General features: G+C 44.6%; 35 protein-coding genes, 1 pseudogene and 1 riboswitch. Of the genes and pseudogenes, 18 read left to right on the top strand and 18 right to left on the bottom strand.

Features of this window, described 5'->3' with window-relative positions; genetic code table 11:
- Window positions 1-20 precede the first annotated feature (20 nt).
- The 3 genes and pseudogenes from OSCI_RS17775 to OSCI_RS17785 form a co-directional block, all read left to right on the top strand.
- Window positions 21-1,349: a GNAT family N-acetyltransferase gene (locus OSCI_RS17775; protein ID WP_007356447.1), complete on the top strand. Its 1,329-nt coding sequence runs from the start codon at window positions 21-23 to the stop codon at window positions 1,347-1,349.
- 191 nt (window positions 1,350-1,540) lie between these two features.
- A complete protein-coding gene (locus OSCI_RS17780) occupies window positions 1,541-3,076 on the top strand; it encodes a DUF1565 domain-containing protein (RefSeq protein WP_007356448.1) in 1,536 nt (511 codons plus the stop codon).
- 116 nt (window positions 3,077-3,192) lie between these two features.
- Window positions 3,193-3,648: pseudogene (locus OSCI_RS17785) on the top strand (TIGR00303 family protein); the annotation flags it as partial.
- Between the two features lie 195 nt (window positions 3,649-3,843).
- Here the strand turns inward: OSCI_RS17785 and OSCI_RS17790 are convergent.
- On the bottom strand, window positions 3,844-4,221 hold the full coding sequence (locus OSCI_RS17790) for a hypothetical protein (RefSeq protein ID WP_007356450.1): 378 nt from the start codon (window positions 4,219-4,221) through the stop codon (window positions 3,844-3,846).
- Between the two features lie 107 nt (window positions 4,222-4,328).
- Between OSCI_RS17790 and OSCI_RS17795 the strand changes: the two genes are divergently transcribed.
- Complete coding sequence (locus OSCI_RS17795) at window positions 4,329-5,399, top strand: hypothetical protein (RefSeq protein ID WP_007356451.1); 1,071 nt, start codon at window positions 4,329-4,331, stop codon at window positions 5,397-5,399.
- A gap of 205 nt (window positions 5,400-5,604) precedes the next feature.
- Window positions 5,605-6,759 carry an AbrB family transcriptional regulator gene (locus OSCI_RS17800; protein WP_007356452.1) on the top strand — a complete coding sequence of 385 codons (1,155 nt, stop codon included), beginning with the start codon at window positions 5,605-5,607 and terminating at the stop codon, window positions 6,757-6,759.
- 355 nt (window positions 6,760-7,114) lie between these two features.
- Here OSCI_RS17800 and OSCI_RS17805 read toward each other — a convergent pair whose 3' ends face one another.
- The gene (locus OSCI_RS17805) at window positions 7,115-7,885 is read right to left on the bottom strand and encodes a proteasome-type protease (RefSeq protein WP_007356454.1); all 771 of its coding nucleotides are present in this window, start codon (window positions 7,883-7,885) and stop codon (window positions 7,115-7,117) included.
- Between the two features lie 87 nt (window positions 7,886-7,972).
- A complete protein-coding gene (locus tag OSCI_RS17810; RefSeq protein WP_007356455.1) occupies window positions 7,973-9,373 on the bottom strand; it encodes a reverse transcriptase family protein in 1,401 nt (466 codons plus the stop codon).
- Window positions 9,374-9,713: 340 nt separating this feature from the next.
- Between OSCI_RS17810 and glmS the strand changes: the two genes are divergently transcribed.
- Together glmS and OSCI_RS17820 are read left to right on the top strand one after the other, a co-directional pair.
- Window positions 9,714-11,663, top strand: coding sequence for a glutamine--fructose-6-phosphate transaminase (isomerizing) (glmS, locus tag OSCI_RS17815; protein WP_007356457.1), 1,950 nt, complete (start codon window positions 9,714-9,716; stop codon window positions 11,661-11,663).
- A gap of 203 nt (window positions 11,664-11,866) precedes the next feature.
- Entirely contained in the window at window positions 11,867-13,375 is a 1,509-nt protein-coding gene (locus OSCI_RS17820; RefSeq protein WP_007356458.1) for an AAA family ATPase, read from the top strand.
- A 358-nt stretch (window positions 13,376-13,733) separates the two neighbouring features.
- Here the strand turns inward: OSCI_RS17820 and OSCI_RS17825 are convergent, their stop codons facing one another.
- The 9 genes from OSCI_RS17825 to OSCI_RS17865 form a co-directional block, all read right to left on the bottom strand.
- Complete coding sequence (locus tag OSCI_RS17825; RefSeq protein ID WP_007356459.1) at window positions 13,734-14,972, bottom strand: DHH family phosphoesterase; 1,239 nt, start codon at window positions 14,970-14,972, stop codon at window positions 13,734-13,736.
- A 226-nt stretch (window positions 14,973-15,198) separates the two neighbouring features.
- The gene (locus OSCI_RS17830; RefSeq protein ID WP_007356460.1) at window positions 15,199-15,696 is read right to left on the bottom strand and encodes an HNH endonuclease; all 498 of its coding nucleotides are present in this window, start codon (window positions 15,694-15,696) and stop codon (window positions 15,199-15,201) included.
- 183 nt (window positions 15,697-15,879) lie between these two features.
- Window positions 15,880-16,161: a DUF5615 family PIN-like protein gene (locus tag OSCI_RS17835; RefSeq protein ID WP_007356462.1), complete on the bottom strand. Its 282-nt coding sequence runs from the start codon at window positions 16,159-16,161 to the stop codon at window positions 15,880-15,882.
- Between the two features lie 63 nt (window positions 16,162-16,224).
- Window positions 16,225-16,551, bottom strand: coding sequence for a DUF433 domain-containing protein (locus tag OSCI_RS17840; RefSeq protein WP_007356463.1), 327 nt, complete (start codon window positions 16,549-16,551; stop codon window positions 16,225-16,227).
- Window positions 16,552-16,919: 368 nt separating this feature from the next.
- Window positions 16,920-17,780, bottom strand: a complete 861-nt coding sequence (locus tag OSCI_RS17845) for a Uma2 family endonuclease (protein WP_007356464.1) — start codon at window positions 17,778-17,780, stop codon at window positions 16,920-16,922.
- Between the two features lie 162 nt (window positions 17,781-17,942).
- Window positions 17,943-19,313, bottom strand: coding sequence for a phosphomethylpyrimidine synthase (thiC, locus tag OSCI_RS17850; RefSeq protein ID WP_007356465.1), 1,371 nt, complete (start codon window positions 19,311-19,313; stop codon window positions 17,943-17,945).
- 7 nt (window positions 19,314-19,320) lie between these two features.
- Window positions 19,321-19,416, bottom strand: a riboswitch (TPP riboswitch).
- A 185-nt stretch (window positions 19,417-19,601) separates the two neighbouring features.
- The gene (locus OSCI_RS17855; RefSeq protein WP_007356466.1) at window positions 19,602-20,654 is read right to left on the bottom strand and encodes a DNA cytosine methyltransferase; all 1,053 of its coding nucleotides are present in this window, start codon (window positions 20,652-20,654) and stop codon (window positions 19,602-19,604) included.
- A gap of 177 nt (window positions 20,655-20,831) precedes the next feature.
- Complete coding sequence (locus OSCI_RS17860; protein WP_007356467.1) at window positions 20,832-21,392, bottom strand: Uma2 family endonuclease; 561 nt, start codon at window positions 21,390-21,392, stop codon at window positions 20,832-20,834.
- Window positions 21,393-21,472: 80 nt separating this feature from the next.
- Window positions 21,473-22,033 carry a Uma2 family endonuclease gene (locus OSCI_RS17865; RefSeq protein WP_007356468.1) on the bottom strand — a complete coding sequence of 187 codons (561 nt, stop codon included), beginning with the start codon at window positions 22,031-22,033 and terminating at the stop codon, window positions 21,473-21,475.
- Window positions 22,034-22,188: 155 nt separating this feature from the next.
- On the opposite strand from OSCI_RS17865, the gene OSCI_RS31575 reads away from it, so the two are divergent.
- Complete coding sequence (locus OSCI_RS31575; RefSeq protein WP_007356469.1) at window positions 22,189-22,623, top strand: hypothetical protein; 435 nt, start codon at window positions 22,189-22,191, stop codon at window positions 22,621-22,623.
- A gap of 13 nt (window positions 22,624-22,636) precedes the next feature.
- Entirely contained in the window at window positions 22,637-22,969 is a 333-nt protein-coding gene (locus tag OSCI_RS17875) for a hypothetical protein (protein WP_019487493.1), read from the top strand.
- A gap of 191 nt (window positions 22,970-23,160) precedes the next feature.
- Here the strand turns inward: OSCI_RS17875 and OSCI_RS17880 are convergent, their stop codons facing one another.
- From OSCI_RS17880 to tatA, 3 genes are all read right to left on the bottom strand, one after another.
- A complete protein-coding gene (locus OSCI_RS17880) occupies window positions 23,161-25,773 on the bottom strand; it encodes a Calx-beta domain-containing protein (protein WP_007356471.1) in 2,613 nt (870 codons plus the stop codon).
- A 603-nt stretch (window positions 25,774-26,376) separates the two neighbouring features.
- Window positions 26,377-28,524, bottom strand: a complete 2,148-nt coding sequence (locus OSCI_RS17885) for a tetratricopeptide repeat protein (protein ID WP_007356473.1) — start codon at window positions 28,522-28,524, stop codon at window positions 26,377-26,379.
- Window positions 28,525-29,024: 500 nt separating this feature from the next.
- Complete coding sequence (gene tatA / locus OSCI_RS17890; protein ID WP_007356474.1) at window positions 29,025-29,207, bottom strand: twin-arginine translocase TatA/TatE family subunit; 183 nt, start codon at window positions 29,205-29,207, stop codon at window positions 29,025-29,027.
- A gap of 376 nt (window positions 29,208-29,583) precedes the next feature.
- On the opposite strand from tatA, the gene OSCI_RS17895 reads away from it, so the two are divergent.
- The 4 genes from OSCI_RS17895 to OSCI_RS17910 all read left to right on the top strand — a co-directional run bounded on the left by OSCI_RS17895 (window position 29,584) and on the right by OSCI_RS17910 (window position 34,207).
- Complete coding sequence (locus OSCI_RS17895) at window positions 29,584-30,357, top strand: phycocyanobilin:ferredoxin oxidoreductase (protein ID WP_007356475.1); 774 nt, start codon at window positions 29,584-29,586, stop codon at window positions 30,355-30,357.
- A 192-nt stretch (window positions 30,358-30,549) separates the two neighbouring features.
- Window positions 30,550-32,088 (top strand): efflux RND transporter periplasmic adaptor subunit, encoded by a 1,539-nt coding sequence (locus tag OSCI_RS17900; RefSeq protein WP_007356477.1) that lies wholly within the window; start codon window positions 30,550-30,552, stop codon window positions 32,086-32,088.
- Window positions 32,089-32,100: 12 nt separating this feature from the next.
- Entirely contained in the window at window positions 32,101-33,261 is a 1,161-nt protein-coding gene (gene devC, locus OSCI_RS17905) for an ABC transporter permease DevC (RefSeq protein ID WP_007356478.1), read from the top strand.
- A 235-nt stretch (window positions 33,262-33,496) separates the two neighbouring features.
- Entirely contained in the window at window positions 33,497-34,207 is a 711-nt protein-coding gene (locus OSCI_RS17910; RefSeq protein ID WP_007356479.1) for a DevA family ABC transporter ATP-binding protein, read from the top strand.
- Window positions 34,208-34,213: 6 nt separating this feature from the next.
- Here OSCI_RS17910 and OSCI_RS17915 read toward each other — a convergent pair whose 3' ends face one another.
- Window positions 34,214-35,116 (bottom strand): hypothetical protein, encoded by a 903-nt coding sequence (locus OSCI_RS17915; RefSeq protein ID WP_007356480.1) that lies wholly within the window; start codon window positions 35,114-35,116, stop codon window positions 34,214-34,216.
- A 342-nt stretch (window positions 35,117-35,458) separates the two neighbouring features.
- Here OSCI_RS17915 and OSCI_RS17920 point away from each other — a divergent pair, with 342 nt between their 5' ends.
- Window positions 35,459-37,453, top strand: a complete 1,995-nt coding sequence (locus OSCI_RS17920) for a DNA polymerase III subunit gamma/tau (RefSeq protein ID WP_007356481.1) — start codon at window positions 35,459-35,461, stop codon at window positions 37,451-37,453.
- 143 nt (window positions 37,454-37,596) lie between these two features.
- On the opposite strand, the gene OSCI_RS17925 is transcribed toward OSCI_RS17920, so the two are convergent.
- Window positions 37,597-38,406, bottom strand: coding sequence for a sulfotransferase domain-containing protein (locus OSCI_RS17925; RefSeq protein ID WP_007356482.1), 810 nt, complete (start codon window positions 38,404-38,406; stop codon window positions 37,597-37,599).
- A gap of 336 nt (window positions 38,407-38,742) precedes the next feature.
- Here OSCI_RS17925 and hpsA point away from each other — a divergent pair, with 336 nt between their 5' ends.
- The 4 genes from hpsA to OSCI_RS17945 all read left to right on the top strand — a co-directional run bounded on the left by hpsA (window position 38,743) and on the right by OSCI_RS17945 (window position 46,667).
- Window positions 38,743-43,812 (top strand): hormogonium polysaccharide biosynthesis protein HpsA, encoded by a 5,070-nt coding sequence (hpsA, locus tag OSCI_RS17930; RefSeq protein ID WP_007356483.1) that lies wholly within the window; start codon window positions 38,743-38,745, stop codon window positions 43,810-43,812.
- A 6-nt stretch (window positions 43,813-43,818) separates the two neighbouring features.
- Entirely contained in the window at window positions 43,819-44,544 is a 726-nt protein-coding gene (hpsB, locus tag OSCI_RS17935; RefSeq protein ID WP_007356484.1) for a hormogonium polysaccharide secretion pseudopilin HpsB, read from the top strand.
- Window positions 44,545-44,606: 62 nt separating this feature from the next.
- Entirely contained in the window at window positions 44,607-45,623 is a 1,017-nt protein-coding gene (gene hpsC / locus OSCI_RS17940) for a hormogonium polysaccharide secretion pseudopilin HpsC (protein ID WP_007356485.1), read from the top strand.
- A 336-nt stretch (window positions 45,624-45,959) separates the two neighbouring features.
- On the top strand, window positions 45,960-46,667 hold the full coding sequence (locus OSCI_RS17945; protein ID WP_007356486.1) for a prepilin-type N-terminal cleavage/methylation domain-containing protein: 708 nt from the start codon (window positions 45,960-45,962) through the stop codon (window positions 46,665-46,667).
- Window positions 46,668-46,698: 31 nt separating this feature from the next.
- Here the strand turns inward: OSCI_RS17945 and OSCI_RS17950 are convergent, their stop codons facing one another.
- Entirely contained in the window at window positions 46,699-47,097 is a 399-nt protein-coding gene (locus OSCI_RS17950) for a pre-16S rRNA-processing nuclease YqgF (protein WP_007356487.1), read from the bottom strand.
- Between the last annotated feature and the right edge of the window lie 115 nt (window positions 47,098-47,212).

Here is a 47,212-nt window from a genome sequence, read left to right on the forward strand (position 1 = left end):
ACCCCCCACCCCCTCCCGATATGAATCCATTCCTGTCGCAAAACCAAAATCAAGTTGTCATCCGCCCCTTTCAATACCGGGACATAGATGCAATTGAGCAGTTGTACGTCCAGACAACAGATTTAGAAGAGAATAAAGTTGCCACTAGCGATCTAGGGTTCAGCAGAAAGTTACAGCAGATTCGTCGCTGGTGTTGGCTGCTAAAATTTTTGAGCCTGTTCCCCAATCCTTGTCAGTACCTTTTCCGCGCCCACGTTGCCGAAGAAAGCGGTCAAGTTAGAGGCGTGGTTCAGGTTTCCCCCTTCAACCGTACCCGCAGCACTTGGCGAATTGATAGAGCATTCGTGGATGCAGAAGCTAGAAGCAAAGGTATCGGCTCGTTACTACTGCGCTATTGCTTTGAAAGCATTTGGGAAGCCCGCACTTGGCTGCTAGAGGTGAATGTTAATGACAAAACCACTCTGGCACTTTATCGGCAGAATGGCTTTCAACCTCTGGCTCAAATGACTTATTGGGCGATCGCGCAAGAGCGGCTTCAACAATTAGCCGAAGCGACACCAGATTTACCCAACCTCTTACCCGTCAGTAACGCTGATGCCCAGTTACTCTATCAATTAGATACTGCATCAATGCCACCATTGGTGCGCCAAGTCTTCGATCGCCACATCCAAGACTTCAAATCCAGCTTTTTGAGAGCTTTAGTTGAAGGAGTTAGACAGTGGGCCGAACGCACTGAGGTAGTGAGCGGTTACGTCTTTGAACCCCAACGGAAAGCCGCGATCGGCTATTTTCAGGTGCAATTGTCCCGTGATGGCGATCGCCCCCACGTCGCCCAGTTGACAGTCCACCCAGCCTATACCTGGCTTTACCCAGAGCTACTTTCCCAAATGGCCCGTCTCGCCCAGGATTTTCCAGCTCAAACCCTACACCTCGCCTCCGCCGACTATCAGCCGGAACGCGAAGCCTATTTAGAACAAGTAGGAGCCAACCGCATCGAAAACACCTTGCTAATGTCCCGCTCAGTTTGGCATAAGCTGCGAGAATCTAAGTCAGTTTCTCTAGAAGGACTCCAGCTATCAGAAGTGCTGCAAAGCTTCCAGCCAGCTCGCAAACCCGTACCGAGTCGAATGTCCTGGTTAGGCCCGATGGAAGAACAACCCAATGGGACACCAGGAGTTCAATCAGATAGCAAGCCAAAATTGTTAGAAGGCTTAGGCGGCCAACCCAATGCAGCATCGGAAATCCCAGCACCTGATGCTAAAACCATTTCGCCGCTAAAATCAGATGTTTCTCCTAATCTTCCTAATCTTAATCAGTTGGGAGTCAACGATAGAACGACATTTTCCTAGACTTTCCTGCAATGTATAGCAGTTGCCAAGGCAGTTAGGACATTCTGAATTTAAAACCCTGATTCTAAACCCTTCTTCCCTCTTCCCTAGCCCCTAGCCCCTAGCCCCTAGCCCCTCTTAAACCGCCTTAGCGGCTGCAAAAGATTTAGATTGCACGTAGCCTGAAGAAAAAATCTCTAGCAAACAAAATTATGGCAACACTTTACGTCAATCCGGGTACAGGCAGCGATTCAGCCTCCGGCAGCCAATCGGCTCCATTTAAAACAATCAGCCGCGCTCTACAGCAAGCTCCATCGGGAACCATAATTCAGCTAGCAGCGGGAACTTACAGCGCTGCTTCCGGCGAAGCCTTCCCCCTACAAATTCCTGCCGGAGTGAAAGTCATAGGCAGCGAAACCAACAAAGGCAGCACCGTTCTGATTCAAGGTAGCGGCAAATTTGTCAGTCCCACCGCAGCGGGTCAAAACGTTACAGTCTTGCTGGCAGAAGGTGCGGAACTGCGCGGTGCAACTGTCACCAATGGCGATACTAGAGGTACAGGAGTTTGGATAGAATCAGTAGCCGCCACAGTCGCTAACTGCACTCTCTCCAAATCCAAGCGAGAAGGCGTATTTGCCACTGGTAGCGCCAAGCCAGCAATTTTCGACAGCGTGTTTACCGAAAATGTCGGTAACGGTTTGGCAATGGCAGGTAGCGCTAAAGGGGAAATTCGCCGCAACAAGTTTCAAAACACAGGTTACGGTATTGCCATCCAAGATAATGCAGCACCTCTAATTGCAGAGAACCAAATTTTGGAAAATCGCTCAGGAATTGTCCTTTCTGGCGATTCGCGACCGATTTTGCGTAAAAATCGGATTGAGAAAAATATACAAGACGGTCTGACGGTGACAGTTAAATCACTGCCAGATATCGGCACTGGTCAAGATGCTGGCGGTAATATCTGGCAAGATAATGGTCAATTTGACTTACAAAATGCTACTTCCTTTAAGATCCTTTCTGTAGGAAACCAGCTAACTGCAACGCGGGTTAAGGGTTTAGTGGAGTTTAGCGGTACAGCTACTCCCACGCCAACGCCAACTCCCACGCCAACGCCAACTCCAACTCCAACACCTACACCAACTCCAACACCTACACCTACACCTACGCCTGGGGGTGGACAGTTTAGCGATATTAGCGGACATTGGGGAAAAGAGTTTATTGAACGATTGGCAGCCAAGGGTATTGTCAGTGGGTTTCCTGGCGGGACATTTAAGCCTAACGATAGTTTAACTCGCGCTCAATATGCAGCTTTGTTAGCTAAGGCGTTTGAACTTAATCCCAGACGCGCTGGTACGACTTTTAAGGATGTGGCGGCGGATTTTTGGGGTAAGGAAGCGATCGATAAGGCAAACAAAGGAGGATTTGTAGCGGGATTTCCAGATGGGACATTCCGACCAAATCAAAATTTAACTCGTACTGAGGCGATCGTGTCTTTGGTAAATGGCTTACAGTTGACGGGTGGGAATCTAAATGCTGTGAGTGTATATGGCGATCGCGCTCAAATTCCCAGCTACGCCATTGACGAAGTAGCAACGGCAACTGAACGTAAGATTGTAGTCAACTACCCCAACCGCAATCAACTCTCACCCATGCGGGAAATTAACCGTGCTGAAATCTGCGCTCTAATCTATCAAGCCTTGGTAGCCATAGGTCGCGCCGATGCGATTAATTCTCCTTATATAGTCTAGGAACTAGGGGAGCGGGGGAGCGGGGGAGCGGGGGAGCGGGGGAGCTCTTGAGCGGGGGAGCGGGGGAGATAGGGTAGCTAAATCCTCCCTATCCTCCCCATCCTTCCCTATCCTCCCTATCTCCTCTATCCCTCATAGCGGGGGTGGGCGATCCTATGCAAGTAGTAGTGGCGGGGATGGCGCTCGCGGCGAGTCGTAGTTGTGGGGTGATGCTGGCTGGGGGTACGCAAATGTTGGCTGTTTATGCTTTGATTGAGGCGATCGCGCGTGAATATTCGCTCTTATGGCATCCACAACAAATTGTAGTGGGAACTACGCGCTGGGTTGCCGAAGATCCTACTGGGGATACTGTGGGATTAGCTCAAGATGTTGGCCCTGTGCCTCTTTTGGCTACACAATTGAGTTTTGCTAGCTCTCGCTATCGGCAGTTACAAGCTTACGAACAGGGATATGTTAAGGAAGGGGTGGGTGCTGGAGGATGCGCGATCGCTTCTCATTTAACCCAAGATTGGAATCAAAATCAACTCCAAGAAGCTATTGAAGCTTTGGCAAAGCGTTATCAAAAATTATAGATAATTGGTAATTGGTAATTGCTAATTGCTAATTGGTAATTGGTAATTGGTAATTGCTAATTGGTAATTGGTAATTGGTAATTGCTAATTGCTAATTGCTAATTGGGGAAAGGGTTTCCTCATCTCCCCCGCTCCTCTGCTCCCCTGCTCCTCTGCTCCCTATCTCCCCTGCTCCCCTGCTCCCCTGCTCCCTTGTTACGAGTGAATTCTCTTGGCTAGTAACTGCTCTTCTAAGGCAGCAATACGATTGTAAGCTGCTGTTAATTGAGCAGTTAGCCTTTGGATTTGGATATCTGCTGTCAACTCTTTTTCCAGACTTTGAAAATTCTTGTCGGAGAAATAGTCGTCTAAAAGTACATCCTTGTGTTCTAGAACTGGATCGAGACTGCTGTAGCTGTGATACGAGGTAATTTTCTCTGTTAAGCGCAATCCAGCTCGATCTGTTCCTTGACCCTCAGTTAGCTTAGAGTCACAGACTGACTCCGTTAATTTGTCGTTCAGGTGTTCAATAATTGTATACAGAGAGTCCACTTTATGACTCAGTGCGTTAATTTGTTGTCTGATCTCTTCCATAAATATTCCTTTTATCCTTACTTCTTACTTTTTCATGGTAAACAATGCTTTGCCGAAGTGGGAGTTATCACTGAATTATTTAAGATTTTAGGCCGGAGATTAAAATGATGCAACTGTTGAATTTATTGCTAATTGAAATTTTAGAAGGCTGGATAGGGGGAAAGCAGCCAGTTGCAGATGAGTTACAGCAGTTGGCGGTTTGGGAATTGGCAGATGAAGCGCGATCTCGTGCTTTTGGGATAAATGCTGAAAATGTGAGTGAAATTATTCTAGCACGGGCTAATTTATTCCAGTCAATTGCAGCGACAATTCTTGAGTTGCCATTAAAGTCAATTAATTTATTAGCAACTTCGTGGAATCTTTGGCTACCTTTGGCAATACAATTAGCTACGGAAAGAGAAAGCTTAGGGCGAACTTTAATTCAAGGGATTTTAGGAGGACAGGGAACGGGAAAAACTACTTTAGCAGCCATTTTAAAGTTAATTCTAGAGAAATTAGGTAATAAAACAATTAGCCTTTCTTTGGACGATCTTTACAAGACTTATGATGAAAGGCAGCGGTTACAAGAGGAAGACCCCCGTTTAATTTGGCGCGGCCCGCCAGGGACTCACGATCTTGAGTTAGGAATAGAAGTTTTAGATCGATTGCGCGATCGTGGTAATTTGCGATTACCCCAGCATGAAAAATCAAAATCTATTTTGATTCCTCGGTTTGATAAGTCGCTTTGGGGAGGTGCTGGCGATCGAACTGAGCCTGAGATTGTTACTGATGTTGATATTGTATTATTTGAGGGTTGGTTTGTGGGGATACGACCAATCGAGGTTGATATTTTTGATGTCAATTTGCCTCCTATTGTAACATCAGAAGATCGGCAGTTTGCCGATGATATGAATAGGAAATTAGGGGATTATTTGCCAGTTTGGGAACGGTTGGATCGGTTGATTGTTTTGCAGCCAATTGATTATCGCCTTTCTCAAGTTTGGCGGCTTCAGGCCGAGAGGGAGATGAGGGCGGCAGGTAAGTCGGGAATGTCGGATGAGGAGATTAATAGATTTGTGGAGTATTTTTGGAAGGCTCTACATCCTGAGTTATTTATTAACCCTTTGGTAAGTAATTCGGAGTTAGTAGATTTAGTGGTTGAGATTAATGCGGATCATTCTATGGGCCGAGTTTATTAGTAATTGCTAATGGGGCTGGCTGAATTAATACTGCAACCTTTAATTAGCTTTAACTTGATACAACACCTAAACGAATCGAAAGCTGCTATATTTTTTCTATCTTATTACAGAGCTAAAATTAGATTTAAAAGGCTATAATAAATTTCCAGCAATATTTCTTAACTTGACTTTAGTGACGCTATTAAAAATATTCAGGGATTCCGTAGTGCCAGACATTCTGGGGGAATCTCAATCCCAATCTGAGGGCGATCGCAACATCTCAGTTACTTGGCCTCCGACTCTTGTCTTCAACTGGCACAAAATTCAGAAAATCGTTGAACAGTTATGTGTGGCTGTAGTCATGGGCTTTCTGTTTGACTGGTTCGATGTCCCTGTCGCCTGGTTGCTTGGCCCCCTGGTAGTTGGCATTGCCTATGCTTCTACTCAACACGGCCCAAAACCCTTTCCTTCTATTTTCATTACTGTTGGCAAGGCAATCATTGGTATCTCTTCGGCGGCCCGCTTTTCTCCTGAAACGGTTGCGTTGGGAAAAACTTACGCTTTGCCTCTGTTGGGGTGCATTCTGATTACAGCTAGTTTGAGTATGGTCAATGGTTATCTGTTGTCGCGGTGGACTCGAATCGATCGCACTACAAGTTTTTTGGGCTGTATTCCCGGTATTGCTTCTACTGTTGTGGCGCTGAGTGAAGAACTAGGGGCCGATAGTGTTTCGGTTGCTGTCCTTCAGTATATTCGCATGATACTTGTGGTCTTACTCGTTCCCTCAGTAGCGAACTTTTTCTCTCCGGTTATTGCAGGAAGCGAGACTTTGACGTTGTTGCCAGTCGCAGCAAACTCTCATCCAGTACCCATGTTTGTTAATTTACTGGTATTGGCGGGATGCTGTAGTTTGGGAATTTTCGCAGGCGATCGGCTGAAGCTACCGACATCTGGATTTTTAGGAAGTTTCTTGCTTGGACTCGTCGTCTTCTGGGGGTTGCCTTACGAATTTCAGATACCGCGATCGCTATTTATTGGAGCACTCTTGCTGGTGGGACTCTCCATAGGTTTGAAGTTTAATTGGCAAAATGTCCGTCTGATTGGGAAAGCAGTATTACTGGAAATCTTGCTGGTAATTGTACTGATGGTGTGCTGTCTTGCGATCGGATATGAGTTTCACATTATTACTCATGTCGATATCGTGACAGCAATTTTATGCTTTATGCCGGGAGGAATGGAAGCAATGATGGCAACAGTGACGCAATTAGGTGGTGATACTGGGTTAGTATTGGCTGCACAGATTACTAGGCAGATGTTAATTATCGTAGCTATTAACCTGTTGAATTTGTTTTTGAATCCAGCAAAGCGTGCAGTAACTTGACACTCTTATGGCAGAAGGCAGAAGGCAGAAGGCAGGAGGCAGGAGGCTCTTATGTAGGAGGAAAATGCAATAGTGGACATGGTTTGGGCGACCGAGAATGTCAAGACCGTTGTGGCGGTTGCTATACAAGCTAAATTCTCAGAATGCAGCAGCCATAAAACAAAGCCTATTTGTTCCCATTAATAAGAGCAAATAGTTTTTTTGTTATATGGATAAACAAAAATAATAGGACTTAAGCTCATGGCTCCAGAAACCGGGTTTTTTACGAAAATACTTCGCCCTTATCCACAGATTCTCTCAAAAAACCGGTTTCTGTGGTTGGGTACGTAATTCCTGAATAATTATGGTAATTAAATCAATCAATAATAATATCTTCCGACGGCTCTTTCTCTAAATTGTGCCGCCAGTTGATATCAGGAATGCGGTCAAAAGCTTCTCTCAGAGAAACCTCCCACATCTTGCGAATCTCCGCCAAATAAGGATCTCCCAGACGCAATAACAACCGATTCCGAACAACTAAGCTATCGGTTTCATACATCACCAAATTAATCGGCGGCCCTACAGAAATATTCGATTTCATCGTAGAATCAATGGATAGCAGAGCACATTTAGCTGCCCCTTCCAATGGAGTTTCAAAACTGAGAGCACGATCTAAAATAGGTTTGCCATACTTAGCCTCTCCAATTTGTAGAAAAGGAGTTTCTGAAGTGGCTTGAATACAGTTACCTTGGCTGTAAATCATAAACAATTCCGGTTCTTGACCTTTAATTTGTCCTCCCAAAAGTAGACTGCATTTAGCATCAATGCCGTCCTTCTTTAGCCAAGCTTGGTCGAGTTCAACCATAGAACGGATTTTCCCTCCAATATAGCGGGCAACTTCGTATAAGGAAGGAAGAGTATGGAGGTTCATATCGGCTGCGACTTTAATATCTTTATTCAGTCCACTAATTACCCCTTGAGTCATGGATAGGTTGCCTGAAGTACAGACTAAGATTACCCGTTCCCCCGGACAGGAAAAGTCAAATAATTTTTGGTAAGTTGAGATATAATCGACTCCTGCATTAGTGCGGGAGTCCGCAGCCATCACCATTCCATAGCGGGTAATAATGCCAAGGCAATAAGTCATATCGATTTTAGATTTTGGTTTTACTTTGTGGGATATTTTCTTTTCCCGTTTCCTATTCTCTCATTTAATTGAATTAGTATTTCATCTTTACCTCAATTTTTCTTTAATTTGTTTAACCTGTTTTTGAAATTCCCTACCTTTTTCAGGATCGACCATTGCCACAAAGTTAGCAAAACCTTGAATTGAGGCAATGACATCAGAAGAATTACCCCAGTGTTTACCTTCGGGGCCATCTTTTTCTATTTGATACAAGGTAGCACGAAAGCGTTTTAGCTCTTTTTTAGAAATACTGGGGCGGTCATTGACTACAATGCCGGTAACTTCTTGTTGTCGATTCTTTCGCAGGATTCTAGTTTTTTGTTGATTAATAGTAAATCCCTCATGTGCTACAATTGATTCTGTACGTTTAAGAATGTTACAAATATAGCGAAGGCTATCACCTGAAGCTGAAAATGTTAGGTCATCGGCGTAGCGGGTGTAAACAAATCCCATGTCTTCAGCCATTGTAGTAAGGCGGTTATCGAGACGGCGACATAGTAGATTTGTAATGGCTGGACTGGCGGGCGAACCTTGAGGTAAGTGGCGTTCTGTTAATGCTACAAAGTATGTTTTGCCGTCTAGTTCTACTTGTTCAATTTCGGGTTCTGTACACAGTAAACCAAAAATTGTAGCGGCGGCTTCTGCATAGCCGAAGGATTGAAAAAGTCCTTTGACTCGCTTATAAGAAATTGAGGGGAAAAAGTCTTTGAGGTCGAAGTTGATAATAACTTCTGCTTTGACATGAGGTAAGGCGTTTGTAACGATTGAATGGTGGGGACGAAAGCCGTGAGCTGCTGTATGCAGTTCCATTTTTTCTAGTATATTATCAAGAATCCAATGCTGTACTTTTTTAAGGCGCGGCATGGGGGCAGAAATCAGGCGATCGCCTCCTGTTTTCTTAGGGATTTTGAAACGGATATAGTGGGAGATGGTGGAAGTTTTGCGCGAAAAAGCTAGAAAGCGTAATTCTCCGATGTTAATGTTGATGGCGGCGGCAATTTGTTCGGCGGTATTGCAAATGGGTAATCCATAGCTTTGTAAGCGTTCGATCTCGGCGTTAAAGTTATTTAATCCGCCCGATATACCATCGCCAAGATAGAGGATTTCTTGCTGTTTTCGCTGTTGCCAATTCTCAGCTTTTTGTTGTCTTTCTCTTTCCCGGCGTTCTTTTGTTTCCTGCTGCTTTCGCCGCGATTCTGCTAACCGTTGCTGAAGTGCTTGTTTGCGGAGTGTCTTTTCATTTTGGAGTTGACGACTTTGCTGCTGGAGTTCATTAAGTTCTCGCCTAATTTCTCCTTCGCGACGAATTTCATCGGCGGGATCTTGGGGAATTTCGCCTTGGGCGGGCCAAAATCCATAGCGGATCATTTCTTCCAGAATGAATTCTTCTCTACCAATTTCTCGGATGCGATCGTATAATTCCTGGCGGGTGCGGGGTTGGTCTGTCATAAGAAGGGGCTAGGGGGTAGGGAAGAGGGAAGAGGGAAGAAGGAATAGGGCGGAATATATCAATAGATGTTTTAGCGCTAAAGTACAAATATAGCAACCGATGAACGTCGGTTAGGAGATTCTGAATTTCTGTCACCATAGATTTAAACCCTTCTGCCTTCTGCCTTCTGCCTTCTTCCCTAACCCCTAGCCCCTAGCCCCTAGCCCCTCTTGATTTCTACGGGGTTTACTTTTAGGGGGATAATTCACTACAGTAAAAGTTCAGTCTAAAATCAATTGACGGTTTCCCTACACGCCTTGTAGGTTGGATATGATGCCCTCAGCAGGAGTTTTACCTTAAATGTGCGGAATCGTTGGCTATATCGGCACCCAAGCAGCAAGTGAAATTTTACTGGCGGGGTTGGAAAAACTGGAATACCGGGGCTACGATTCGGCTGGCCTCGCTACGATCTGGGAAGGACAAATTAATTGCGTGCGTGCGAAGGGTAAACTGCATAATCTGCGGGAAAAGTTGGCTGGGGCGGAAACTCCAGCCGCGATTGGCATTGGGCACACTCGCTGGGCGACTCACGGGAAGCCAGAGGAGTATAACGCCCATCCGCATCTGGATAGCGATCGCCAGGTGGCGGTAGTGCAAAATGGGATTGTGGAAAATTATTGGGAGTTACGGGAAGAGCTCAAGGCTAAGGGACATAAGTTTATCTCGGAGACGGATACTGAGGTCATCCCGAATTTAATTGCTGAGTTGATGGCAGAAAGCGGAAGGAAGAGGGAAGAAGGAAGAGGGAAGAAGGAAGATGGGGAGACGGGGAATGCTGATTCCTTAGAATTGCGCGATTCAGAGGCTTTTTTAGAGGCGGTGTTAGCGGCGGTGAATCAATTGCAGGGGGCGTTTGCGATCGCAGTTCTTTGTGCAGACTATCCCGATGAGTTAATTGTAGCAAGACAGCACGCTCCTCTAGTCATTGGCTTTGGTTCTGGAGAATTTTTCTGTGCTTCTGATACGCCCGCATTGGTAGCCCACACCCGCGCCGTACTATCTTTAGAAAATGGGGAATTGGCGAGGTTAACGCCGATGGGTGTTGAAGTTTATAACTTTGCTGGTGAGAAGCTCAAAAAAAGCCCTCGGATATTGGGATGGAACCCGATTCTGGTTGAAAAACAGGGCTTTAAGCACTTCATGCACAAGGAAATTTACGAACAACCGACAGTTGTGCGCGATTGTTTGGAAGCTTACGCCGATAGCGAGTGGATGGGAAATGGGAAATCGCCAATTAATCTAGGTTTGCCAACAGAATTATGCGCTGATTTAGAACATATTTCTATTTTAGCTTGTGGCACTTCTTGGCACGCTTCTCTGGTGGGGAAATATCTTTTAGAACAGTTAGCAAATATTCCCACAACGGTGCAATACGCTTCTGAATATCGCTATGCACCGGCACCATTGATGGCAAATACTCTGACAATTGGTGTTACTCAGTCTGGCGAAACTGCCGACACGCTGGCAGCTTTGGGGATGGAAGAACAGCGCCGTGCTGGTTTTACTGACAAATTTCGAGCTAGAATGCTGGGCATTACTAATCGGCCGGAAAGTTCTCTAGGTCATACAATTCCGCATATTATTAATACTCATGCCGGAATGGAAATAGGCGTTGCCGCTACTAAGACTTTTGTCGGTCAATTGATGGCATTTTATTGCTTGGCTTTAGATTTGGCTTATCAGCGGCAAACTGTCACCGAAAGTAGATTGAAAGAAATCATGGCAGGTTTGCGACAGTTACCGATCGCAATGGAGAGGTTTTTAGAGATTCAGGAAAGGCAAATTGAGGAACTTTCCCACGAGTTCAATGAAACGCGCGATTTTATCTTTTTAGGGCGAGGAATTAATTTTCCTATTGCTTTGGAAGGGGCTTTGAAGTTGAAGGAAATTAGTTATATTCATGCTGAGGGTTATCCAGCAGGAGAGATGAAACACGGGCCGATTGCCTTGTTGGATGCGAAAGTGCCGGTGGTGGCGATCGCTATGCCTGGTAGTGTTTATGAAAAGGTGCTTTCTAATGCCCAGGAAGCTAAGGCGCGAGATGCCCGTTTAATTGGGGTAATGCCGAAGGAACTTTTGACTGGGGGCGATGTTTTTAATGATGTTTTGCCTGTACCAATGGTGGATGAGTTACTGTCGCCAATTTTGACAGTAATTCCTTTGCAATTGCTGGCTTATCACATTGCGGCGCGGCGGGGTTTGGATGTGGATCAGCCCAGGAATTTGGCTAAGTCGGTGACTGTGGAGTAAGGAGTTGGTGGAGGTGCTGTAACCATTGGTTTCAAAGGCTTTGGCAGTTTTATCTTTTATTTTACTCTCACGCTCAGTGACAAAAGAGGGATAACTTTAACTCTGCCAAGCAGCGCCTACCCTACGAAGGTATCATCAATAATTTCTGAAAACCTCTGAAAATCTCTTAAAATAGAAAAGAACTATAGAAAGGAGAGAGGCTGATGTTAGAGCGGGAGTTCCTGATCAAGATGGCTCGCGATCGCGAACTGTCTCCCAATCAAGAGCAAATTTTTATCATGCGGTTTGCAGAAGAGAAAGATTACGAAGAGATCGCTATTCAACTGCGAACCTCTGCCGGTGCTTGTCTCAAGCAAATGGGGCAAGTCTACAAAAAGTTTGCAGTCAGTGGCAACCATCGAGGTAAGGAAAACCGTCTGAGAATTTCCTTACTCAATCAATTTCGCCAGCTAGAGGAGGAAAAAGCTGCTGAAAACCTACCATTGCAGAGATTTAACTCGGCTCAATCCGCTGCTGGAAACAGGGGAATCTTAGATGAAAAGATGGAACCGATCGCATTTATCGACAGCTACAAAATCCCCGCTCTGATTTCCCATCAAAACAACAGCTACGCATCCAGGTTGAAATTGCAGGCATTTACTCCTGCAACGCCTCCGAATGAAGGCATTGCCACTCCCCGTCAAAACTTACCGGCCCCCGATCGCACCCGCTTTATCGGTCGGGAAACAGAGATGGCTAGACTGCTAGAAATGCTATCTTGCGATCGCGAAGTCGGCCTCAGCCATCATACCCCTCAGATCGTCAGCGTCAACGGCCTCCCTGGAGTCGGCAAAACTGCACTGGCATTAGAAGCGGCCTATCGGTGTTTGCAAGCCAGTCGCATTCCCGAAGCATATCCTAGCGCTCCTACCTTCGATGCGATTATCTTTACATCTGCCAAGGAAAATCACCTGACATCCGCAGGAATTTTACCCAGACTCCAACGCGATCGCACTTTGGGGGATATTTGCCGCGCGATCGCCCGGACATTAAATCGTCCAGACATCGCCTCAGCCGAACCCCTTCAACAGCTAGACAGCATCAGAGAATATCTAAGCAAAATACCGACTTTGTTAATATTAGACAACTTAGAAAGTGTCGAGAATCAACAAGAAATCCTTTCCTTTTTATACGACTTACCGCGAACAGTCAAAGTAATAATTACCACCCGCGAGCAAGCTTTATTTGCTCCCATTTATCTCGAAAGCTTACTCGAAATAGACGGTTCGGAATTGATAGAATATCAAGCCAGAGAAAAAGGCATCGTTCTCGACAGCGAACAGTGCCAAATAATTTATAGAGAAACCAGCGGACTGTCACTAGCAAGTGGTTATGTAGTTAATCAATTAGCGTTTGGTTACTCATTATCAGACGTACTAGAGCGAATTAAAGATAGCTCTAGCGAACTGGCTAAATTTATATTTAACGGTTCCATTAAATCTTTAGCCGGACAACCATCGCTGAAGTTGCTCATGGCCGCTGCGAGATTCGATCGACCGGCGACGAGGGAAGCGATCGCTATTGCTGCGGGTATTACTGACTCTGCTATCGTAGCCGACGGTTTAGCGAAACTTCAGCAACTCTCGTTACTGAAACAGCAGGAGGGGCGTTATTATATGCTTGAGCTGATCCGTACCTATGCGATCGCGCTTTCTAATACTAATGTAATGTGAACTTGCACCTGATTAAACCCCGACTTAAATATTCCCTTTATACTATAGCAGTTGCCAAGGCAGTTAAGACATTCTAAATTTAAAACCCTGATTCTAAACCCTTCTTTCGTCTTCCCTAGCCCTGAGCATCGTAGCCCCTAGCCCCTCTTAAACCGCCTTGGCGGTTGCTATAAATCCGGTTTGATATCCCCTCGATCGTTTGGCGATTGAAATCGCTACTACACAAATGAAGTCCGAGCTAAGAGGGACTAAAGAATAAAGGGGATATTTAAGTCGGATTTGGTATTATTTCTTAGTCCGCGCAGGCGGACTTTGTTTTTATAGTAGCGGTTTCAACCGCCGATCTATCTTTTCTCATTTAATCACCGTGCATCAAGTGATCTTTCGGACTAACTAACTTCAGTAACTTTTGCTTAATTTGATCGTCAAAAACTTCCCATTTCAACCTAGCATAATCGCTATTCTCATTACCACCAGCGAGAAATCCCGTAGAAATTTCAAAGCCGCCAGCTTGACTTCTTCCTCCACCAAAAAAGCGACCTTCAGCATCCTGACCAAAAGCTTCTTTCAGAAATTCATCAGGATCTAAAGTAATTTTACCAGTTCGTAGCGACCCAATTACTAACTCAATTGCCTCATCTTCATCGTGAACAATTCCATAGACAACTGCGGTGTGAACGTTTTCCTCAGTCACCAGAAAATCAGCCGCCTGGGGAATAGCATCGCGATCGTCGTAGCGCAGATAACCGACTCCCGCAATAGAAAAATTATTTTGTACGATCCGATTTTTAAGCGATCGCTCAATCACATCCATCACCCGCTTCGAGCGAGAAGATTGTAACACAGCATTTAATAATTGTGGGTCATAAAAGCGACTTAAATAAGCTGCGGCTAAAAAATCAGACTCCTCAGCTTGTCGTAGTGCATTTGTATCCGATCGCAAACCGTGCATCAGCGCCGTCGCGCACTTAGCGTGTTGGGTAATATTGCCGTCCAATTTTAGCAATCCAGCTTGCAAATACTGAGTAAAAATGGTAGCTGTAGCGCGGGTTTGGGGGCGGAAATCGGTAAACTCTGAATTTAATTCTCCCTGTAAACTGTGGTGATCGATCGCCGCAGTTACGGGGATACCAGCAGCAATAATCAGCGAAGTTAGCTGACTGGTAGTACCTTGATTATCGATAAAAACACAGCCCTGATAAACAGATAAATCTTTAGTTTTTGCCATCTCTAACGGCCAGCGCTGCAATGGCAACCCCGTGAGTTTAACTAGGGCAATATTTTCTTGGTGACTGAGGGCTCCTGCATAAACGATATCGCAGTCAATATCAAACTGACGAGCGATTAACTTATAAGTCCAAGCACAGGAAAGTGCATCGGGATCGGGGAAATCTTGCAAAATCGCCAACTGGCGATCGCCTCTGTGTCTTTCCAATGTCTCCCGTAATTCCTCCACTTTTTGAGTGTAGGATTCGCTAACAGATCGATCGCGCAAACGGTTTCCTTCATTAACGCCATCCGTAGAACGGACGCGCTTTAACTCCGGTACAATTTCGCTAGTACCATCCCCAGAACTAGCATCATCGTTACTAGACATAACTTACTAAATTAGTAAAAGTACGTAGGCGAAGCCAGCCGCAGGCAGCGGTCATTTCTTAGCATTCAAAAAAACTATTGGCATTACTAACTCCTTCTTCTTCCCTTTCCCCTTCTTTCCCTAGCCCTGAGTATCGAAGCATCGTAGCCCCTTCTTCCCTAGCCCCTAGCCCCTAGCCCCTAGCCCCTAGTTATACAAAACCCCCGCGCTTGCGTGCTCAGGGGTTTCAAAGTCCAATTACATATTTTTGCCATTCTTGGTGCATCCCACTCTTAACGTGCTTAGTCACTTCAAAGTATAGACCACTGTAAGGTTTGCGAGGAGGATACCGCAGGCTCATACTCGCCTCTTTGGGAGTTCGACAGCCTTTTTTAACGTTACAGCGCACGCAAGCACTCACGAGGTTTTCCCAACTATCCACGCCGCCTCGCGATCGCGGAACTACATGGTCGAGCGTTAAATCATCCCCCGTATAACCACAATATTGACACGAGTGACCATCTCGGTGCAATATGTTTCGGCGGGTGAGTGGAATATCTTTGTAAGGAACCCGAACATAGTGGCGTAAGCGGATGACAGTTGGCAAGGGAAAACCGGGTGAGATATATTTCCCATTATGCTCTATCTGCTCTGCTTTCCCTTTGAGCAACAAAACAACAGCCCTTCTCCAACTGGTGATGTTGAGGGGTTCGTAAGAGGCGTTCAGCACCAGAACATTGCCCATCGTTGATTGTTAGAGAGAATATTTTACCGATACTAACACAGGTTTGGGACTAGGAGCTGGCGACTGGGGAAGGGAGATGGGGGGATGGGGAGATGAGGGATGGGAGGATGGGGGCGAATTCAGGTTGGATGAAGTTCTAAAATATTGTGTAGATTTGTAGCAATCGGCAAAGCGATCGTTTTTTTACTGCGGCGGACGGTTAACTCGAATCAATTTCCCCGTCAATATTTCTTCCGTAGAAATAGCCTCATTAATTCGCGTCGCCTGTCTTTCCCAGTTGTTATCTTGAGTACAAATGATAATACCAGCATGGTTAGGTTGTGAGCGATGTAGTCGAATGAAATCCCCTCGATTAAGAGTCAAAACTGCTCGCTGATTACTCACAGCAAAAGCCAATACCTCCTCATCAGGAATTCCTAATCCTGCGTTTCCAGCTTCTTGAACTGTTAATATATCGTGACCCAAAGGTCAAAGAAACTCAACTACTGGCAGTGGGTACTGTTCGTCTGCATAAAGTCGTGCCATGTTTTATGCTTCCTCATTTTCTCTGATTGCTGTTTCAATTTCTTCTGGGTAAGCATCAGCATAAGCCCAAGCATTTACCAAGTCAGCCGCAGCTAAATGTGGATAGCACTTTAAAAGTTCAGCATCGCTGCATCCGAGACGACGATACCCGACAAGTACCCAAACGGGTATGCGAGTATTGCCAATACAAGCATCACCACCACAAACGCCAGGAGTTTTTTTAATGCCTAGCGAACCGCTGCTTACGGTTTGAAGTAAAAATTCTATAGCTGCTGCTTTATCTGCGATCGTTAAGGAAGCAAGATCGATTTTTAATTCGGTTATTGTCATTGTTTATTATCTCATTGGTAGGGAAGTAATATTGTTTACTCTATTATAATTATAGCTAGTTCACTCCTCGGAGTTAATCTGCTTAACTTCCTCTAATGTTAGGCCTAGCGACTCTGAAAGTTGATAGTTCCTAGAATTTAACCGCAACTATATAATCTCAGTAATTTTCTTGTATCCAAGTATTAATTCGATTTTCTAACCGATAGATTAATGAGACTAATTCTAAGGTTTTAGTGCTAATCAGTCTGAGGAATTGTGAAGAATGCGTAGTAGCAATAATATTGTTAGTTTATTATATCATTGATAACGTAGGGGCGGTACCCCCGTGCCCGCCCCAAAACTTAGGAATTACCGAAAACTGTAAATTATTATGACAAATAAATTTGTCGTAATTCCTCTAACCCCTCAACGGTTAACAAGCTAGAAGTAATACTTTGTAGCAAATTCAGGTCATCAATAGCAGAAATTTCTCCAAAAATCTCTAAACCTGAACTCCCAAACTTAAGCTGTAAACCTAACTGAATCCCTTGTAATAAAGCTTGTTTTGTCTGATTTTGAGCCGCAGTTAACTCTGATTGAGTTTGAGATAATTGTGACTGAGTTTGAGATAGTCTCGCCGCTAATTCCTCCACAGTAGGAATAACATTTCCCTCTGCATCACACCATCTTAACCAAGTATCATTAACACTTTCAAAGACACCTTGCCAGAGGGTTAAACCTAAACCAACTAAGGGAAACCAAGTATCAGTTTTGGGCACATAACGCCCCCCTTGTAATTGAAACATTTGTAAAGGGCGATCGCTCAATTCACCCAGAGGATCGTACACGATATAATACATTACACCCATCAGGGCATAATCAGTGAATTTGCTACCCAACTCATTCCCCGGAGTCGGAGAAACAATTTCAATTACAATTTCTGGAGGTTTGCCAAATTCCCATAGTAAATAGGAACGCACATCTCGCCTCTCCCAAGTATCGACAACAGTTACATTTAAACTGAGGAATATATCAGGAACTATAGCCGGATGGCGGACAGTACGGAAAATCCCCACATTGGCAGCGACAATAAAAGGTATACCATCATTTAACTCATAGCCAGAGAGAACTTCTGTAAGCAGTCGCTGTTGTTTTTCATTAATGAAACTATCCAAGGGAGTATCGTCTTCTTGTACGAGTTGGCTAGTATCGGGGTATTGATTGGGGTCAAGAGCGATTAGATCCGACATGGCTAATTTGGAGGAATTTAATCGGATTAGGATTTTGTGATTTTCCTATAATAATTTTATCTTAATTTGGCAATCTTTTGTAGCTTTAACAATTTGTATGGTAGTACCCCCGTGCTTACTCCTTAAAATAGGGTGGACAGATAAACCCATCCACCCACTTAACTACTTAGCTACAGGTTCCCTAGCTAAAAACTTCTCCAATTCCGTCAAAGCATCAGCATCAACCTTAGTCTGCATCGGACAAAACTTAGGCCCGCACATCGAACAGAATTCAGCAGTTTTATAGATATCTGCCGGCAAAGTTTCATCGTGATATTCCCGTGCGCGTTCAGGGTCTAACGATAGCTCAAATTGACGATTCCAATCAAAATTGTAACGCGCCTTCGAGAGTTCATCATCCCTGTCGCGAGCACCATGTCGATGACGGGCAATATCCGCTGCATGGGCCGCTATCTTATAAGCAATTAACCCATTTCTAACATCCTCAGCATTCGGTAAACCCAAATGTTCCTTCGGTGTTACATAGCACAACATCGCCGTACCATACCAACCCGCCATTGCCGCACCAATTGCAGAGGTAATGTGGTCATATCCCGGTGCAATATCTGTCACCAAAGGCCCCAAAACATAGAAAGGTGCTTCCGAACACTCTTCCATCTGTTTCTTAACATTAAACTCAATTTGATCCATCGGTACGTGACCAGGGCCTTCTACCATCACCTGTACATCATGTTCCCAAGCTTTGCGAGTTAAATTCCCCAAAGTTTTGAGTTCAGCTAATTGAGCTTCATCAGAAGCATCGTGAGTGCAACCAGGACGGAGGGAATCACCTAAACTAAAAGAAACATCGTATTTCTTAAAGATTTCAATGATTTCATTGAAGTGAGTATAAAGCGGATTTTGCTTGTGATGATGTAACATCCAACGAGCTAAAATACCACCGCCGCGAGAAACAATACCTGTAAGTCGATTTCTCACCAATGGCAAATGCTCAATCAAAATTCCGGCGTGAATAGTTTGGTAATCTACTCCTTGCTGAGCGTGTTTTTCGATGATATGCAGAAAGTCATCTGCCGTCAGATTTTCAATTGTCCCGTGTACGCTTTCTAGTGCTTGATAGACAGGAACGGTACCGATAGGAACAGGCGAAGCTTTGATAATTGCCGTGCGAATTTCGTCCAAATTGCCGCCGCCAGTGGACAAATCCATGACAGTATCAGCACCATATTTGACCGCTAAATTTAGCTTATCAACTTCTTCTTGAAGATTGGAAGAATTGGGAGAAGCACCGATATTAGCATTGACCTTGCACTTCGAGGCAATACCAATCGCCATCGGTTCTAAATTGGTGTGATTAATGTTAGCAGGAATAATCATTCTTCCCCGCGCCACTTCTTCACGGATCAACTCCGGCGGGAGATTTTCCCGATTGGCAACATACTGCATTTCTTCAGTAATTACACCTTGACGAGCATAGTGCATTTGACTAACATTACTATGCCCCTGCCGTTTGGCGATCCATTCGCTACGCATATTCTATTTCCTCGATAAACAGCTTCCCTCCGCTGGTATTACCCAGACTCAGGTTCTAAGGGTGTTTCTCAGCCTGGATATCCAGGCACCCCTAGCTTAAGTTGTTAATTATATCACTGATTGCACTGTCGATGAGAGCTAATAAGGAAATCTTAATATTGAGAGATAGATGAGGAGATAGCGAGATGCGATCGCGTTTCTAAGCTGAGTTCGAGAGTTATGCTAAGTACAAGACTAGATAAAAGCCATTATGGAGAGCAGTCTTAGGCAAAATCTTTAAGGAAGAGCTTAAATATAGGTACTACATTCCTCCCTCTCTTTTGACTCCTGCTTCTCATTAAATAAATCCTCGTAAATAGCCTGTGCCACAGCATAACTAAAATTAACAGGAACCGCATTCCCAATCATTTTATAACCAGCAGCTAAGTTCTGATAGTAAAAAATGAAATCGTCAGGGAATGTTTGAATTCTAGCACACTCCCTAACCGATAATCTTCTGTAAGATTGCCGGGAATTAACATCAAATATCCATTCATCTTTTCCTACCCGAATCATCTTATTTGCTTGCGGGTGAATTGGCGCATGGCGACCACCTGCTTGAATAGTAAAAGATGGTTCATTCCAACAGCGAACTCGGTTGCGCGACATATACATACTTGAAAAACCTCCTGTCATGTATTCATGGTTAGGTACCAAGCAATCATTGCCATTTGTTTTGTTAGGCGATAAAGCAGGAATTACCGATTCTTGCAAATCACCTATGGCATCTTTTAGGGTAAGAATGCGTCGCGATTTCCCCACCCAATCAAAATTGAAACGCCTTTTCAAACTTAAGTGATAGCCAACAAAAATCACTCTTTTCCGGTCTTGAGGCACATTATAGTACATGGCATTCAGCAACTTGTAAGCGATGACATAGCCAGCTTCTTCAAAAGCCGCTAAAATATTACCAAATGCCAACTTGTGTTTAGTGTGTAGCATCCCAGAAACATTTTCCGCCACAAAAAATAAAGGTTGTTTCTCTTTAAGAATACGGACGTAATCTAAAAATAACTTACCGCGATAATCATCGATACCTCGTTGCATTCCCGCCTCACTCCAACTTTGACAAGGCGACCCGCCAATAATTCCCGTACAGTCAGGTATTTCTGCTGAAGAAATTGCTCGAATATCGCGCTTGTCAAGAAATGTATCCGGGTGGTTATTTTCGTAGGTTTCCCAGATATCTTTATCATACTCTGAAGCCCAGATGACATTAAAGCCAGCTTGAGAAAAGCCTAAATCTAGCCCTCCACAACCTGAAAATAAAGCTACAATTGATTTATCTTTATCGCTGAACATCTCTGTCAATCCTTTGGCTATAATTGAGTAATTTTAATTTAGTAAACTAGCTATCACGCTAATTGTCAACTCATCTTGTCAAGTTAGTAATTTCCTGTAACCGATCTCAATTACTGTAGGCTTGAAAGTCTGCTCTAATAACTCGTGCAGACAATTATAGTCAGACAAGGAATCATTTTAACCCAATATCCAATCAACACTCACTTCAAAATCAGAAAAAGCCAGCGGTGAAACTATTTCTCCTCGCTCAAACCTTTGCATTAAACCATAACCATTTGCCATCGGTTCGCGGTAAACTTCTAAACAATTAGCCTCAAGATCCCACAGCCAAATTTCGCGAATCCCAGAACGAGCATAGTTAGGTACTTTCACATCGCGATCGTAATCAATAGTGCTATCAGAAACCTCTACCAAAAGCAATACTTCTGATGGCATTGGATGTGCTGTAGCGTAGTAATCAGCACGAGGTTGTAGTAATACTAAATCTGGCTGAGGTTCAGTTCTTTCTGTCAATTGAATTGGGTCTTGAACATCCAAAATAGCTGCTTCTTCTGGAATCACGCTAAAACGGCGAATCAGTCGCCGTACACAAGTCGCATGACGAGTTCCAATTGCAGCCATTTCAATAATCTCCCCTTCTATTAATTCTACTCGGTCATTATTCGCAAAAACACCAGCCTCAATCATTAGGTGATATTCCTGCACTGTGAATAGCCGTTTTTGCATCTGAACAGACATAATTATTCTCCTGTTTCAGTATTTAATATTATTTTACCATTATTGCCAGTAATATTTAACCTACTAACTGGCTAATATTCCTAACTCAATATCAAATCAACACTCACTTCAAAATCAGGAAAAGCAAATGGTAAAAATATTTCTCCTCCTTCAAATTTTTGGATTGAACTATAGCCATTAGCCGTAGGCAAACGGTAAACTTCTAGACAATTAGCCTCTAAATCCCATAGCCAAATTTCCTGAATCCCAGAACGAGCATAGTTAGGTACTTTCACATCGCGATCGTAATCAACAGTACTATCAGCAACTTCTACCAAAAGCAAAATATTTTCACTATTTGGCAAAGCTGATTCATAAAAATCAGCACGAGGTTGTACTAAAGCAATATCAGGTTGTGGTTCAGATTTATCATCAAGACAAATCGGATTTTGTACCCGGACAATAGCACGTCTTTGTACTCGTTCGTAAAAGAAATTTGCAAGGCGATCGACACGGGCGGCATGACGCTTACCAATTGCTGCCATTTGAATAATTTCTCCTTCTATGAGTTCCACCCGTTCATTATTACCAAAAATACCAGCCTCACCCATTAGGTGATATTCTTGTACTGTGAACAGCCGTCTTTGCATCTGAACAGACATAACTATTCTCCTTTTTCAGCATTTGGCATAACTTTACCATTTTTTCATGTAATATTCAATCTATTGTATTTATAAAGTACAACAGGCAATAGATAAAATTATGATCTAGATTGCAATTATGTGATAAATTAAAAAAAATCTCTCGTTACCAAGTCATGAAAAAATCACATCTGTTTCTAGCGACTCTAACTTCCATCGTCATGGTTATAGGAATTAGTGGCAAGGCTTTACTACAACCAGTACCTCCCCTTCCACCTCCGCCTCAGAAATCTGCACCCCCCACCAGCCCAAAACCCAGTCAGAAACCCTCCTTACCCAGTGAGAAAGTTGCATTGCCAGATCCAGAAGCCTTGCTAGATATTGTATCCAATTTCGTCATCAAAAAATACCAAAGCACTTCCTGTCAAGAGTTAGCAAAAATGAAACCCCAGGCTAACAGGAGTTCCTCAACTTCCGGGACACCAGAAGCAGTTCTCCAGGCTAAGGCAGTTGAAATGTTGCGGCAGAATCCTGAGATGCGGAAGAAATTTATCAACCGAGTTGCGGGGCCAATTGCCAATAAGATGTTCGAGTGCAAATTCATTCCCTAGAGAGGAGAAATTCATGAAAAAATCTCATCTATTGTTTCTAGGCGCTTTAAGTTCTATGGCAATAGTTGTAAGTTCCTGTGCAAACACACCCAAGGAAGCATTGTTGGATATAGCCGCCAATCTCGCTATTGAAAAATACCAAAAAGCTTCCTGCGAAGAAGTCGCCCAGATGCAACCTCAGTCTCAGTCTGCACCTGCTGCACAAACTGAGGCGGGGAAAAAAGCCGATCTTGAGGCAAAAGCTCTGGAAATGTTACAGAAAAATCCTGAGATGCGTCAGCAATTTATCAATCGAGTTGCGGGGCCAATTGCCAATAAAATGTTTGAATGTAATCTAATTCCCTAGCTTTGTATTATTCTCACCCAAACTTAGGGGAGATGCGGGAATATCTCCCCCGATCAAATCATCCTTTCGTCGTTTCCATGTGGAGTCTGAGAGAGTTTTCAATAATAAAAAACCACCCCAAACGAGGTGGCATATAAACCAAATCTGGAAAGAAAACACACTAGAACAAGAAAAGTAAACTACTAACAGTCTTAGAGTATAGTAATTGAGGTTGATGCTGGATTACCGATAGTACCAGCGCCGAAACCTAAGTTCACAGTACCAGCAGTACCACCTACAATATCAATCAATGAAAGGGTAACGCTGGTTTGACCATTAGCAAAATTCACAGTACCACCGTTATTACTGGAGTTAGGGAGGAAAGTGCCGGAAACAGAGTAGTCAGTGAGGTACACAGGTTGACCACCACCCGGTGCTGCAATCAAAAAGTCAATTGATGCTGTACCCACACCGCTTGGCCGATTAATTGTAAAGCTTCCAGTACCACCGTCAGTCGTAGGCGAAACAGACGTACCGTAAAAGAATCCATTACTTGCCCCACCGCTGCTGTCTAGAATTGATAGAACCGCTGCTGAAGGACTAGCAATAGAACCACCGCTGAGGAATAAGTTGACAGTCTCAGTCAACTCTGGCACAGTATCATTGATGATCGGCACACCAACCGTCGCACTAGCTTGACCAGCGGCAAAGTTCACTGAGACAGTGCTGATACCAACGTAATCAGGCTGAGAAGCTGTAGCCGAACCATCAGCAGTGCTGAATAGAATTGTTGCTGCCTTTGTCAAATCGCCAGAACGATTAATTGTGACGTTAGCAGTGCTACCTTCATTACCACTGTAAGTAGCGGCACTAAAGAAGAACACACTAGGGCCAGTAGTTGATGTTGTTGGAGTCGGTGTCGGTGTCGGAGTCGGAGTCGGTGTCGTTCCCGTTGACGCAACATTATTAATTGTCAAGATAGACGGATTGCTGCCTACAGTACCCCCACTGAGCACCAAGTTCACAGTTTCCGCACCTTCAGTCAAGGTATCAGTCAAGGCTGGAACTGTGAAGCTGGCGCTATTTTGTCCAGCCGCAAAGTTCAGAGAACCCGCTGCAACCGTGTAGTCAGGTGCAGTTCCACTAGAACTAGCCGAACCATCAACAGTGGCGTAATTAATCGTAGCCGCCGCAGTACCGCCAGTGCGAGTCACCGTAATCGTTGCTTGGCCACCTTCATTCACAGTGTAATTAGTCTGATCGAACTGGAAAACGCTGGTTGGAGTTGGAGTTGGAGTCGGAGGAGTTGGAGTTACCCCCGTTCCACCATCAAAAATCGTCAGCGTTGCGGGATTGACAGTACCGACATTGCCATTGTTCAGGAAGACATTTACCGTCTCAGAGCCTTCACTAAGCGCATCAGTTATAGTCGGGATACTGAAAGTTGCGCTAGTTTGACCGGCCGCAAAGTTTAGCGTACCCGTAGTTGGGGTATAGTCCGCAGGAGAAGAAGCCGAACCGTCAACAGTACCGTAGCCAATAGTTGCAGCACTCGCAGTATCTCCCGTTCGCAAAACTGTCACCGTACCGGCAGTACCTTCGGGAGTAGAGTAATTACTGGTACTAAAGCTGAAAATACTTGAAGCAGTGGTTCCCGGCGTAGGTGTAGGTGTCGGGCTAACTGTAGTTGCCTGGTCGGAAATAACTAGGTTGGATGCAGGCAAAGTACCCAGGGTTGCGCCACCAGTTGGGGCCTGAAGTTGCAGAATCGCTGTTTCAGTTCCTTCAGCTATACCATCAGCCGTAAGATTAAAGCTGATTTGGGCGGAAGTTTGTCCGTTAGCGAAATTAACTGTCAGAGGTTGGGCAACTGTGAAGTCATTCAGGCTGGCTTGATTATTGCTTCCCCCCGGAGCAACGGTATAGTTAACCGATATTGCGCCTTGGCTGCCACCGGTACGGAAAACACCAACGCTAACGGTGCTGCCTTCTGTACCGCTGTAAGTAGGCTGACCGAAGTTCAAAATGCCAGGGCCAGAAGTCCCCGTAGGGGTCGGAGTTGGTGTTGGGGTTGGTGTAGGCGTTCCGACGGACTGGAACCAGGCAGGATTCGCGCTCAATTGAGCAGCGGTAAAACCTACCATATTGACTAAATACTCGCCAGTTCCTACATCGCGAACTAGGGTGTTGCCGATGCTAATGCCGTTAAAGCCTGTACCATCAATGAACTGGAGATCGCTAAATTGCAAGCCGCCGAACAACTGAATAATATCGTTGCCGTTGGTGCGAAAATCCGTGATTACGTCGGCATCGGAGACAGTTGGGCCGCCAGTTGTAGCAGTTGGTTTACCATCGCCCACCCGCCCGATCCCGAAAATATCGCTGCCGCCACCGCCGCTCATTGTATCGGAACCGAGGTCGCCGTAGAGGATATCATCCCCAAGGTCGCCTAGTAGTTGGTCGTTGTTTTTGCCCCCGTACATCGTGTCATTGTCTTTGCCACCGAAGATGGTGTCGTTGCCGTCGTTGCCAAAGACGCTATCGTTACCGATGTCGCCCCTAACTAAGTCAGTGCCTTTACCGCCGTAAACTTGGTCATCGTCTTTACCGCCATAGACTGTATCGCTACCGTCGTTGCCGTTACCAATGTCATTGCCGGGGCCGGCAAAGATTAGGTCATTTCCATCTATGGCATTGAGAACGTCGTTGCCGTCAAGGCCGTTAAGGGTGTCGTCACCGATTAATTCAATTAGAGAAATTGTCCTACCGTCAGATAGATTTCCAGGAAGAACATCCGGGCCGAGAGTACCATTTATATTGGGCATTTTGTGAACTCCACAGGTTAGTTATTTGTGCCTTTGGTAGAAGCACCTGTAGAGATTTATCTGGGAAAATGTCTTGAGCTTAAATTAAGATTCTCTGGAATTATTTGTTCCATTTCTACTTTAGAAGTAATGGTGTCGAAAAGGTTCCTGAATTAGTTGCTTTTTTCAAAGATGGGAAGGGTAGTAAGGTTGAATTGGGGAAAGAGATTATCATGAAGATCGTCTGAATTTTCCTGTGGAACTTTTAAGTAGAATTACGTAAAAGCTGAAGCTAAATTAGACTAAGGTAAGTAGGAAAGAGGATTGTAAGTGAGTAGTTGTTTGGCGGTTGAAACCGCTACTATACAAACAAAGTCCGCCTACGCGGACTAAGAAATAAGGGCGATATTTAAGCAGGATTGGTAGGTGCTATTTAATTAACAATTAGCAATTAACAATTACCAATTAGCAATTAGCCTGCAATCTTGTAACTGATAACTGTTATAGTAACCTTCTTGGCAGTTAGGACGTTATGATTTCCTACCCCATAGATTCTCTGCCCTTATTCCCTTATTCCCTTATTCCCCTAGCCCCTAGCCCCTAGCCCCTAGCCCCTCAAAAAAATTACATTGAAACTGCTGATCGAGATTCAGTGCTACTGTTTTGTTGTACAGAATTATCGGGGTTTCTGGCTGAATTTTGTTGGATAGAAATGGCTTGGCTCAAGGATGCTACTGCTTCTGAATCCTGTTTTAATTCTGATAGTAGGGCTCCTCGATCGCGCCAAGCTTGGGCGTTATCTGGCTTGATGGCGATCGCTTTGTCGTAGCAAATCATTGCTTCTTCGTACTGTTTTAGTTCTGAGAAGGCTGTACCTCTGTGTCGCCAAGCGTCGTAGGATTCGGGTTTGATGGCGATCGCTCTATCGTAAGCTGCGATCGCTTCTTCATATTCCTGCAATTTTGCGAAGGTTTCGCCTTTGCCAAACCAAGCTTCGTAGCATTGAGGCTGAATGGCTATAGCTTGTTCGTAAGATGCGATCGCTTCTACGTACTCTGATAGTCTCCCGAAAGCTACGCCTCGGTTGTGCCAAATTTCGTGATCGTTTGGCTGGAGCGCGATCGCGCGATCGTATGAGGCGATCGCTTCTTCGTATTGCTGCAATTTCCCTAAGACTGCACCGCGATTGTACCAAACTTCGTATTTATCGGCGTTGAGGGCGATCGCTTTGTCGTAGGAGGCGATCGCGTCGCTGTAGCGCTGCAATCTCCACAGCATATTACCTCGATTGTACCAAGTCTCGTACCTGTCAGCTCTGATAGTTAGGGCTTGATCGTAGGAGGCGACGGCTTCTGCGTAGCGCTGCAATTTCCCTAGCATGGCGGCTCTGCTGTGCCACACTTCGGGATCGTCGGATTTAATACTCAGGGCTTTTTCGTAGGAGGCGATCGCCTCTTGATAACGCTGCAATCTTCCCATTGCGGCGGCGCGGTTGTGCCAAGGGCCGTATTCTTCTGGTTTGAGGGCGATCGCTTGGTCGTAGGCCGCAGCAGCTTCTTCGTAGCGCTGTAATCTCATTAAAACGTTACCACGATTGTACCAGGCTTCGTAATACTCGCGATTGAGTCCGATTGCCTGATCGTAACAGGCGATCGCTTCTTCCAATCGCTGCACTTTTACTAATACGTTTCCTCGGTTATACCAAGCTTCATCTATGTCGGCATTCATTAAAATTGCCTTCTCAAAACTTACCAGGGCTTCCTGATAACGACCTTCTAAATAAAGCGCTTCTCCTTGTTTTACGTAATCGTCAGCAATTAAACTTTCTTGGGGTTTTTGGAAGGGAACAACGTTCGATCTGGAATTATTAGCCTCTAACTGAGATTCTGATTTGATAGCTTCCTGCCTCGCCGCAGCCGGAATCTGAGTCAGTTCTTGCATAGTTTGTGCTTTGGTTTGATAAACTTCTGTCAGCAAAACCTGCAAGTGCATTAAAAACTGCGATTTTAGGGTTTCAATTTGGTCAATAGAAGACCTTGAAAGTTCAGCTTCTCTGGCTATAAATTCAACAGACTGTTTAGCCGCACTCATTTGGGCTTCTAATTCTTCTTTTAATCTTTGAGAAAGTTGGCTAGAAGTCTTCAACTCTGATTCCATTACTCCAATGCCTCTAAGCCGCTTATTCGCATCGGCAATTAACTCTCTGACTACCAGTCTTCGCACTAGCCAAAAGAAAGCAATTGTTACACCAGGTAAGAGAGTGGAAACAATTAATAAAGCATTGAGAAGAGTGACGGTATTGTTAAAAGCGCCTTCAGACTGAGGATCGGTATTAGTGCGGAGAGCGATCGCATCGATCGCCTCGCGGACTTGGGGACTGCGATCGGCACTTAATTCTACCAGTTTTGCCAGCCAAGTTTCTTTAAGCGCCGTCGCGATCGCATCCTGACTTGGTACTGTCGCCATGCCTACATTCGCCATTGCCACCGATTTTGCTGTTACAGAAAACTCAGGTTGAGCAGCCATTAGCCATCCCTCCGAAGCTTCTAGTCTCCCATTTCCAGCAGTAAATTGTTCGCTGGCCAGGGTTTCAGGAGCGCTAACAGATTGAATTGGTACAGGTGCGGTATCGCCAGCGCGATCGGCTTTGTAGTTCCCTTGGGGCGTATCGGGATTAGAGATTGGAGAGTTAGCAAAGCTGCTGCCTTCGCCAGTTAAATTCTGGGATGCGAGGGCAGCCAGAGTCAAAAGAGCCACTTTCTTGAACTGCATAAACCTTAACTCACTTGTGAGAAAGTAGTACTTGGCAGCAACGCACCCTCGCGATCGCGCTAATTTAGGTAACAGCTTTCGCTCCCCATCCCCATCCTGTTAGGGTTTGCCGCAATGATTGTAAGAAAATGGGTGGGTGCTAACTCCAAAATACGTAGCTCTTATAGCTCTTCAGGACAACTGGGAAAATATAGCAACCGCTTTTAGCGGTTAGGGGCTAGGGGAAGAAGGGGCTAGGGGCTAGGGGCTAGGGGCTAGGGAAGATGAGGGGCTAGGGAATTAGGGAAGAGGTGAGATGGAGATTACTTCTTCTTTTCGTCTTAAAAAGCTTAATTCTTAATTACTAACTTTTAGACCTTTCTTCCCCCAGTCTCTAGCCCTTCTTTTCCCCTTTCCTCTTAGCCCCTAGCTCCTCTTTTCTCTTCTTCCTGAGCATAGGAGCATCGGAGCATCGTAAGCCCCTCTTTTCCCCCTCTTCCCTAGCCCCTAGTCCCTAGCCCCTAGCCCCTCTTTTCTCCTTCTTCCGAGTCGGCGGGTTCTGTTTCAGGGGGGAGAATTCCTTCTTTGAAATCTCGTAAGGTTTTGCCGATCGCGCTTCCTAATTCGGGGAGTTTTTTGGGGCCGAATATTAAGAGAGCAACAAAGGCGACAATTCCTAATTCGGGCAATCCTAAACCAAACATACTTTTCTCCTATAAGCTTTCTTTAAATTAACATCGATCTGCGGTTAAAATTCTAAGGTATAGTAACCGCTTTCGTCGGTTAAGACAATTTTATTTTTTTGATAAATGTAACGCCGCCCTCTGGGCGGTAGAATCACCGCCCAGAGGGCGGCGTTACGTAAGTAGATTTAGGCAAAGAATAAAAAGAAGATCGCACTTTTAATAAAACTCGATCGTCTCAGAAAGATACAAAGTGCCGAGGACTAAGGGTAAAATGCCATTGAAAGTGGAGATTTTTGGTTAATTTTCGCACGGATTTCCTGATATGCTCAAATATACAAGCCTGGGAGCCAGACTGCACTAGCACAAAATAAAATTTTATTGGAGTTGTTTAGCAATGTTAGAAACATCACCATCTTCTCTACGGAGAGAACAACACTCTTTGATCCGTCAGCTAGCAGACCGGATGGAATCAGTCTGGAAACGCTATCTAGACCTAGAACCATACTATCTACCTGCTGAGCTGGGCTATGTGGAAGGTCGCCTGGAGGGAGAAAAACTGATTATTGAAAATAAGTGTTTCCAAACCCCCCAGTTCCGTAAGATTCACTTGGAATTGGCGAAGGTGGGGTCAAACCTGGATATTTTGCACTGCGTGATGTTCCCTAGATCGAACTATGCTTTACCGATGTTTGGTACGGATATAGTGGCGGGGCGGGGAGTCATTAGTGCTGCGATCGCGGATCTCTCACCTCTAAGTGCTGACCGTAGTTTACCGGAGAGCTACCGCAGCGCCCTAAGTACATTGCCCAAGAACAATTTTTCTGAGTACCGCCAAGTACCAGACTGGGGCGATATTTTCTCAGAATTTTGCCTATTTGTGCGACCGAGTTCGGTGGAAGAAGAAGCTCAGTTTTTGTCGATGGTGGAGTCCTACGTAGAAATAAACTGTCAACTGGCGATCGCCTCAAAACCGGTATCTACTGAGAAACAAGCCGAAATCGCGGCTGCTCAAACCTATTATTGCACCCAACAGCAACAGAACGACAAAACCCGGCGGGTACTTGAAAAAGCTTTTGGGTCAGAATGGGCGGATCGCTACATGAGAACTGTACTATTTGATGCGGTTTTTACTGAGGATTTCAAGGTGGCTCTAAGCAATCCTACGTAAATTTTACCATAAAAACCAAAGGAGATGTCCGTAAATCTATCAATAGACATCGGCTCTAAATATGCACTCTGAGCCTTGATAAATCAATCCACATTCCTGCAAATTTCAAATAACTAACGGGATAAAGAGCGCTGTCATTTACAATTAAATAAGTCCGCCACCCACTAAGAAAGTATGTCTTAATTTAAGATTATGGGAAAGGAGTCATGGCCGAAAGATAAAACATTCTCAAAGCCTGCGGGACGGTGGACTGTCTTGTTAGCGATCGCGGCTGCCATTGCGATCGCGCTACTAGGTTTCTGGCAAGCGTCTAAACTGAGAAAGTCAGAACCTTCAGCCTCCACCGCCGCTGTACCCGCTAGTGTCCCCACCCCAGTAGCGGCGAAAACTGTCACAGCTTTAGGGCGGCTGTCTCCGAAGGGGGAAGTGATTAAAGTAGCAGCCCCATCTCTGTCGGAGGGGTCGAAAATAGATCAACTGCGAGTGGAAGAAGGCGATCGCGTGCGGGAAGGGCAAGTAATTGCGATTTTAGATAGTCGCGATCGGCTCAGAGCAGCATTAGAAGAAGCAGAAAAAGAAGTTAAATTCCAACTAGCAGAATTAGCTAAAATTAAAGCCGGAGCCAAAACTGGAGAAATCTCGGCTCAACAAGCAGAAATTACTCGTTTAGAAGCTCAATTTCAAAGAGAAACCGAAGCTCAACAAGCCAAAGTTGCTCGTTTAGAAGCTCAACTCCAAAGGCAAACAGAAGTAGCCCAGGCTAATCTTGCCCGACTTCAGGCTCAACTGCAAAGGCAAACTCAGGTAGAACAAGCAAAACTTGCCAACCTTCAAGCTCAATTGCGAGGAGAAATTGCGGCTCGCAATGCCACAATTGACCGCTTAGAAGCGGAATTAAGAAATGCAACCGCAGAAGACGAACGCAATTTAGAACTATATCAAACTGGAGCGATTTCAGCTTCCGCTTACGATAGCAAACGCTTAACAGTAGAAACAGGAGTTGAGAGAATTAAAGAAGCCAAAGCTAACCTTGACAAAACCGTGCAAACGCTGCAACAACAAATTAAGGAAAGCCAGGCAAATTTGACGCAAACACTAGAAACTGGTAGAGCGCAAGTTAACCAAGCAAAAGCTGAATTAAACCAAACTCTAGAAACATTAGCTCAAGACGTTAACCAAGCAAAAGCTGAACTCAACCAAATACTAGAAACTGGCCCTGCACAGATTAATCAAGCGGAAGCTACCCTCGATAAAATTGCAGAAGTTCGACCCGAAGACGTGCAAGCGGCTTCTGCCGCAGTCGAACGCGCGATCGCGGCCAAAGAAAAAGCCCAAGCAGAGTTTGATTTAAGCTCTGTAAAAGCCCCCACAGACGGTCAAATATTAAAAATCAACACCAGACAAGGAGAACGCATTTCTATTGAAAATGGCATCGTTGACCTCGGCCGCACCAATCAAATGTATGTAATCGCTGAGGTTTATGAAACGGATATCGGTCTAATTCGTCGAGGTCAGCGAACCATTATTACCAGTGGTGCTTTGAAAGGAACATTAGAGGGAACAGTCGATTTAATTGGCAAACAAATCGGCAAAAAAGATGTCCTTAATACTGACCCCGCAGCCGATACAGATGCTAGAGTTGTTGAAGTCAAAATTCGCCTCGATCCAGATGCCAGTGAGAAAGTTACTAACCTAACTAACTTACAGGTTGAAGTGAAAATCTCTATTTAAACACTAAAAAATATGCTTCTAAAAATTCCTCTACCTTGGTTGCAGCTAACACGAGAGAAAACCCGTTTATTAGTAGCAATAGCTGGGATTGGCTTTGCCGATTTACTAATGTTTATGCAGTTTGGATTTAGGGATGCGCTATTTGAAAGTGCCATCACTTTTCATTCTAAATTAGACGGCGACATTTTTTTGACAAGTCCCCAGTCTACAGCTTTGATCGCAATGAAAAGCTTTCCTCAAAGGCGTTTGTATCAAGCTCTTGCTTTTGAAGGTGTAGAATCAGTTAGCCCATTATATATCGGCTTTGGGCTCTGGAAAAATCCTGACCCCCAAAAACGTAATACTCGCTCAATTATGGTAATTGGCTTCGATCCGTCCCATCACGTAATTGATTTGCCTAGTGTTATCGAGAACCAAGATAAAATCAAAATTTCAGATGTAATTTTATTTGATGATGCTTCGCGACCTGAGTTTGGTCCTATTAAAGATTATTTTAAAGCCGGAAAGATTGTAGAAACAGAAATAGACGATCGCCGGATCAAAGTGGGGGATTTATTTACTTTAGGTGCTTCCTTCGGTGCGGATGGAAATATAGTTACTAGCGATTTAAACTTTTTGAGAATTTTCAGAAAACGGGTAAAAGGAATAATTGATATAGGAATTGTTCACTTAAAGCCGGGAACTGATGTTCAGAAAGTTGTTAGTGAAATGAGGAAGAGTTTGCCTAATGACGTGAGGATTACATCAAAAGAAGAATTTGTCGAGCTTGAGCGAAAATATTGGGAGGAAAGTACAGCAATTGGATTTATTTTCACTTTGGGAGCAGGGATGGGATTTATAGTTGGGATCGTGATTGTTTATCAAATTCTTTATACTGATGTCTCGGATCACTTGCCAGAGTACGCTACGCTCAAGGCTATGGGATATAAGGATATCTACTTTTTGGGTGTGGTGTTTCAAGAAGCTATGATTTTGGCAATCATTGGTTATTTGCCAGGATTTGCTATTTCTACTGTTCTTTATAATTTAGGTAGAACGGCTACAAGTTTGCCAATGTACATGACAGTGGCGAAAGCTATTACTGTTTTGATATTGACATTTGTAATGTGTTGTGCTTCAGGTGCAGTGGCAGTCCGAAAACTTAGTGCTGCCGATCCCGCTGATATTTTTTAATTGTTAACAGTTAACTGTTAACAGTTAACTGTTAACTATAGGTTGGGTGTAACGAAGTAGTAATTAAAGGTAAGGTGGGCGCTCGCCGCTAACTATCTATCGCTATAAATTACAAGGTTGTTTGCGGCGAGCGCCCACCCTACAACTCGGAGAGGGAGAGAATTTTTCCCCAATTAGCAATTAGCAATTAGCAATTAGCAATTAGCCATTAGCAATTAGCCATTAGCCATTAGCCATGAATGATTTACCTGTAATTGCCATTGAAAATCTCAATCATTACTTTGGGGAAGGGGGACTCCAAAAACAGACATTATTTGATATTAACTTAGAGATTTACCCTGGAGAAATTGTGATTATGACGGGGCCCTCTGGCTCTGGGAAAACAACTCTATTAACTTTGATTGGAGCTTTGCGTTCAGTGCAAGAAGGCAGCCTGAAAATAATCGGTCAAGAAGTGCGAGGAGGAAAGAAAAACGAATTAATAAAAATTCGACGTAATATTGGCTATATTTTCCAAGCTCATAATTTGCTCAAATGCTTAACAGCGCGGCAAAATGTACAAATGTCGATGGAGCTACACGACTATATTTCTAACCAGGAAGTCAATGCTAGAGTTGTAAAAATGCTTGAGGATGTAGGGTTAGGAGATAGAATAGATTATTATCCCGACAATCTTTCCGGGGGACAAAAACAGAGAGTTGCGATCGCGCGAGCTTTAGTCAGCCACCCCAAATTAGTATTAGCAGACGAACCGACAGCAGCTTTAGACAGTAAATCAGGTAGAGATGTAGTAGAAATTATGCAGCGTTTAGCTAAAGAACAACAATCTACCATCTTGCTCGTTACCCACGACAATCGAATTTTAGATGTTGCCGATCGCATTATCCACATGGAAGATGGCCGCCTGCAAACTGCGGCCCTCACAACAACCCCTATCAGCAGATAAAAAAACTCATTTCCTACCGCCTGGGCGCTTATTACCAGCTTTGGCAGCCTTAGCTCCTCCCTTGGTTCCCCCCTTAGTTCCTCCCTTAGCTCCTCCCTTAGCAGCAGATAATTGCTTTTCTTCCACCTCGCTAATCCTACCCCCAGGCGTTCTCGTAGTCCGAAAAGTAACATTTACTCCTTCATTTGATTGTTCCAATACCAGCAGCGGAGTAGGCTTTGCCTTTTGATCCCATTCAATATGGACAATCCGACCTTGAATTGTGGGTTGCCAATTGTCATGATCGTCTGAGGGGCTCAGATAAGTTTCCAGACAGTCAATAATTTGATTAATCGTTTGAGAAGTTGCTTGAGTCGGCAATTTCATCAGCTTAATTTGAATGCGGAAAAGCACTCGTTTTTTAACTTCACCTCTGGGCTCACCCGTCTCATATTCCACATCAAACTGAGAATCTACTTGTCTACCCGTGCCAGCATTCCCGACTTTCTCTCCTGCCGAGCCTTGAGTTGGACGCAGAGCAACGCTAATTTTATCTTTTACTTTGACCTTAATTTGATTAACAATGCCAAAATGGAATACCTCTTCTGCCATCCGCATTCTTAAGTAATCTAAGTTAAAATCTCGCGAGTGGATTAAGTCGGGATTTTTTTCCATTTTTCCGACTGTTTCGAGAGCCATTTTGTATTTTTTCTGGATCTCCCGATTTCTAAATTCCTCAAACTTGAGCTTCTTAGTCAAATCGTCTATTTTCATTTTGGCAAGCACTGCTAAAGCTACGAGCAGTAAAAACAGTAACCCTGATGCTCCCATCCAGATTTGCTCTGAAGGAAACTTCCCTGATTTAACCGGAATCGGCTTAGGAGAGGCTGCTGCCAACCTTGGTTCTACAAGGATGATTTGGGTTGACATAGGCTGTAAAGGGTAGAATTTGACACTGTATTTCTAGAATTCCCCTGATTACGGCTTGGGGTGCTACTGCTACCAAAATTGACATTTTTCTACAACTGGAAGCAGTCACACCCAGTAATCCATACTCGATCTTCAACTGCCAGAAAACTTCCGGCCTATTCTGTCCCGTAGCTGCACCCGATGACAGGAATGGTAAAAAATCTATAATCTATTATAATTCAAACGGTGAAAAAACTTGTCATTCTCATTATCATAGTTTATAGTAAAACATTAGTATAGCTTAAATTTGAGAACAATTTTAATTTTGATTTTTAATTTCTAATTGAGCATTTTTACTGCGTTGTGACTTACGAACCCCTACACCACAAATATCGCCCTCAGACCTTCGCCGATCTCGTTGGTCAAGAAGCGATCGCACAAACCCTAAGCAACGCCATCCGCCAAGACCGCATCGCCCCAGCTTATTTGTTTACGGGGCCCAGAGGGACGGGTAAAACCTCCAGCGCCCGGATTTTAGCCAAATCTCTCAATTGTCTTGCCGGCAATGTCCCCACAGCAACGCCCTGCGGAAAATGCGATGTTTGTCAAGGAATTGTTGAAGGTAGAACGTTGGACGTGATCGAAATTGATGCTGCTAGTAATACGGGTGTAGATAGCATTCGGGATTTAATAGAAAGAGCACAATTTGCACCTGTACAATGTCGCTACAAAGTTTATGTTATTGATGAGTGCCATATGCTCAGCGTGTCAGCATTCAACTCTCTATTAAAAACGTTAGAAGAACCACCCGATCGCGTAGTATTTGTCTTAGCCACAACTGACGCTCAAAGAGTATTACCAACTATTATCTCCCGTTGTCAAAGATTTGATTTCCGCAGAATCCCCGTAGTAGCAATGACAAATCATCTGCGAGAAATTGCCCAGAAAGAAAACATTAATATTGCTCCTGATGCCGTCCAAATGGTAGCTCAAATCGCCCAAGGCGGACTCAGAGATGCTGAAAGTTTACTCGATCAATTGAGCCTACTTGCAGGGGAAGTCACAGTAGAAAAAGTCTGGGATTTAGTCGGTGCTGTACCTGAAAACGATCTGATGGCACTGTTAGAAGCAATTGCATCAGATACAACTGAAACAGTTATAGACTGCGTGCGTCACTTAATGGATCGCGGTCGAGAACCGCTGTTAGTGCTTCAAAATCTTGCGGGTTTTTACAGGGATTTTTTAATAGCTAAAACTGCTCCTAAACGTTACAATTTAGTAGCTTTGACTCAGCAAACTTGGGAAAAACTTTGTGATTTTTCTAAGGGTTGGGACGTTGAGATGATATTAGCTAGTCAGAAGCACTTACAAAGTAGTGAAGTGCAAATTAAGAATACTACTCAGCCCCGTTTATGGTTAGAAATGACGCTGTTAGGATTGTTACCTTCGGCATTAAAAGCTCAGCCGCAAGGAGCTGTTGAGCGGGGGAGCGAGGGAGCGGGGGAGCGGGGGAGCGGGGGAGCAGAGGTGAGGGGGAATGGGGGAAATGGGCGAAATGAAGAAGTTAAATCTTCCCCATCTTCCCCATCTTCCCCATCCCCTCCATCTCCCCCATCTTCCCCGTCCCCCCCATCTTCCCCACCTTCCCCATCCCCTCTACCTTCCAATCCACCAATGGGGGAAGAACTTAAAAATGAGGAAGTTTGGCAACGGATACTAGGTGAAATTCATCAACCTTTGACTCAAGCACTGCTGCGCGAACACGCATCTCTTGCTTCTTTTGATGGTGAAATAGCAATTATTTGGCTAACTACACAGCCATTATTAAAGGCAGCTAAAGATAGAATTCCACAGATTGAAAGTGCTTTTCATAAAGTCTTCAATTGTCAGGTGGCGGTCAGATTAGCATTAGCAGGTACGGAAAGTAATACTGGGATTATCAAAGAGTCACTCCCGGAGGGCGATGTTGGCAAAATTAGCAATACTTCTAGTAATGAAATTCAACAGATTTTACCTGCAAAAATAGAATCACATATTTCGGAGTCGGTGCAACAAATAGACTCTTCAGAGCAGGGGTGGAAACAACAACAAGGTAGTCAAAGTAACGCGCAGGCGGTGGCAATTCGTGCTGATGCGGAGGCGGTGGCGAAGGCGGTTGAGCGACTGGCGAATATGTTTGGCGGGGAAGCGGTTAATCTTGCGGGTGAGGCAGATTTTACGGGGGAATTAGAGCGGAATGTTATCGAGTTACCGCCTGAGTTGGAAGTTAATGATGCTGTATCAGATGCGAAGGATCGAGTTATTGAAATTTCGCCTGATTTAGATGATTGGGAAGACCCAGATTTGCCACCATTTTAATTGTTAAGTAGCTGGACAAAAATCAACAATGTCATTGCGAGCGGAGCGAAGCAATCTCTTTAGTCTCAGGGAGATTGCTTCACTTCGTTCGCAATGACAATAATTAGCAATTAGCCATTAGCCATTAGCCATTAGCAAAATCTTCAATCCCAGCCGAAATCTTTGCCTAAATATTCTGCTAATCTTTGGTTATGAGGTCGAAAATAGTCTTTCAATTGTTGATATAATTCTTCGCTGACGGGGGGGTACTCGCCGCTGTTATGTTTTTCGTAGTTTTCTAATTGGTGAGGAGGTAAGTTTAAAAATTCTAGGGTGGTGTTGAAAGTGGCGGCGGGATCTGTATATAAGTCTTCACTTTTGAGGATTAAAATTTGTTCTTTGGGAAAGAGTTTCATCCACATTGGTAGTTGATTTACGTAGATGCCGCGTGATAAATAGGTGTGGTGTTGGTGATTGTAACTATAGTAGGTTTCGCTGGCGATTAATTTTTCGATTTCGCCTTCGAGTCGGATGGGTTCGGCTGCGATCGCCTCTTCTAGTGATAGAGTTTCAAATCCTAGTCTGACTTCATGGTAGTAGTGAGAAATTGCTCGGTCTACTGGGTTCCTCAGTAATAATATCAGCTTAACTTGGGGAAATACATCGTACACCCGTTGGGGAACGCAGGGGTGAAAGATGTAATAAGGGCTGGCTTCACAGTTTAGTCTTTGGGTTCCGTCGCCGATACTGGGAAATTGCGATCTATACCATTTTATTCCTTTCTCAAAATTTAAGTCAAAAAAATGTACTTCTTTTTGACGAGCCTCAGCTACTTGGGGATGATGAGTTAGGTAAGTGTAAAGGGAACTGGTACCCCCTTTCTGAACGCCGATGATGATAAAGTCTGGTTCCCATTCTAAGGGAGATACCTTGGTAAACCTCTCCCCGACTACCTCTAAAAGTTTTTTGAACATTATTTAGCTTTCCTTTTAATGAATAATTTTACTAAATTAGTCAGTGCGATCGCAAACACACGCTGGCAGTGATCCATAGCGCCCGATTCTCCTACTGGCTGCATACCATTAGATTAAATTAGATTTATAGTTTTCTAGTAAGCTATTAAAAGCTTTAGCGTCAAGGTTAAAGCTTTGTCAAATAGTAGGTTGCGGCTCCTGGGGGTCTAACCCTCTGTTACAAAATGTAACGGGGTGATGTCAAAACTGGGAAAAGTGGGAACTATAAGATATAGGAATTCTAGTGCCAAGCAGCCATCTGCAAGACAATCTCTGCCTTAGTTTGGGAAAGCGTCTATGTTTAAGCGCAAATTAGCTAAAGTCATCGTATCACTGTTGAGACGGATTGCGAATGTATCTAGGGCCGGTGCGAAGCGGCTGATGAGAGCTATGTTGCGATCGCTAATGGCGATGGGACGACGTGCCAAGTTGCCTGTAGCAGGATTTGTCTTGCCGACTGTGACGATGGTGATGCTGGTAGTGGTATTGCTGACTTTGGCAATTACGCTGCGATCGTTTGACCGGGCACAAAATGCTCGGAATGTGAGAGTGAATCAACAGGTGTTAGCAGCAGCAACTCCTGCCTTAGAACGAGCGAAAGCAAAAATAGAATATTTATTAAACGAAGACCCCACGCGACCTACAGGGACACCCTCTGATATATCTATTAAAAGAGCACTTTCAAAGCCTACAGCGGGAGCAGATACTTATACATTTAACGATGAGATTCGCCTGAGAATAGGCTTCAATCTTGAGAGAAGTTCACTAACAGATTGGGATAGCACCAATAATCAATTAGTAGAGAATAACGAAGCAATAAATACTGTCTGGAGATTTCCAGTAGATACAGATAACAACGGTAAGTTTGATAGTTATACCATCTACGGGGTCTATTTTCGCAGTCCTCCTCGCAGCAATGCTACAGGTGCAAATTCGGGACAATTTCTCGCAGAAAGAAAGCCTTTAGAGACAAGAACTCCACCGATGCCAGGGACGCTGGGAAATCAACAATGTGCAGCCGCCCTTGGTACTAGCGCTAGTTTGGTGGGAGATTCAGGCTGGTATCAATCCGATGGTAAACTGAAGAAAAGCTTTTATGTTTACACGGTGACAGTACCGATTACTGCACAGCAAACAGTAGCAAATGGTAGTATCCCACCCGATCAGTTTGAAACATATAAAGGCACTAAAGGTTTTTCGGCACTAGAGTATCAGCAAGACCGAGCGCGAATTCCATTGTTGAATAATGCAGTAGTCTATGAAGATGACTTAGAGATATCGCCTGGGCCGGCATTCCGAATCAATGGTGGGATGTTGACAAACAGCAATTTACTGGTCACTTCAACGAACAACAATACTGTAGATGTATTCCTAATTAGCGGTCAAAATTCTTGTTACTATAAACAAGAAAACAGCAAGATTTTCGTTGGGGGCAATCTCGTGAACGGTTCTGCTTCTGGGAACCCAACTGGTACAAGTACAGTTCATCTATTTAAGCAACTACCAGACGCGCCAATTCAAGCAGGTGCAGAAGCAGTAATTACGAGTACAAATCAATCGGTAACAAACTCTCCAACCGATGTACTTTACAACAACAACGCCTATGCCAGACGGATCAGTGCTTTAGTAAATGCACAGATGACGGCAAATCCTGATACTGCTGGGCCGCCAGTAGTACCAAATACTACCAATGACCCGACATCAGTGCAAAAAGCAGTGGCGGGAGGTAAAGACCGCGCTCAAGCATTACAGACTTACTTTGAAAGCTTGACGCGGAAAGTTCCGTTTGCCGAAGTGAGCTTAACGGGCGAAACTATTCCTGGTACGGTAATCGAGGGAACAGGGGATACACTCAGACCCATCCAAGCCTGGTCTCTTCCTACAGATGTGAATGCTGACACGACTATTGCCCAAGCGATAGGCCCTACAGGTCTAACCATCAACGTCGATCGCTTAAGAGCTCAAAATCCTAACCCAACAGGAGGCTCAAAACCGAAAACAGAAGATTTTATGGGAGATCGCATCATTGCTGGGAATAACTTACCCCTCAAATGGTGGAATGGCACTAAGTTTGTCGGTGGGAAAACAGCACAGGAAGTTGCTGGGGGTACTTGGTCAGACGATGGTAGCCAGCGGACTCGCACTAGCCAAAAGCAGATACTTGCGGCTGTGGGGATTAGCGATCGCGGTGACTACTGGGAAAAAGCAGCAGCCCAAAAACCAGAAAATCCTTTAAGTGCGATCGGTGGTTTGCGCGTAATTACTGGTGCAGGGGTTTATGAGAGAAAAAATTCTTTTCTACCGCCACCCCTACTTGATGCAACAACAGGCGGGGTCAAGCCTTATGACGATCCGGCAACTGCTGCGAATGAAGCTTACACAGTGGTGTGGCCAGATAGTATGCCAATGTCACCTGCGGCGGGTTCTCAAGTATTCAAAAATGATTCAACAGGGGCTCCGATTGTCACCACCACAAACTGGGAGACTCTACCAGCAACATTACCAGCTCCAGTTACTCCTACCATTGATCCTAGTACTCCCAAGTATGCCAAAGGCGACCTACGGATGCGGGCAACAGCAGTATATCACTATGCCCAAGATTACTACGACCAACCAGATTTTGATTCCGACGTATATTTAAAGAAGAGCCAAGCTCCCATTGCGTGCATTAGCAGCTACTACGACCCCACTAACAGCACAACGGCTCGAAACGCCGATCCTCTTGATGATGTCAGCGGCTGGGCACAGCCAACCTATTTACCCCCCGCTGCTCCTTCGACAAGGAATGCTGGTGACTCCTACACCAATAACGGCATAGTTTACACAGCCCCTCCTATTACTGACAGACCGGCTACGGCAGCGATCCCTGGTGGAAATGGCTTGCTTGTGGGTACTCCCTCGGAACTTTACGATCAGGCGAATATGGTCTTTCCTGATGGTCGATTCGTCAACGAGCAGTTAAGAACGGCGTTGATGAAAGATGAAACGGATCGTAACTTGGCAGAACAAGCTGCTATCGACTCTACACTGTGCGCCTTTGGGATTTTGGGAACTGCCGGTTTCACTGCGGTTACGCCTTCAACAACTTTTATTCCCAACGGTGCGATTAAGGAAGTGGCGCTGCTAAATGCCAGAGAAATCAAGGCTGTAGATCGTGACGATCCAGCAACCACCACCGTAGATGAAACATTTACCCTGAACCCCCCTGGTACAACTTTTAATAGTGGCAACTATGACCTAGCCTTGGAAGAACGGATGCCCCTGGAAATTCGGGTTACTCAAATTGACCTAAATGTGCTGCGAAATACAACTATCCCCTTGGCAAGTGGGATTAAAGGGCCAGATCCAGAGTATTTATTGCCAAATAGCGGCATTATTTATGCCAGCCGTGATGATGCAGCGCCCGATAGGAGCGATCGCACAGCAGATGCCAGTAACACTACCGTAATTCCCTACGGAATTGATGCAGTTCAAAGTGGGATCGTTAGTCGCACTGACTCTATACTTGACCCCACCCGCCGCCCTCACGGGATTATGCTAATTAATGGCAGATACCTGGCTCGGAATGCCGGTGCTACTGGTCAAAATGCTACAGCCCCGACAGATATATCGGATGTGGTGAAAGAAAAGGGACTGACCTTGGTTTCTAACTTGCCAGTTTACGTTCAAGGCAACTTTAACGAACACAGTCAACAAGAGTTTAACACTGCGTTAACTCAGCCTGCGTGGGGCAACTTCTACGACCGTGCTTTACCTCTTAATCCCAACTTTGCTTGTCGGCCAGGAGATCCCCGGCTTCCTAATTGCACTACCGGGGACACTTGGCGAGCTGCAACAGTGTTGGCGGATTCTGTGACAGTCCTTTCTCCGAATTTCCGCCCTGGTTTCCGCAATGAGGGAGACTTTGACCTGAGAAATAATGCTGGTGCGGCTGTAACTGGCTATGACTCAGATGGAGATGGTACGATCGCTGGCGCAGAGACAGCAATCACAGCCAAAGCAGCTAGGTTGCTCAATGGTTTTTATAACAACAACTTTGTCACCAACGGTCTGAGTAGCGGTGCAACATTCAATATTAACGGTAACGTTGCACCACCAGATAGCGACTACGCAAACAACAGTGGGAATGCTCAGGACAGCTCTTATTTCAACAACTTCGTCACGCCAGTTCAACGGCGGGGAGCATTTCCAGAATATGTGATGGAAATGTGCTTGAAATTGCCTGTTTCAGCTTGCGGGCCGAATGATTGGCAGATTAATGCAACTGGTACCCCTGTGAAGGCAAGCGATGTAATAGGTCAACCGCGCAATGTTGTTGATTCAGGTTCAGGTACGACGGCTATACCTGCCGGTACTACTACTCCAGCGGATGTACCACTTCAGCAAAGACTTCAACATTATCCCCGTCGCGTAGCTTTTCGACGAAATCCAGCTAATAATCAACTGTTATTCGATGGCAGCACCCCTCCTCTTCCGATTCCCATAGGAATCCTAAGTGGAAATATAGAAGCATTTGGAGTTAACTCGAATGCGAATACAACTCAGACTGTGGTACCCGATCCGGCTACCAATAATAATGGTCTTAGATTTAAGACTACTACTTCTACTACTCTTCCAAGCACAGTCGCTACCTACACTGCAACTGCAACAGATCGTCTCTTTTACGAAAACGCGCCCACTGGAACTATGCAGCCACTATTAGCTCCAGTCTTACAAATTCACGTATCACAAACTGGCGACCCCGGCAATTCAGGCCCTCTAACAACTACCAATAATACAAGGTGGCTCTCACGAGCTCAGAACACAACATTTAATCTAGTTGTCGGAGCCGGAGACATTCCCTCTCGTCCCAACGGTGACTCGAATGGAGGGATGCAAAACTTGACCCGTTTCCTCGAAAACTGGAATCCTGATGGTCCCGGTGGAAATATTCCATCTACCACAGATACAAATATCCTGGGTTCCTTCATTCAGTTAAGCCGCAGTGCCTATTCCACCGCACCTTACACTGCTGTTTTGAACCCTACTGCTACATCACCGAGTATCTTTGGCTACCCCGGTAATTATAAAATTCAAAACGCCCAAGGGAAAGTCCCGACGTTCGTAGCGCCAAACCGCCTTTGGGGTTATGATGTCGGTCTTTTGTCTCAATCACCAGACTTATTTACGCAACTTTTCACCACTCCTACCACACAGACTAACTCTGATGAATTTTTCAGAGAAGTAGGTCGAAATGACCCTTGGGTACAAACTTTACTGTGTGCGAAAAAAGATGACACTCCCACAGAAAATGCCCTCAGCGATGACCAACGACCAACTCAATTCTGCGATGACAATGTACCAGATCCCTTGCCCAATCCCTCATGATGACCTATGAATAAACTTACACCACTGGAAAATTTACGGCAGTCTCAAGACTCCGGTTACACTATCCTCGAAGCAATGATGGCGATGGTTGTAGTTGCCGTCTTGATGATTGCGATCGCGCCTGTCCTAGTTTTTGCTACAGGGACTCGCGTACAAGCTCGACGGGTAGAATTGGCAACCCAAGCTGCTAGAACTTACATTAACGGCGTGAAAAGCGGTGCGATCCCAGTCGCAACTATCGTCGGTACTACCATCACGCCAATCATTGAGACAACGGTGGTAGATCCAGAGACTAACCCTAACAGAGAGGATTTTAAGGTTCCTGCTCCCAATAATGCTGGTTTAAGTTGTCAAAATGACGGTTACTGTCAAACTCCAACGTCTCTGTACTGCGTTAATCTCGATGACGATCCCGGATGTAAACCCGAAAGCGTCAAAGATATGCTGATCCAAGCTTATCGGAGCATTCCTTCAGCAGCTTTAACTGACCCCAGACAAGGCTACCTGCTCGGTGTTCGAGTTTACAGGGCTGATGCCTTTAAACCGGGTGTAACCTTGGTCGCCGATCCCCAAGAACAACAACAATCAACAATCTCAGGAGGAATAGGAAATCCCAGCATTCCAGTAGTACAAATGACTACGGAGATTGGCACTACCAGCGGAGCCGCAAAGTCATCATTTCAGAATTTATGCGATCGCGTTGGCTGTCCACAAGTACAGCCATCACCATAATCTGATTTGCTGCTAGATTTTAATTAAGGTCGATGAACTCTCAAGCACAGGAAAATATAGTTATGAAAAGTTTACTTAGGTTGCTATTAAAAACTCATTTCAAGCCTAATTGCTCTAAGGTCGATCGAACAGTTAGCGGTTTCACGCTGATTGAATTGTTAGTAGCAATGATAATAACATTCTTAATTTTGACACCTTTGTTAGGTTTTGTTGTTGATGTCCTGAATACTGATAGAAAAGAACAAGTTAAGTCAAATACAGAGCAAGAAATTCAATCGGCCCTTGATTTTATTGCCCAAGATTTGGGTCAAGCGATTTATATTTACGATAAAACAGGAGTTGATGCAATTCTAGATAGTTTGCCCAACGCTACTAATGGAACCCCTATTCTCGTATTTTGGAAGCGGCAGTTGATGAGAAATTTACTGCCTGAGTCTACCGCCTGTACTCCAAATGCAACTACGGGTGATGATTGCCTGAATGATACTTATGTATATTCATTAGTTGCTTACTACTTAAAACAAGATAATACAGATATCTGGTGTCAGCCTGCTGGTGGAACTTGTCCAGCCCGGATTACTAGGTATCAATATCGTGATGGGATAATAGATACTACCGCTAATCCGCCTGCCTATTTTCCAGCTACAGATCTAGATCGAGGGGCTGAACCTGATGATTTTAAACCATTTAGCCTCTCTGTGTCAGGAAATAGTCTTCAGGAGAAAATGAACCAATGGCCGCTTCAGGAAGACAATGGAACAGTACCCACCATTAGTGCACCTCCCGCAAACCAAGTGCCAGTGCTAGTTAATTATATTGATACAAATACAGTCACAAATGTAGCCACAGATACTGAGTGCCTAAATGCTTTGGGTGGTACTGCGTCAGTAATAGTATCACCTACAAATGGAAATGGTTTCTACGCTTGTGTAGATTCATCTAAAACAGTAGCACGAGTTACGATCAGAGGAAGTGCTCTGCGGAAAATGCAAAGTAACGCTACTTACAATAGCAACAATTCAGCATTTTTCCCAACAGCAAGCGTTCAAGTGCAAGGATTAGGAGTATTAGGGCAGTAATCTTTATTTAAAGTTCGTATCTTGTACCATTTTTAAAAGCCTGTAGGGGCGGGTTCGCCAAAAGCTTTAACGGTACTATAAAAGACTCAAAAACCCGCCCCCACCCCGCGATCGAGTCCTTTATTGATATTAGTGCAAGAGATCGGCGTAAGTATTGGGCCGGGGCGGGTTTTCTGGATTTATCGCTTATATTTTGATATCTTGGCGAACCCGCCCCTACAGAAATTATCTCTAATTAACCAGACTTAATATGGGGGATTTGGGCAATAATGCAATATCTCAGTTTAAAATAGATCCAATGAGTGTCAAACTAAGGTATAAAAACCAGAGAAAAATATGAAAAACTCAACACTATTAAAACTTTGGCAGAGAAGTTTAGCTGCAACTAGCAAGCCACATCTGCAACAATTAAGCGGACTTTCTAGCCAGTCAAGAATAGGATTAGGAAAAAACCATCAGCAACATGACACAGGGTTTACGTTAATAGAACTGCTGATTTTGCTATTGATAGTTGGCATTTTAAGCTCGATCGCGGCCCCAGGTTGGTTAGCTTTCATTAACAATCAACGTTTACGCACTAGCCAAAGCCGAGTTTACGGAGCCTTGCAATTAGCTCAAAGTAATGCTAAACGGGATAAAGTAGCATGGCAGGCTAGCTTTAGAATACAAGGTAACTTAGTGCAGTGGGCTATTCACCCTGCAACCGTCCCTCCTGCAACCTTGCCAGTATCCACATCTCCTTCTTCTGCACCTAATGTATGGTACAGCCTAGAGGATAAGATTGCGATCGATATTACCAGTACTGCCTCGACAAACTTAGACTCTGTAAATGGTACTTACATAGCCAGATTTAATCGCCAAGGTTGTATTGTGGAGAATGCTGACGATGAGTGTACAGATGGGGCAACCTGGTTCGGGTCAAAAAAATTGATTACTTTACGGCACGACGATCTTGGCGCAGCTAGAAAATGCGCGGTGGTAACAACACTTTTAGGAGCAATAAAAACAGGTGACGATGAAGCAAGTTGTGCTCTCAACCCATAGCCTCTATTTAAGCTGAGGAGATGCAACTCTTTCACTTGCGATCGCAATTCAAATATCTTTCAATCAACACAATCGCCACAATATCATCCACAGGCCGAGGGGGAGTCCGCATCCCTTGAGGAATCAAGCGGTTAAAACCCTTGGGAGGGAACATTTCCCAAAAGCGATCGCGTGCCTCCAAACTACTATAGCGCTCATCAACCTGCACAACTTCCACCAACGGCAAACTAGCAGAAATTTTTTGTTTCCAACTACGAGAAGTAGTTTGATCCCCCATCACAATTAACTCAATCGGAAACTGCGAACATAGAGATTCAATAGTCGCGATCGCATTCTCCGCCAGCACAACTTGATGATAGCGAACCTCCCTATCTAACCCCATAACAGCTATTCCACACTTATCGCGACCCGGATCGAAACCTAAAATCATTAGTAATTGTTAGTTATTGCTAGTTGTTAGAGGTACATAGCAGAGGTAGGGACTTAGGCATGGCCTATTAGTGTGAACTTAAAATCAAACCCTCAATTCGACAGGGGTTAAAACC

Source organism: Kamptonema sp. PCC 6506, from assembly GCF_000180455.1.
GTDB lineage: Bacteria > Cyanobacteriota > Cyanobacteriia > Cyanobacteriales > Microcoleaceae > Kamptonema > Kamptonema formosum.

Excerpts from the sequence above, each read along its gene's own strand:
- OSCI_RS17810 (WP_007356455.1), bottom strand. The coding sequence starts at position 9,373 with ATGACAGACCAACCCCGCACCCGCCAGGAATTATACGATCGCATCCGA.
- OSCI_RS17945 (WP_007356486.1), top strand. The coding sequence starts at position 45,960 with ATGAAAAACTCAACACTATTAAAACTTTGGCAGAGAAGTTTAGCTGCA.
- OSCI_RS17915 (WP_007356480.1), bottom strand. The coding sequence starts at position 35,116 with ATGTCAACCCAAATCATCCTTGTAGAACCAAGGTTGGCAGCAGCCTCT.
- OSCI_RS17865 (WP_007356468.1), bottom strand. The coding sequence starts at position 22,033 with ATGTCTGTTCAGATGCAAAGACGGCTGTTCACAGTACAAGAATATCAC.
- OSCI_RS17805 (WP_007356454.1), bottom strand. The coding sequence starts at position 7,885 with ATGACTTATTGCCTTGGCATTATTACCCGCTATGGAATGGTGATGGCT.
- OSCI_RS17860 (WP_007356467.1), bottom strand. The coding sequence starts at position 21,392 with ATGTCTGTTCAGATGCAAAAACGGCTATTCACAGTGCAGGAATATCAC.
- OSCI_RS17795 (WP_007356451.1), top strand. The coding sequence starts at position 4,329 with ATGCAACTGTTGAATTTATTGCTAATTGAAATTTTAGAAGGCTGGATA.
- OSCI_RS17885 (WP_007356473.1), bottom strand. The coding sequence starts at position 28,524 with ATGCAGTTCAAGAAAGTGGCTCTTTTGACTCTGGCTGCCCTCGCATCC.
- OSCI_RS17875 (WP_019487493.1), top strand. The coding sequence starts at position 22,637 with ATGAAAAAATCTCATCTATTGTTTCTAGGCGCTTTAAGTTCTATGGCA.
- devC (WP_007356478.1), top strand. The coding sequence starts at position 32,101 with ATGCTTCTAAAAATTCCTCTACCTTGGTTGCAGCTAACACGAGAGAAA.
- OSCI_RS17900 (WP_007356477.1), top strand. The coding sequence starts at position 30,550 with ATGGGAAAGGAGTCATGGCCGAAAGATAAAACATTCTCAAAGCCTGCG.
- glmS (WP_007356457.1), top strand. The coding sequence starts at position 9,714 with ATGTGCGGAATCGTTGGCTATATCGGCACCCAAGCAGCAAGTGAAATT.
- OSCI_RS17845 (WP_007356464.1), bottom strand. The coding sequence starts at position 17,780 with ATGTCGGATCTAATCGCTCTTGACCCCAATCAATACCCCGATACTAGC.
- hpsB (WP_007356484.1), top strand. The coding sequence starts at position 43,819 with ATGAATAAACTTACACCACTGGAAAATTTACGGCAGTCTCAAGACTCC.
- OSCI_RS17830 (WP_007356460.1), bottom strand. The coding sequence starts at position 15,696 with ATGGGCAATGTTCTGGTGCTGAACGCCTCTTACGAACCCCTCAACATC.
- OSCI_RS17855 (WP_007356466.1), bottom strand. The coding sequence starts at position 20,654 with ATGTTCAGCGATAAAGATAAATCAATTGTAGCTTTATTTTCAGGTTGT.
- tatA (WP_007356474.1), bottom strand. The coding sequence starts at position 29,207 with ATGTTTGGTTTAGGATTGCCCGAATTAGGAATTGTCGCCTTTGTTGCT.
- OSCI_RS17840 (WP_007356463.1), bottom strand. The coding sequence starts at position 16,551 with ATGACAATAACCGAATTAAAAATCGATCTTGCTTCCTTAACGATCGCA.
- OSCI_RS17910 (WP_007356479.1), top strand. The coding sequence starts at position 33,497 with ATGAATGATTTACCTGTAATTGCCATTGAAAATCTCAATCATTACTTT.
- OSCI_RS17825 (WP_007356459.1), bottom strand. The coding sequence starts at position 14,972 with ATGTCTAGTAACGATGATGCTAGTTCTGGGGATGGTACTAGCGAAATT.
- OSCI_RS17775 (WP_007356447.1), top strand. The coding sequence starts at position 21 with ATGAATCCATTCCTGTCGCAAAACCAAAATCAAGTTGTCATCCGCCCC.
- OSCI_RS17820 (WP_007356458.1), top strand. The coding sequence starts at position 11,867 with ATGTTAGAGCGGGAGTTCCTGATCAAGATGGCTCGCGATCGCGAACTG.
- hpsC (WP_007356485.1), top strand. The coding sequence starts at position 44,607 with ATGAAAAGTTTACTTAGGTTGCTATTAAAAACTCATTTCAAGCCTAAT.
- OSCI_RS31575 (WP_007356469.1), top strand. The coding sequence starts at position 22,189 with ATGAAAAAATCACATCTGTTTCTAGCGACTCTAACTTCCATCGTCATG.
- hpsA (WP_007356483.1), top strand. The coding sequence starts at position 38,743 with ATGTTTAAGCGCAAATTAGCTAAAGTCATCGTATCACTGTTGAGACGG.
- thiC (WP_007356465.1), bottom strand. The coding sequence starts at position 19,313 with ATGCGTAGCGAATGGATCGCCAAACGGCAGGGGCATAGTAATGTTAGT.
- OSCI_RS17880 (WP_007356471.1), bottom strand. The coding sequence starts at position 25,773 with ATGCCCAATATAAATGGTACTCTCGGCCCGGATGTTCTTCCTGGAAAT.
- OSCI_RS17780 (WP_007356448.1), top strand. The coding sequence starts at position 1,541 with ATGGCAACACTTTACGTCAATCCGGGTACAGGCAGCGATTCAGCCTCC.
- OSCI_RS17950 (WP_007356487.1), bottom strand. The coding sequence starts at position 47,097 with ATGATTTTAGGTTTCGATCCGGGTCGCGATAAGTGTGGAATAGCTGTT.
- OSCI_RS17925 (WP_007356482.1), bottom strand. The coding sequence starts at position 38,406 with ATGTTCAAAAAACTTTTAGAGGTAGTCGGGGAGAGGTTTACCAAGGTA.
- OSCI_RS17895 (WP_007356475.1), top strand. The coding sequence starts at position 29,584 with ATGTTAGAAACATCACCATCTTCTCTACGGAGAGAACAACACTCTTTG.
- OSCI_RS17790 (WP_007356450.1), bottom strand. The coding sequence starts at position 4,221 with ATGGAAGAGATCAGACAACAAATTAACGCACTGAGTCATAAAGTGGAC.